This is a genomic window from Pseudomonas syringae, from assembly GCF_021606685.1.
Classification (GTDB): Bacteria; Pseudomonadota; Gammaproteobacteria; order Pseudomonadales; family Pseudomonadaceae; genus Aquipseudomonas; species Aquipseudomonas syringae_R.
On sequence record NZ_WKCB01000010.1, the window covers coordinates 55,732 to 111,144 of the forward strand.

The 55,413-nt window shown below is 60.9% G+C and carries 50 protein-coding genes, 2 tRNA genes, 1 rRNA gene and 1 pseudogene (1 of these 54 only partly in view); 36 read left to right on the forward strand and 18 right to left on the reverse strand.

Annotated elements, in window-relative coordinates; genetic code table 11:
• From GIW02_RS06475 to ggt, 21 genes are all read left to right on the forward strand, one after another.
• On the forward strand, positions 1-485 hold the end of the coding sequence (locus GIW02_RS06475) for a tetratricopeptide repeat protein (protein ID WP_236416711.1). It extends 1,240 nt beyond the left edge of the window; only the last 485 of its 1,725 coding nucleotides appear in the window; its start codon lies beyond the left edge, outside the window; its stop codon occupies positions 483-485.
• Positions 486-489: 4 nt separating this feature from the next.
• Positions 490-1,107 carry a lipoprotein insertase outer membrane protein LolB gene (gene lolB / locus GIW02_RS06480; protein ID WP_122674799.1) on the forward strand — a complete coding sequence of 206 codons (618 nt, stop codon included), beginning with the start codon at positions 490-492 and terminating at the stop codon, positions 1,105-1,107.
• Positions 1,108-1,157: 50 nt separating this feature from the next.
• On the forward strand, positions 1,158-1,961 hold the full coding sequence (ispE, locus tag GIW02_RS06485) for a 4-(cytidine 5'-diphospho)-2-C-methyl-D-erythritol kinase (protein WP_268935609.1): 804 nt from the start codon (positions 1,158-1,160) through the stop codon (positions 1,959-1,961).
• A 37-nt stretch (positions 1,962-1,998) separates the two neighbouring features.
• A tRNA-Gln gene (locus GIW02_RS06490) sits at positions 1,999-2,073 on the forward strand.
• Positions 2,074-2,119: 46 nt separating this feature from the next.
• The gene (locus tag GIW02_RS06495; protein ID WP_003208392.1) at positions 2,120-3,061 is read left to right on the forward strand and encodes a ribose-phosphate pyrophosphokinase; all 942 of its coding nucleotides are present in this window, start codon (positions 2,120-2,122) and stop codon (positions 3,059-3,061) included.
• Positions 3,062-3,200: 139 nt separating this feature from the next.
• Positions 3,201-3,806 (forward strand): 50S ribosomal protein L25/general stress protein Ctc, encoded by a 606-nt coding sequence (locus GIW02_RS06500; RefSeq protein WP_236416708.1) that lies wholly within the window; start codon positions 3,201-3,203, stop codon positions 3,804-3,806.
• A gap of 168 nt (positions 3,807-3,974) precedes the next feature.
• Positions 3,975-4,559 (forward strand): aminoacyl-tRNA hydrolase, encoded by a 585-nt coding sequence (pth, locus tag GIW02_RS06505; RefSeq protein ID WP_010213318.1) that lies wholly within the window; start codon positions 3,975-3,977, stop codon positions 4,557-4,559.
• A 21-nt stretch (positions 4,560-4,580) separates the two neighbouring features.
• Positions 4,581-5,681 (forward strand): redox-regulated ATPase YchF, encoded by a 1,101-nt coding sequence (gene ychF, locus GIW02_RS06510; protein ID WP_236416706.1) that lies wholly within the window; start codon positions 4,581-4,583, stop codon positions 5,679-5,681.
• 255 nt (positions 5,682-5,936) lie between these two features.
• Positions 5,937-6,851 (forward strand): sigma 54-interacting transcriptional regulator, encoded by a 915-nt coding sequence (locus GIW02_RS06515; protein WP_236416697.1) that lies wholly within the window; start codon positions 5,937-5,939, stop codon positions 6,849-6,851.
• Positions 6,852-7,018: 167 nt separating this feature from the next.
• Positions 7,019-7,207, forward strand: coding sequence for a hypothetical protein (locus GIW02_RS06520; protein ID WP_236416679.1), 189 nt, complete (start codon positions 7,019-7,021; stop codon positions 7,205-7,207).
• An 87-nt stretch (positions 7,208-7,294) separates the two neighbouring features.
• Positions 7,295-7,660, forward strand: a complete 366-nt coding sequence (locus GIW02_RS06525) for a hypothetical protein (RefSeq protein ID WP_236416677.1) — start codon at positions 7,295-7,297, stop codon at positions 7,658-7,660.
• Between the two features lie 4 nt (positions 7,661-7,664).
• The gene (gene sctJ / locus GIW02_RS06530; RefSeq protein ID WP_236416675.1) at positions 7,665-8,450 is read left to right on the forward strand and encodes a type III secretion system inner membrane ring lipoprotein SctJ; all 786 of its coding nucleotides are present in this window, start codon (positions 7,665-7,667) and stop codon (positions 8,448-8,450) included.
• Positions 8,443-9,024 (forward strand): type III secretion protein, encoded by a 582-nt coding sequence (locus tag GIW02_RS06535; protein WP_236416667.1) that lies wholly within the window; start codon positions 8,443-8,445, stop codon positions 9,022-9,024. Before sctJ ends, GIW02_RS06535 begins: the two co-directional genes overlap by 8 nt.
• Complete coding sequence (locus GIW02_RS06540; RefSeq protein WP_236416664.1) at positions 9,002-9,604, forward strand: HrpE/YscL family type III secretion apparatus protein; 603 nt, start codon at positions 9,002-9,004, stop codon at positions 9,602-9,604. Before GIW02_RS06535 ends, GIW02_RS06540 begins: the two co-directional genes overlap by 23 nt.
• 378 nt (positions 9,605-9,982) lie before the next feature.
• Positions 9,983-10,059 (forward strand) — tRNA-Met (locus GIW02_RS06545).
• A gap of 111 nt (positions 10,060-10,170) precedes the next feature.
• Complete coding sequence (locus GIW02_RS06550; protein WP_236418733.1) at positions 10,171-10,497, forward strand: DUF2388 domain-containing protein; 327 nt, start codon at positions 10,171-10,173, stop codon at positions 10,495-10,497.
• Between the two features lie 96 nt (positions 10,498-10,593).
• On the forward strand, positions 10,594-11,103 hold the full coding sequence (locus GIW02_RS06555) for a sigma-70 family RNA polymerase sigma factor (protein ID WP_236418732.1): 510 nt from the start codon (positions 10,594-10,596) through the stop codon (positions 11,101-11,103).
• Positions 11,104-11,106: 3 nt separating this feature from the next.
• The gene (locus tag GIW02_RS06560; RefSeq protein ID WP_236418731.1) at positions 11,107-12,045 is read left to right on the forward strand and encodes a FecR domain-containing protein; all 939 of its coding nucleotides are present in this window, start codon (positions 11,107-11,109) and stop codon (positions 12,043-12,045) included.
• 120 nt (positions 12,046-12,165) lie between these two features.
• Complete coding sequence (locus GIW02_RS06565; RefSeq protein WP_236418730.1) at positions 12,166-14,595, forward strand: TonB-dependent siderophore receptor; 2,430 nt, start codon at positions 12,166-12,168, stop codon at positions 14,593-14,595.
• A 153-nt stretch (positions 14,596-14,748) separates the two neighbouring features.
• The gene (locus tag GIW02_RS06570) at positions 14,749-15,582 is read left to right on the forward strand and encodes an EamA family transporter (RefSeq protein WP_236418729.1); all 834 of its coding nucleotides are present in this window, start codon (positions 14,749-14,751) and stop codon (positions 15,580-15,582) included.
• A gap of 73 nt (positions 15,583-15,655) precedes the next feature.
• The gene (gene ggt, locus GIW02_RS06575; RefSeq protein WP_236418728.1) at positions 15,656-17,485 is read left to right on the forward strand and encodes a gamma-glutamyltransferase; all 1,830 of its coding nucleotides are present in this window, start codon (positions 15,656-15,658) and stop codon (positions 17,483-17,485) included.
• 82 nt (positions 17,486-17,567) lie between these two features.
• Here ggt and GIW02_RS06580 read toward each other — a convergent pair whose 3' ends face one another.
• Positions 17,568-18,206, reverse strand: a complete 639-nt coding sequence (locus GIW02_RS06580) for a LysE family transporter (protein ID WP_236418727.1) — start codon at positions 18,204-18,206, stop codon at positions 17,568-17,570.
• Positions 18,207-18,345: 139 nt separating this feature from the next.
• Here GIW02_RS06580 and GIW02_RS06585 point away from each other — a divergent pair, with 139 nt between their 5' ends.
• Positions 18,346-19,167, forward strand: a complete 822-nt coding sequence (locus tag GIW02_RS06585) for an AraC family transcriptional regulator (RefSeq protein ID WP_236418726.1) — start codon at positions 18,346-18,348, stop codon at positions 19,165-19,167.
• Here GIW02_RS06585 and GIW02_RS06590 read toward each other — a convergent pair.
• Positions 19,144-20,481 (reverse strand): MFS transporter, encoded by a 1,338-nt coding sequence (locus tag GIW02_RS06590; RefSeq protein WP_236421802.1) that lies wholly within the window; start codon positions 20,479-20,481, stop codon positions 19,144-19,146. The genes GIW02_RS06585 and GIW02_RS06590 overlap by 24 nt on opposite strands.
• 122 nt (positions 20,482-20,603) lie before the next feature.
• On the opposite strand from GIW02_RS06590, the gene GIW02_RS06595 reads away from it, so the two are divergent.
• Positions 20,604-21,488 carry a LysR family transcriptional regulator gene (locus tag GIW02_RS06595; protein WP_236415458.1) on the forward strand — a complete coding sequence of 295 codons (885 nt, stop codon included), beginning with the start codon at positions 20,604-20,606 and terminating at the stop codon, positions 21,486-21,488.
• A 79-nt stretch (positions 21,489-21,567) separates the two neighbouring features.
• Here the strand turns inward: GIW02_RS06595 and GIW02_RS27200 are convergent, their stop codons facing one another.
• From GIW02_RS27200 to GIW02_RS06605, 3 genes and pseudogenes are all read right to left on the reverse strand, one after another.
• Positions 21,568-21,999, reverse strand: a complete 432-nt coding sequence (locus tag GIW02_RS27200; protein WP_456362084.1) for a methyl-accepting chemotaxis protein — start codon at positions 21,997-21,999, stop codon at positions 21,568-21,570.
• Between the two features lie 108 nt (positions 22,000-22,107).
• A pseudogene (locus GIW02_RS27205) lies at positions 22,108-22,884 on the reverse strand (PAS domain-containing protein); the annotation flags it as partial.
• A gap of 106 nt (positions 22,885-22,990) precedes the next feature.
• A complete protein-coding gene (locus GIW02_RS06605) occupies positions 22,991-23,323 on the reverse strand; it encodes a DUF2790 domain-containing protein (protein WP_236415469.1) in 333 nt (110 codons plus the stop codon).
• A 226-nt stretch (positions 23,324-23,549) separates the two neighbouring features.
• Here GIW02_RS06605 and GIW02_RS06610 point away from each other — a divergent pair, with 226 nt between their 5' ends.
• The 3 genes from GIW02_RS06610 to GIW02_RS06620 all read left to right on the forward strand — a co-directional run bounded on the left by GIW02_RS06610 (position 23,550) and on the right by GIW02_RS06620 (position 27,261).
• Positions 23,550-24,869 carry an OprD family porin gene (locus GIW02_RS06610; RefSeq protein WP_236415486.1) on the forward strand — a complete coding sequence of 440 codons (1,320 nt, stop codon included), beginning with the start codon at positions 23,550-23,552 and terminating at the stop codon, positions 24,867-24,869.
• A gap of 335 nt (positions 24,870-25,204) precedes the next feature.
• Positions 25,205-25,879: a heavy metal response regulator transcription factor gene (locus GIW02_RS06615; protein WP_236415488.1), complete on the forward strand. Its 675-nt coding sequence runs from the start codon at positions 25,205-25,207 to the stop codon at positions 25,877-25,879.
• Positions 25,876-27,261, forward strand: coding sequence for a heavy metal sensor histidine kinase (locus tag GIW02_RS06620; protein ID WP_236415490.1), 1,386 nt, complete (start codon positions 25,876-25,878; stop codon positions 27,259-27,261). The genes GIW02_RS06615 and GIW02_RS06620 overlap by 4 nt, the downstream gene beginning before the upstream one ends.
• Before the next feature lie 33 nt (positions 27,262-27,294).
• Here GIW02_RS06620 and GIW02_RS06625 read toward each other — a convergent pair whose 3' ends face one another.
• The 3 genes from GIW02_RS06625 to GIW02_RS06635 are packed head-to-tail and all read right to left on the reverse strand — an operon-like array spanning position 27,295 to position 32,802.
• Positions 27,295-30,438: a CusA/CzcA family heavy metal efflux RND transporter gene (locus tag GIW02_RS06625; protein WP_236415508.1), complete on the reverse strand. Its 3,144-nt coding sequence runs from the start codon at positions 30,436-30,438 to the stop codon at positions 27,295-27,297.
• Positions 30,439-30,456: 18 nt separating this feature from the next.
• Positions 30,457-31,563 (reverse strand): efflux RND transporter periplasmic adaptor subunit, encoded by a 1,107-nt coding sequence (locus GIW02_RS06630; protein WP_236415510.1) that lies wholly within the window; start codon positions 31,561-31,563, stop codon positions 30,457-30,459.
• An 18-nt stretch (positions 31,564-31,581) separates the two neighbouring features.
• The gene (locus GIW02_RS06635; protein ID WP_236415512.1) at positions 31,582-32,802 is read right to left on the reverse strand and encodes a TolC family protein; all 1,221 of its coding nucleotides are present in this window, start codon (positions 32,800-32,802) and stop codon (positions 31,582-31,584) included.
• A gap of 242 nt (positions 32,803-33,044) precedes the next feature.
• Between GIW02_RS06635 and GIW02_RS06640 the strand changes: the two genes are divergently transcribed.
• Entirely contained in the window at positions 33,045-34,415 is a 1,371-nt protein-coding gene (locus GIW02_RS06640; RefSeq protein WP_236415514.1) for a GntT/GntP/DsdX family permease, read from the forward strand.
• A gap of 38 nt (positions 34,416-34,453) precedes the next feature.
• On the opposite strand, the gene GIW02_RS06645 is transcribed toward GIW02_RS06640, so the two are convergent.
• The 3 genes from GIW02_RS06645 to GIW02_RS06655 form a co-directional block, all read right to left on the reverse strand.
• The gene (locus GIW02_RS06645; RefSeq protein WP_236415516.1) at positions 34,454-34,951 is read right to left on the reverse strand and encodes a DUF4411 family protein; all 498 of its coding nucleotides are present in this window, start codon (positions 34,949-34,951) and stop codon (positions 34,454-34,456) included.
• Positions 34,948-36,084 carry an XRE family transcriptional regulator gene (locus GIW02_RS06650; protein ID WP_236415518.1) on the reverse strand — a complete coding sequence of 379 codons (1,137 nt, stop codon included), beginning with the start codon at positions 36,082-36,084 and terminating at the stop codon, positions 34,948-34,950. The genes GIW02_RS06645 and GIW02_RS06650 overlap by 4 nt, the downstream gene beginning before the upstream one ends.
• A gap of 61 nt (positions 36,085-36,145) precedes the next feature.
• Positions 36,146-37,459 carry an MFS transporter gene (locus tag GIW02_RS06655; protein ID WP_236415521.1) on the reverse strand — a complete coding sequence of 438 codons (1,314 nt, stop codon included), beginning with the start codon at positions 37,457-37,459 and terminating at the stop codon, positions 36,146-36,148.
• A gap of 183 nt (positions 37,460-37,642) precedes the next feature.
• On the opposite strand from GIW02_RS06655, the gene GIW02_RS06660 reads away from it, so the two are divergent.
• From GIW02_RS06660 to GIW02_RS06680, 5 genes are all read left to right on the forward strand, one after another.
• Complete coding sequence (locus GIW02_RS06660; protein WP_236415523.1) at positions 37,643-39,061, forward strand: TIGR00366 family protein; 1,419 nt, start codon at positions 37,643-37,645, stop codon at positions 39,059-39,061.
• Positions 39,062-39,322: 261 nt separating this feature from the next.
• Complete coding sequence (locus GIW02_RS06665) at positions 39,323-39,643, forward strand: hypothetical protein (RefSeq protein ID WP_236418199.1); 321 nt, start codon at positions 39,323-39,325, stop codon at positions 39,641-39,643.
• A 100-nt stretch (positions 39,644-39,743) separates the two neighbouring features.
• Positions 39,744-41,444 carry an acid phosphatase gene (gene acpA / locus GIW02_RS06670; protein ID WP_236418200.1) on the forward strand — a complete coding sequence of 567 codons (1,701 nt, stop codon included), beginning with the start codon at positions 39,744-39,746 and terminating at the stop codon, positions 41,442-41,444.
• A gap of 122 nt (positions 41,445-41,566) precedes the next feature.
• A complete protein-coding gene (locus GIW02_RS06675; RefSeq protein WP_236418201.1) occupies positions 41,567-42,736 on the forward strand; it encodes a hypothetical protein in 1,170 nt (389 codons plus the stop codon).
• Between the two features lie 148 nt (positions 42,737-42,884).
• Positions 42,885-43,409 (forward strand): SET domain-containing protein, encoded by a 525-nt coding sequence (locus GIW02_RS06680; RefSeq protein WP_236418202.1) that lies wholly within the window; start codon positions 42,885-42,887, stop codon positions 43,407-43,409.
• Here GIW02_RS06680 and can read toward each other — a convergent pair.
• Positions 43,406-44,050, reverse strand: coding sequence for a carbonate dehydratase (can, locus tag GIW02_RS06685; protein WP_010213394.1), 645 nt, complete (start codon positions 44,048-44,050; stop codon positions 43,406-43,408). The genes GIW02_RS06680 and can overlap by 4 nt on opposite strands.
• Positions 44,051-44,189: 139 nt before the next feature.
• Between can and GIW02_RS06690 the strand changes: the two genes are divergently transcribed.
• A complete protein-coding gene (locus GIW02_RS06690; RefSeq protein ID WP_236418203.1) occupies positions 44,190-44,594 on the forward strand; it encodes a serine kinase/phosphatase in 405 nt (134 codons plus the stop codon).
• A 120-nt stretch (positions 44,595-44,714) separates the two neighbouring features.
• Here GIW02_RS06690 and rimI read toward each other — a convergent pair whose 3' ends face one another.
• Both rimI and GIW02_RS06700 read right to left on the reverse strand, forming a co-directional pair.
• Positions 44,715-45,167 carry a ribosomal protein S18-alanine N-acetyltransferase gene (gene rimI, locus GIW02_RS06695; RefSeq protein ID WP_003188286.1) on the reverse strand — a complete coding sequence of 151 codons (453 nt, stop codon included), beginning with the start codon at positions 45,165-45,167 and terminating at the stop codon, positions 44,715-44,717.
• Entirely contained in the window at positions 45,160-45,903 is a 744-nt protein-coding gene (locus GIW02_RS06700) for an energy transducer TonB (RefSeq protein ID WP_236418206.1), read from the reverse strand. Before GIW02_RS06700 ends, rimI begins: the two co-directional genes overlap by 8 nt.
• A 187-nt stretch (positions 45,904-46,090) precedes the next feature.
• Here GIW02_RS06700 and mksB point away from each other — a divergent pair, with 187 nt between their 5' ends.
• The 3 genes from mksB to mksF are packed head-to-tail and all read left to right on the forward strand — an operon-like array spanning position 46,091 to position 50,902.
• Positions 46,091-47,368 carry an Mks condensin complex protein MksB gene (gene mksB, locus GIW02_RS06705; protein ID WP_012722060.1) on the forward strand — a complete coding sequence of 426 codons (1,278 nt, stop codon included), beginning with the start codon at positions 46,091-46,093 and terminating at the stop codon, positions 47,366-47,368.
• The gene (gene mksE, locus GIW02_RS06710) at positions 47,358-48,065 is read left to right on the forward strand and encodes an Mks condensin complex protein MksE (RefSeq protein ID WP_122539385.1); all 708 of its coding nucleotides are present in this window, start codon (positions 47,358-47,360) and stop codon (positions 48,063-48,065) included. The genes mksB and mksE overlap by 11 nt, the downstream gene beginning before the upstream one ends.
• The gene (gene mksF / locus GIW02_RS06715) at positions 48,062-50,902 is read left to right on the forward strand and encodes an Mks condensin complex protein MksF (RefSeq protein WP_236418204.1); all 2,841 of its coding nucleotides are present in this window, start codon (positions 48,062-48,064) and stop codon (positions 50,900-50,902) included. Before mksE ends, mksF begins: the two co-directional genes overlap by 4 nt.
• 706 nt (positions 50,903-51,608) lie before the next feature.
• Here the strand turns inward: mksF and GIW02_RS06720 are convergent.
• From GIW02_RS06720 to rrf, 4 genes are all read right to left on the reverse strand, one after another.
• Positions 51,609-53,912 carry an MlaD family protein gene (locus GIW02_RS06720; protein WP_236419690.1) on the reverse strand — a complete coding sequence of 768 codons (2,304 nt, stop codon included), beginning with the start codon at positions 53,910-53,912 and terminating at the stop codon, positions 51,609-51,611.
• Positions 53,905-54,528 carry a paraquat-inducible protein A gene (locus tag GIW02_RS06725; protein WP_236419692.1) on the reverse strand — a complete coding sequence of 208 codons (624 nt, stop codon included), beginning with the start codon at positions 54,526-54,528 and terminating at the stop codon, positions 53,905-53,907. The genes GIW02_RS06720 and GIW02_RS06725 overlap by 8 nt, the downstream gene beginning before the upstream one ends.
• Complete coding sequence (locus GIW02_RS06730; protein ID WP_236419694.1) at positions 54,515-55,174, reverse strand: paraquat-inducible protein A; 660 nt, start codon at positions 55,172-55,174, stop codon at positions 54,515-54,517. The genes GIW02_RS06725 and GIW02_RS06730 overlap by 14 nt, the downstream gene beginning before the upstream one ends.
• Before the next feature lie 160 nt (positions 55,175-55,334).
• Positions 55,335-55,413 (reverse strand): 5S ribosomal RNA (rrf, locus tag GIW02_RS27210); the annotation flags it as partial.

Genomic DNA, 55,413 nt, shown 5'->3' on the forward strand with positions numbered 1-55,413 from the left:
AGGCCTTGCTGCAATTTCCGGACGATCTGAATTTGCTCTATACCCGCGCCATGCAGGCGGAAAAGCGCAATGACCTGACCCAGATGGAAAAAGACCTGCGCCTGATCATCAAGCGCGACCCGGACAATGCCATGGCGCTGAACGCCTTGGGCTACACCCTGTCCGACCGCACCACACGCTATGACGAAGCCAAAGTGCTGATCGAGCAAGCGCACAAGCTCAACCCGGAAGACCCGGCCGTGCTCGACAGCCTGGGCTGGGTCAATTACCGCCTGGGCAACCTGGACGAAGCCGAGCGTTTGCTGCGCCAAGCCCTGGAGCGCTTTCCCGACCAGGAAGTCGCTGCTCACCTGGGCGAAGTGCTGTGGGCCAATGGCAAGCAGCGCGAAGCCCGCCAAATCTGGGAAAAATTCCTCAAGGAACAACCCGAAAGCCCCATTCTGCGCGGCACCATCAAGCGCCTGACCGGATCCGAGACCCTTTAAACTTATGTTCTTGCGCCACGTTATTGTGTTCAGTTTCATCGCCCTGCTCGCCGGTTGTGCGGGCGTCGGCACCCGTGAGTCGGTTGAAGGCCAGGGCAACCCTGCGCAATGGCAACAGCACAAGGACCAGCTCAGCAGCATCGACGGCTGGCAGATCGAAGGCAAAGTCGGGGTCCGTGCGCCGAAAGACTCCGGCAGCGGCACCTTGTTCTGGCTGCAACGCCAGGACTACTACGATATTCGGCTGTCCGGCCCGCTGGGCCGTGGTGCTGCCCGCCTGACTGGCCGCCCGGGGCAAGTGAGCCTCGAAGTGGCCAACCAGGGCCGCTATGAGGCGACCTCGCCGGAAGCGCTGCTGGAAGAACAGATCGGCTGGAAGCTGCCGGTGTCGCACTTGGTGTGGTGGGTGCGCGGTTTACCGGCGCCCGACAGCAAAAGTCGCCTGAGCCTCAATGGCGACAGCCGCCTCGCATCGCTGGAGCAGGACGGTTGGCAGGTCGAATACTTGAGTTATGTGCAACAGAGCGGTTACTGGCTGCCCGAGCGCATCAAGCTGCACGGCACCGACCTTGACGTCACGCTGGTGATCAAGGACTGGCAACCGCGCAAGCTGGGGCAATAAACGTGAAGGTACCCACGCTGACACTGCCCTCCCCGGCCAAGCTGAACCTGATGCTGCATATTCTCGGTCGCCGTGAAGACGGCTACCACGAGTTGCAGACGCTGTTTCAATTTCTCGATTATGGCGATGAACTCACTTTCGCCGTACGCGACGACGGCGTGATCCAACTGCACACCGAATTCGAAGGCGTGCCCCATGACAGCAACCTGATCGTGCGGGCCGCAAAAAAACTTCAGCAACAATCCGGCTGTTCACTCGGCATCGATATCTGGATCGACAAAATTTTGCCCATGGGCGGTGGTATCGGTGGCGGCAGCTCAAATGCCGCGACCACGCTGCTGGGTCTGAACCACTTGTGGCAACTGGGCTGGGACCACGATCGCATGGCTGCGCTGGGCCTGACGCTGGGCGCCGACGTGCCGGTTTTCGTGCGTGGGCACGCGGCTTTTGCCGAGGGCGTGGGCGAGAAACTCAGCCCCGAATACCCCGAAGAGCCGTGGTATGTCGTGCTTGTCCCGCAAGTATCTGTAAGTACAGCAGAAATTTTTTCAGATCCACTGTTGACACGTAACTCTGCGCCCATTAAAGTGCGCCCCGTTCCCAAGGGAAACAGTCGAAATGACTGCTTACCGGTTGTAGCAAGGCGTTATCCAGAGGTACGTAACGCTTTGAATTTGTTAGGTAAATTTACCGAAGCAAAATTAACCGGAACTGGAAGTTGTGTGTTTGGGGGCTTCCCAAGCAAAGCTGAAGCTGATAAAGTCTCGGCCCTTCTTACAGAGACCCTTACAGGGTTTGTAGCAAAGGGAAGCAACGTTTCGATGTTGCATCGCAAGCTGCAAAGTCTGCTCTAAAAGGAATCGAGTACTGGGTACTCGTTGCAACAGATACAGGGGCGTCGCCAAGCGGTAAGGCAGCAGGTTTTGATCCTGCCATGCGTTGGTTCGAATCCAGCCGCCCCTGCCATTTTCTAATACTCATCCAGGTTACCCTCAGCCTCTAGGTACTGCGCGTGTCCAAGATGATGGTCTTTACGGGGAATGCCAACCCCGATCTGGCTCGACGTGTCGTACGTCAGCTGCATATCCCTCTCGGTGACATCTCTGTCGGTAAGTTCTCCGACGGCGAAATTACAGCCGAGATCAATGAAAACGTTCGCGGTAAAGACGTCTTCATTATTCAGCCGACCTGCGCTCCGACCAACGATAACCTGATGGAACTCGTCGTGATGGCTGATGCCTTCCGCCGCTCCTCAGCGACTCGAATCACAGCTGTAATCCCTTACTTTGGTTATGCCCGTCAGGATCGCCGTCCGCGTTCCGCACGTGTGGCTATCAGCGCGAAAGTCGTTGCTGACATGCTGACCGTGGTAGGCATCGACCGTGTTCTCACGGTTGACCTGCACGCTGACCAAATCCAGGGGTTCTTCGATATTCCAGTAGATAACATCTACGGCTCCCCCGTCCTGGTGGATGACATCGAAGACCAGCGCTTTGAAAACCTGATGATCGTGTCCCCGGACATTGGTGGCGTCGTGCGTGCACGAGCGGTTGCCAAATCCCTGGGCGTGGATCTCGGGATCATCGACAAACGCCGTGAGAAAGCCAATCACTCTGAAGTGATGCATATCATTGGTGATGTCGAAGGGCGTACCTGTATTCTGGTTGATGACATGGTCGACACCGCTGGCACCCTGTGCCACGCGGCGAAAGCCTTGAAAGAGCACGGTGCCGCTAAAGTCTTCGCCTACTGCACACACCCTGTGCTGTCGGGCCGAGCGATCGAGAACATCGAGAACTCCATGCTGGACGAACTGGTGGTGACTAACACCATCCCGTTGTCCGCAGCAGCTCAAGCCTGTTCGCGTATCCGTCAACTGGATATCGCACCGGTAGTTGCCGAAGCGGTTCGCCGCATCAGCAACGAAGAATCGATCAGCGCGATGTTCCGTTAAGGGTCAAACCTTACGAAACATCTCTCTGACGAAAAGCGCCCCGCCCCAGCATTCTGTTGGGGCGGGGCTTTTTTGCCCATATCGCCTTTAGCGCTGGTCGCAAACGCTGGGGCGAATGTGGTTATTTTGGAGATACAACATGAACGATTTTACTCTGAATGCTGAAGTGCGTTCCGACCTGGGGAAAGGTGCGAGCCGCCGCCTGCGTCGTCTCGCAAGCCTGGTTCCAGCTGTAGTTTACGGTGGCGAAAAAGCCCCTGAATCCATCAGCATGCTGGCTAAAGAAGTTGCCAAACTGCTCGAAAACGACGCTGCCTACAGCCACGTTATCGAACTGAACGTTGGCGGCAAAAAGCAAAACGTCATCATCAAAGCTCTGCAACGTCACCCGTCCAAGGGCCACGTACTGCACGCTGACTTCGTACGCGTTGTAGCCGGTCAGAAACTGACCGCTATCGTGCCTGTGCACTTTGTTGGTGAAGAAGCTCCGGTCAAGAAAGGTGGCGTTGTTTCCCACACTACTACCGAGATCGAAGTAACCTGCCTGCCGAAAGATCTGCCTGAGTTCATCGAAGTCGACCTGTCGGCTGCTGAAATCGGCACCATCATTCACCTGTCCGATCTCAAAGCCCCTAAAGGCGTTGAGTTCGTTGCACTGGCTCACAACGACGACAAGGCTGTTGCCAACGTCCACGCGCCACGTGTTGTAGCTGAAGATGAAGAAGGCGAAACCGCTGCAGAGTAATGCTCTCTGCAACGTCGGAGCTTGAGGAAACATCGCGGACCGAAACGTAGCGAGAAAGCGGGCGACAACGCGAAGTTTATCTCTGGATAAGTGAGCTCCTGTCACCCACTTTCGCCGCACGCAGGTGTCGGCGATGTTATCCACAACTCCAAAGGAAGGGCCCCTGTCGTGACTGCCATAAAACTGATCGTTGGCCTGGGAAATCCAGGCGCCGAATACGAACAGACCCGGCATAACGCGGGGGCCCTTTTTGTTGAGCGCATCGCCCACGCCCAAGGTGTGAACCTGGTGGCCGATCGCAAATATTTTGGCCTGACCGGGCGTTTTTCGCACCAGGGTCAGGATGTTCGTCTGCTGATTCCCACCACCTACATGAACCGCAGCGGCCAGGCTGTCGCGGCGCTTGCGGGCTTCTTCCGGATCAAACCCGAAGAGATCCTGGTGGCCCATGACGAACTGGACCTGCCACCCGGCGTTGCCAAGCTCAAGTTGGGCGGCGGGCATGGCGGGCATAATGGCCTGCGCGACATCATTGCGCAGTTGGGTAATCAGAATAATTTTTACCGTCTGCGGCTCGGCATTGGCCACCCAGGCGTTGCCAGTATGGTTTCAAATTTCGTCCTGGGTCGTGCGCCACGCGCCGAACAGGAAAAACTCGATGCCAGCATCGACTTTGCCCTCGGCGTGCTGCCGGATATCTTCGCCGGTGAATGGAACCGCGCGATGAAAAACCTGCACAGCCAGAAGGCCTGACTCTTACCGAGGGGAAACACCATGGGATTCAATTGCGGCATCGTCGGCCTGCCCAACGTCGGCAAATCCACCTTGTTCAACGCTTTGACCAAGTCCGGTATTGCGGCGGAGAACTTCCCCTTCTGCACCATCGAACCCAACAGCGGCATCGTGGCCATGCCGGACCCGCGCTTGCAGGAACTGGCGGCCATCGTCAATCCCAAGCGCATCCTGCCAACCACCATGGAATTCGTCGACATCGCGGGCCTGGTCGCCGGCGCGTCGAAAGGTGAAGGCCTGGGCAACAAGTTCCTGGCCAACATTCGTGAAACCGATGCCATCGCCCACGTGGTCCGCTGCTTTGAAGACGAGAACGTGATCCACGTTTCCAACAGCGTCGACCCGAAACGCGACATCGAGATCATCGACCTGGAACTGATCTTCGCCGACCTCGACAGCTGCGAAAAGCAACTGCAGAAAGTCGCGCGTAACGCCAAGGGCGGCGACAAGGATGCCGTGGTCCAGAAAGGCCTGCTGGAGCAATTGATCGCTCACTTCACCCTGGGCAAGCCGGCGCGCAGCCTGATGAAGAGCATGAATACCGACGAAAAAGCAGTGATCAAAGGCTTCCATCTGCTGACCACCAAGCCTGTGATGTACATCGCCAACGTCGCGGAAGACGGCTTCGAGAACAACCCGCTGCTCGACGTGGTCAAGGCCATCGCCGAGGAAGAAGGCGCGATCGTGGTGCCGGTATGCAACAAGATCGAAGCGGAAATTGCCGAGCTGGATGACGGCGAAGAGAAAGACATGTTCCTTGAGGCCCTGGGCCTGGAAGAACCTGGCTTGAACCGTGTAATCCGCGCTGGCTACGAAATGCTGCACTTGCAGACTTATTTCACCGCTGGTGTCGAAGAAGTCCGCGCCTGGACCGTCAAGGTCGGTGCCACCGCACCACAGGCCGCCGGCGTGATTCACACCGACTTCGAAAAAGGCTTTATCCGCGCCGAAGTCATCGCCTACAGCGACTTCATCCAGTACAAGGGCGAAGCCGGCACCAAGGAAGCTGGTAAGTGGCGTCTGGAAGGCAAGGAATACATCGTCAAGGATGGCGACGTGATGCACTTCCGTTTCAACGTGTAAGTTATACCTGCGGTATTCACCGCGAATAAAAAAGCCGATGCTCCGCATCGGCTTTTTTGTGGGCAACTGTTTAACGTCTAACAGTTACCCTTTAGCAATTGGGCACAATAAAACATAAACCTATCTAATTTCTCCTACATCATTCGCGCAAGTTCCTACTTCAAAGCTCATACGAGAAACCTATAATTTGCACGCCACGGTGAAGTGGCTGATGACGGCTTTTTAATAGCGAAAGAATAATGGAGCACCCCTTCGATGTCGGACGCCTGTCATGGGGAAATTGATACGGACATTTCATTCCTGGAAGACCCGGACATTGAAAATACGCTTCACAGCACTGCGCAACTCAACATAGATATTTTGTTGCTGGGAGAAACCGGCACCGGCAAGGACACGCTGGCTCAACGGGTTCATCGTTTATCGGGGCGTAGAGGGAGTTTCGTTGCCGTGAACTGTGCGGCCATCCCCGAAAGCCTTGCCGAAAGCCAGCTGTTCGGGGTCAACAGCGGGGCCTTTACGGGGGCGATGCAGTCACGAGCAGGCTTTGTAGAAGCCGCGCATCTGGGTACGCTTTACCTCGATGAGATCGACAGCATGCCGTTAAACCTGCAAGCCAAACTGCTGCGGGTGCTGGAGTCTCGCGGCGTCGAGCGCCTGGGTTCAACCCGTTTCATCCCGGTAGACATGCGCGTGATTGCGTCGGCCCAGCAGTCACTGCACCAGATGGTCGAAGCAGGCACGTTCAGGCGTGACCTGTACTTTCGATTGAACATCGTCAGCATCCAGCTGCCCGCCCTGCGGGACCAGCGAGAACGGATCATCCCGCTGTTCCTCAAGATGGTCCGGCAAGAAGCCCAAGCATTCAAATGCCCTGCGCCAACCCCGCCTGGGTCATTGTTGCAACAGATGCTCTGCCATTCCTGGCTGGGGAATATTCGTGAGCTACGTTCCACCGCCAAACGCTTTGTGTTGGGCCTGCCACCGCTCTCAACCCCGAGAAGCACGCAGCACGGCAACGAGATGAGCCTCAAGGCACGCCTGCAACAAATTGAAAAAATCCTGATTGAAGAGTCGCTGCACCGCAATGACCGCTGTGTAGATAGCGTGGCGGTTGAGTTGGGGGTGGTAAAACGCACCCTCTATTACCGGATGAAACAACTCGGCCTATAGCGATTTCGGGACCAGCAGAAATAATTTCAAATATTCCTCCTGTAAGAAAACGGAACGCTTTGTTTTCAATTGACCACATAGAGCCTGAGTGACTTCAACGTCACTCAACCTGCACAGATAGCTGATTATTCGCTATCACCCTTTATTTCAAACTCGGAAGGTGATCTATGAGCAGTTCCTATGGCGTTGGCAGTGGCAGTGGCAGTGGCGGTATCAGTAGCCGTGACGCCGCATCCCAACTGGATGCACTCAACAGACAAAAAACGGAAGATGTTGTTAAAGAGGCACGTGACACAATGGGTCAAGAACTGGTCACCGCTAAAGCGGGTCGCACCAAATCCTTGCGCTTTGCCTAAGTAAGACGAACCGCCCCACCCTATAAGGTGGGGCGGTCTTTACGCTCACTGCGGGCGCAACCCCTGATACGTACGATGGAGGTTCACATGGATATCACCCATGCCGGGTTTCGAAAAAACGCAACCATCGCGGCTCAGGCCGACACACCCGATGCGAGCAATGCGGCGTCTGACATCAGTTTTTTCAACGCGCAACTCAACGCTACCGAGCAGCCTCGTAACGGCATTGCCCCCGCCCTGGCCGCTACTTCGTCGCCTTGGGCCGCCGCTGAGTCGCAAACGTTATCCAGGCGAGTCTCCAAAGGGTTTCGGGAAGCAAGTCAGAACAAGAAGACCAAGGATGCGAACGAGTTCCCCCAAGCGCTCGCCGAAGCGCATGTCGAAGTGGCAGCCAATATCAAGCTCATTGGCGCACTGGCCAAAAGCGTCGATAAAATTTCAAACCTGGGGTAGATGCATGTATCGCCGCCTGATCGCCCTATTGTTTCTTTCATCGGCGTTGATGCTGACGGGCTGTGGTGAAAAAGTAGAGCTACATCGCAACATTTCTGAGCAAGAAGCCAACGAAGTCATCGCAGAACTGGCGAACAAACAGATACGCGCTCAGAAAATCCCAGGCAAAGACGGCGTCGCCGTTCGCGTCAATGCCAGTGACATCAGTCGTGCAGTTCGTACCCTGGACGCCGCGGGGCTGCCCAGGCTGGCCCGCTCGACACTGGGTGATGTATTTCGCAAGGAGGGCGTCATCTCCACTCCCTTGGAAGAGCGCGCGCGCTACATCTACGCGCTGTCCCAGGAACTCGAATCGACCCTATCCAACATAGACGGAGTCATCGTCGCCCGTGTGCACGTGGTGCTCCCTGAGCGGGTAGCGCCAGGCGAGCCGGTACAACCGGCGTCCGCTTCGGTATTCATCAAGCACGACCCGCGACTGGAGCCGGACAAAATAAACCCGCGTGTCCGCAGGATGGTAGCCAGCAGCATCCCAGGCATGGCCTCCGCCATAGACAACACCGCAAAACTGACCGTGGTTTTCGTACCGGCTACCGCCTATAAGGAAGAACAGCAGCTCATCTACCTGGGCCCTTTCCTGGTTCCGGAGCATGAACTTGGGTTCTGGCGCGCGAGCATTTTTTTGCCTCCGGTCGCCCTTATTCTGGGTGGCGTTGGCTGGCTGCTCTGGCGCCGCCGGAAGCTGTCCAGCGCTGCAGCGGAGCCTGCAATGGCGCAGGCGCATGAGTGAAGAACTCAGCTGGGTAACGTGGTGGGCCTTCCCATGGAGGAATGCCCACATCGACTGGCTCACCCAAACGGGCTTTGTAGAAACGCCAGCGCTCTCACGTAGCCATCATCGCCGCGTGAGCAGCCTGTTCGGCATCGAGCCCGGGCTGCCCCCGGCCAGTTCTTCGGCGTTGTTGCAACTGGTGCTAAGCACCGCGCAACAACGGGACCTTGTGCTCATTCTCGTCAATGAGGTGTACAACACGCCTCATGACAAGCGGCTGAGTCAGGATCAGTTGCTTTGGTGCCAGCGCTTGGCCAAGGCACTCCCACCTGGCCCGGTATCGGCACGCATCGACGAGCCCTTGCACTACCTGCGCGCGTGGGTCTCGCCGGCCATCTGGCAGCGGCTGCGCCTGGGCTTTGCTCGCCCACGGGTGCTCGAGTTGGAACAACACCCCAAGCCTGCGGACACCCATGGCCGGCTGGATACCCTGTGGCAAGCCACTATCTGGCGCGCAGCCTCTGCCACCGTCAATGGCGCCCCGCACGCCCCCCAAGAGAACCCCAACCATGTTTTGCGCCCGCAAGATTGAGCTGCAAACCCCGCCCCACGATCTGCCAACGGCACTGATCCCCAGGCAAATGCTGGCTGACCATACCCAGGCGCGGCACTTGCTGGATCACGCCGAAGCTCAAGCGCAGGCGCTCATACGCCAAGCGCACGACCAATGTGAGCAGATAATCGAGCGGGCAAGTGATGAGTTCTGGCAGCGCGCCAACGCCCAACTGCATCGTTGGGAGTGTGAGCGCCAGACGATGGTCGACCATCTGGAACACACCGCGACATCCGTCATTAATGCGGCCAACCACTTCAGGCGCCTGTATGCCAAGCCGGTGCATTGCGAATTTGATGAGTCGCTGTGGCATGGCCAAGAAGAAAACAAAAACCTGGACTGGGAGTTCGAAATCAACCGTCGCCTGGAAAACACCCTGAGCGCCATTGACCACCTACCCACGGAAATGCGCAAAACGCTGTACGCCTCACTGGAAACCGACGGCAGCTACCAGGACACTGCCGACGTGCTGGACATTCCTATCGGCACTGTTCGCTCACGCCTCTCACGGGCGCGCGAACACTTAAAGCGCGTCACCCACAACTCGAAATACCCGTAAGACCGGACACGTGTTGGGCGGCAGGGATATTGCCCAACTTGATCAAGGTTTCCGCTACAGGCCAGGATATTCGCCAGCAGCGCCACGCCGATCCTCTCCCCCCAAAAGAACACGCCCCACCGGTAAGCCGAGAAACCTGTGGCAAGAGCGCTTGCGCCCATTGAGCTGCGCAGCCGCTTCAAAACCAATCGACACAGCGCCCCCAGCCGAATCCTAAGCCAACCCCCTTGCCCTACCAGGCCGCGTCACCCTGCCAGTGAACCGCCCGCCACTCGTCGCCGAAACCGGCATTTCCGGTTAAACAGTTGAAAGCGTAGATAAAAATTAAAAATAAACGCTTGACGCATTCCCGTTCTACGCGAATAATGCGCGCCACTTGGCTACATAGCTCAGTTGGTTAGAGCATAGCATTCATAATGCTGGGGTCCGGGGTTCAAGTCCCTGTGTAGCCACCAAGTACTAAAAACGGCTTACCGAAAGGTAGGCCGTTTTTTTATGCCCGCAGAAAAGTCCGGCAAGCTGTTACCCTCCCCGCCCTCCCCAACACTAAACGGAATCAGTGTTCGATGGCCTCCCAGCTCCTGCTCCTCGCTCTCGCGCTTTCAAGCCTGCCGCTGGTCGCCAGTGATGGTGAAAACAGAAGCCCACTGGAACGCGCAACGATGGTTACCACCGGCGCGCCCTTCCTGCTGACCTCCGGCACCGCATGGCTCACCTCCAAACCCTTTGAAATGCTCAAGGCCGCCAAGAGCGACGCGCTGGCCTTCATCGGCTCGGACGGCGATATTCGCGGCGCGCAATTCGAACTCGCGGTGAGGACCTACCACCGCGCCTATCCAGCGCCGCATATGGACGATATGCAGCTGGCGCAAGCCATCGCCGTCACCGATTGAGCGCACTGCCAGCCGCACCCTCTTCCCTCCTTGCAAATTCATCCAGCAGGCACGAAAATGAGATTGATTATCATATAAACCTTTCAGGTTTGGGCCATGTCCTCCGTCGACCCCGTGCATCAACAGACCGTACACACGCTTTATGCCGATCATCATGGCTGGCTGTGTGGCTGGCTGCGCAAACGCCTGGGCTGTGTCGATCACGCGGCGGACATGGCTCAAGATACGTTTGTTCGGGTGCTGACCCAACGCAAGGCCCCGGAGCTGCGTGAGCCGCGCGCGTATTTGAGCACTGTCGCGCGCAGCCTGATGATCGACATGTTCCGCCGCCGAACGGTGGAGCAGGCCTATCTGGAAACCCTGGCGTCGCAGCCCCAAGCGCTGGATATTTCGCCGGAAACGCGCTTGCTGATCATTGAAACATTGCTGCAGATCGACCAGATCCTGGATGGCCTGGGCCCGCGCACCCGGCAGATCTTCCTGATGGCCCAGCTGGATGGCTTGAGCTATGTCGAGATCGGCCGACAGCTGCACGTGTCAGTCAACACGGTCAAGAAGCACGCGGTACGCGCGTTGATGCATTGCCTGCTGGCAACCGAGGAATAAGGCGTGGCGATGGATCATCAAACACTCGAAGCCGCCGCGCGCTGGTACGTGGACTTGCGCTGCGATGACGCCAGCGAAGCCACCCAGGAAGCCCACCGACGCTGGCTCGAGGGCGCGCCGGGGCACCGTCAGGCCTGGGAACGGCTGATCCAGCTGCAGGAGCGTTTCGATCGGGTAGGCCCCGGCATCGCGCGACCTACGCTGAACAACGCCCGGGTCAATCGCCGCGAGGTGCTCAAAGTGCTGTCGTTATTGCTCGCGGCTGGCGGTACGGGCACCTTGGCCTGGCGCACCACCTCGCTGCCGTCACTGGTGGCCGACCAACGCACGGCCGCCGGCGAAAGCAGAAACCTGCGCCTGGAGGATGGCAGCCAGGTCACCCTCAATACCGCCACCGCGATGAACATTCACTACAGCCCAAACCTTCGCGAGCTGCAATTGCTCAGCGGCGAAATCCTCGTCGAAACCGCGCGTGATACCCAGGCCCGGCCCTTTGTGGTGCACACCCGCGAAGGCAGCATTCGCGCGCTGGGCACACGCTTTATCGTGCGCAGCGAAGACGCTCAGACGCGGGTCTGTGTGCTCGAACATGCCGTCGAGGTGCGCACCGCAACCCATACGCCGACGCTGCGCGTAGACGCGGGTCAACAGGTGGTGTTCAGCCAGGATCAACTGGGCGGCGTGCAACCTGCGAGCCCCGACGCCGATGCCTGGACCCGTGGGATGCTGGTGGTCAACAACTGGCGCCTGGACGCGCTGATTGATGAACTCCAGCGTTACCGTCCTGGCCATCTGGGCTGCCAGGCAGAGGTCGCGGGGCTGCGTATCTCGGGTGCCTTCCACTTGAGCAATATCGACACCATCCTGGAAAACCTGTCCTCCACCCTGCCGGTGCGCATCCGCCAATTCAGCCGCTATTGGGCACGCGTGGAAGCGGCGTAACCGCGCATCAAAAAATAAATACCACCCTGGGGTTGTTGATTCGAATTCTCATTCGACTTGGTAGATAGAGGCGTCTCAGACGCCGCTCCACTCTACTGCCACTGGGCGAAAGGAAACGGTATGTCCACACACAAGCCAACGGCTCAACGACCCCCTTCACTGGCCTGCATCGCGCGCCGGACATTGCTCGGCATGGCCCTGGGCGCGCCGCTGACATCGATCATGATTGCCACACCGGCGTGGGCGCAGACCACCGCAACCCGCCCGTTCGATATTCCCGCAGGCTCGGTCAACACTGCACTGGCGCAGTTTTCAGCCACGGCGGGGGTCAACATTTCGTTCGACTCCGCCCAGGCGCAGGGCCAGCGGTCTTCGGGCTTGCACGGGGTCTACACGGTGGATGCAGGCTTGCGTCAATTGCTGGCCGGCAGCACGTTGCAAGCGGTATTGCTGAGCAATGGCAGCTATTCGCTGATTCCCGTCGTCGACGCAGCGCTGCAATTAGACCCCACCAGCATCACCGGCAAAGCGCCCGAATCAGGCGCAGGCCCAGTGGAAGGTTACGTGGCTACGCGCAGCAGTGCCGGCACCAAGACTGACACACCGATCCTCGAGATCCCGCAGTCCGTATCGGTCATCACCCGCCAGCAGATGCAAGCCCAGGGTGCGCAGACCGTGACCGACGCGCTGCGTTATGTCCCCGGCGTCAAGGTCGAAGCCTACGGCCTGGACCCCAAGGGTTTTGACTGGCTGTACATTCGCGGCTTCAACGGCCAGGCCAGCAGCGACTACCTCAATGGCCTGCGCCAGCAAAACAACAGCTATGCGTTTTTCCGCAGCGAGCCCTATGCCCTGGACCGCATTGACGTGGTGCGTGGCCCGGCCTCCAGCCTGTTCGGCCAGGGGGATGCGGGCGGCATCGTGAACCGCGTCAGCAAGAAACCTTACGCCAATCAGGTCAACGAGGTGCAGTTCACCGGCGGCAACCATGATCGCCTGCAAGGCCAATTCGATGTCGGTGGTGCACTGGATGACGATCAACACCTGCTCTACCGCGTGGTCGGCCTGGCACGTGACGCCGAAACCCAAGTGGATTACGCGGATGGCCACGCGCTGAAGGATGACCGCCTGTACATCGCGCCGTCCCTCACCTGGGCGCCGAACGATGACACCAGCCTGACCCTGCTCAGCGACTTTATGCGCGATTCGAACGGCGGTTCGCTGTTCGCCTACAGCACACCGAGTGGCCACACCACCAATACGCTGATGGGCGACCACAGTTTCAATCACCTGGACCAGCAGCAATTCAGCCTGGGCTACGAGTTCCGCCATCGGCTGGATGACACCTGGGAGTTCCGCCAAAACGCACGTTACGGGCAGGTCGACCTGATCTTCCAGAACCTGTTGCCCACCGCGGTCGACACCAGCACCGGCATCGTATCGAGGCTCGCCGACCGCTTCGACCAGCATCTGGACACGTTCAACCTGGACAACCAATTGCAGGCCGACTTCAGCACCGGCCCGCTGAGCCACACGCTGTTGATGGGCGTCGACTACACCTGGCAAGACGCCGATATTTCGCGCTGGCGCACCCAAGCCCCCGACCTGAACCTCTACGCGCCACAGTACGGTATGGCCATCACCCGCCCCTCCGCCGCCAACAGCACGAGTCCGATTGATTACGACCAGACCATCGAACAGGTCGGCGGTTATGTTCAAGACCAGATCAAGTTCGACGACCACTGGATTGTCACGGCAGGCGGGCGCTATGACTATGTGCGCAATGCCCTGGACAACCATGTCGGCGCCCCTTCCAACCAGAAGGACAATGCGTTCACCGGGCGCCTGGGCCTGACCTATCTCACGGAGTTCGGCCTGGCACCCTATGTCAGCTATGCCGAGTCGTTTACCCCCAACACCGGCACGGATCGCAACGGCAGCGCCTTCGACCCGAGCATGGCGCATCAATGGGAAGTGGGTGTGAAGTACCAGCCTACCGACGCCATCCTGATGACCCTGGCGGCGTACGACCTGACCAAGACCAATGTGCTGACCACTGAAATCGTGAACGGCGTGAACACGCGTTTCACCGTGGCCTCGGGCGAGCAGCAGTCACGCGGCATCGAAGCCGAAATCAAGGCCCGACTGGATCAACATTGGGACCTGATCGCGTCGTATACCTACACCGACGCCGAGATCACCAAAAGCAATAACGGCGACGAGGGCAAACGCCCAGCCAACGTCCCCAAGCACATGGCGTCCGCCTGGCTGAACTACACGTTCAACAACGGCCTGCTCGGCGGCCTGAGCCTGGGCGGTGGCGCGCGCTACACCGGCGTGCTGTACGGCGATAACGCCAACACCTACCACATCGATAACTACACCTTGTTCGATGCAGGCGCGAGCTACCCGATCAACAAGCACGTGACGGTCTCGGTCAATGCGCAAAACCTGTTGGATACCGAATACGTGGCGACCTGCGATGACACCTACGAGTGCTACCCGGGCATGCGCCGGACGCTGCTGACCAGCGTCAAATACGCGTGGTGATCAGCGGCTCTTTAACCGTGGCGTGACGCGCAAGGCACAGAAAAACGGCTTACCGAAAGGTAGGCCTTTTTTATCCCCACAGAAAAGCGCTGAGGCATACTCGCAGCGGTCCACCTCTACGACGCTGACTTGAGCCCGACAGGAACCCCCTTCATGAGCTTTGATGTATTCGCGATCATCATGCTGGGCGCCGCCCTCCACGCCACCTGGAACGCGGTGGTCAAGGGCGGCGACGACAAGCTGCTGACCACCTGCATGATCACCGCGTTTGCCGCCCTGCTCGCGTTGGCCATCATCCCGTTTCTGGACGTGCCTGCGCGCGCGAGCTGGCCGTTCATTGGCGCGTCGGCGATTTTGCAGGTGCTGTATTTCGTGCTGGTTGCCTCGACTTACCGGATCGCCGACATGAGCCAGACCTACCCGATCATGCGCGGCACCGCGCCGCTGCTGGTGGCGACGGTAAGCGTGTTCCTGCTGTCGGAATCGCTGTCGGCGTTTGCCTGGGCCGGCATTGCGGTGATCTCCATCGGCATCCTGAGCATGGCCGCAGCACCGTCGACGGGCCAGCGCAAAGGGCTGACCCTGGCGCTGATCAACGCCGGCGTAATCGCCGCCTACACCCTTATCGACGGCCTGGGCGTACGCAAGTCCGCTGCGCCTGCGGCCTACACGCTGTGGATATTCCTGCTGACCGCCATCCCACTGGCCGCCTGGGCGCTGGGCACCCGGCGGTACGCATTCTGCCGCTACGTAGCGGGCAACTGGCGTGCGGGAATCGTCGGCGGCGTTGGCACGGCGGCCTCTTACGGCCTGGCGCTGTGGGCAATGACGGCCGCGCCCATCGCCACGGTGTCGGCGCTGCGCGAAACGTCGATCCTGTTTGGCGTGGTGATCTCGGCGCTGGTGCTCAAAGAGCAACTGACCCGTGTGCGTATCGTCGCCGCCTGCATCATTGCCGCTGGCGCTATGGTGTTGCGCCTGGGCTGAGAAAGCCGTCATGCGGCGCTTATCATTTACGTGTAAAAAGCACGTCATCCAAGGACAACAGATCATTCTCACAATGAACGGAGTTCAGCGCGTGTTTTCGATTTCCCGCCTCCACCTGTCACTGATTGCCACCGCCCTCACCCTGGCGGCCTGCCACGCTCCCCTTACCGAACAACCACCGGCACCGGAGCTGGGTTCGGGCTATCGCAGCGACCTCACCACCCGCCACGCCGAGCGCCATATGGCCGCCGCCGCCAACCCGCTGGCGGCCCAGGCCGGGCGTGAGATGTTGCGCCACGGCGGTTCGGCCATTGATGCGGCGATTGCGATGCAGGCCGTGCTGACCCTGGTGGAGCCGCAGTCTTCCGGCATTGGCGGCGGCGCATTCATCATGCTGTGGGATGGCAAAAACGTGCACGCCTACGATGGCCGCGAAACGGCCCCGGCCGGTGCGACAGAGCGCTTGTTCCTGAATGCGGACGGCACGCCGATGGCATTTCCCGAGGCGCAGATTGGCGGGCGTTCGGTGGGTACGCCGGGCGTGTTGCGGGCGTTGGAAATGGCGCATAAAAACACCGGGAAGCTGCCATGGGCCCAGTTGTTCGAACCGGCGATTCGGTTATCGCAACAGGGCTTTGCGATTTCCCCGCGCCTGCACGCGCTGATCGCCGCCGACCGTCATATCGCTCAATCACCGGAAATGGCCGCGTATTTTCTGAATGCCGATGGCACCCCCAAAGCCACCGGCACGCTGTTGAAAAACCCGGCGCTGGCCAACGTGTTCAAGCGCATCGCCAAGGAGGGGCCGGATGCGCTGTACCAGGGCCCGATTGCCGATGAGATCGCGCGCAAGGTCCAGGGCCATCGCAACGCGGGCAGCCTGTCGCTGGCAGACCTCAAGGGCTACACCGCCAAGGAGCGCACGCCGCTGTGCACCGACTATCAGCACTACCAGGTGTGCGGCATGCCGCCGCCGTCGTCAGGCGGTATTGCGGTCGCGCAGATCCTCGGCACCTTGCAGGCGCTGCAAGCCCGCGATCCAGGCTTGGCCATTGCGTCGATGAAACCGGTTAAAAGCCCCACACCCGCCGGCCTTGAGCCGACGCCCCAAGCCGTGCACCTGATGGCCGAAGCTGGCCGCCTGGCCTTTGCCGACCGTGCCCTTTACGTGGCCGACGCCGACTTCGTTCCCGTGCCGGTCGCCGGTCTTGTCGCCCCCGACTACCTGGCCAGGCGCGCCGCGTTGATTGGCGAACGCAGCATGGGCGTCGCCAAGCCAGGCACGCCTGCCGGGATTCAAGTGGCCTACGCGCCGGACCGCTCGCCGCTGCGTATCTCGACGTCGCAAGTAGTGGCCGTGGATGACCTGGGCGGCGCCGTATCGATGACCACCACCGTGGAGGCTGCGTTCGGTTCGCATGTGATGGTCCAGGGCTTTTTGCTGAACAACCAGATGACCGATTTCTCGTTCATCCCCGAGGAAAACGGCCAGCCGGTGGCCAACCGCGTCGAGCCCGGCAAACGCCCGCGCTCGGCCATGGCGCCGACCCTGGTGTTCGACCGCAAGAGCGGCGAATTGCTGGCTACGCTGGGCTCCCCGGGCGGTTCGCAGATCATTGAGTACGTGAGCAAATCCCTGGTGGCGATGCTCGACTGGAACCTCGACCCGCAAGCCGCCATCAGCCTGCCCAACTTCGGCAGCCGTAATGGCGCCACCGAACTGGAGCAAGGGCTGTTCAGCCCGGCAGTGATGCAGGCACTCAAGGACAAGGGCCATGCCCTGAGCGAAATCGATATGACCAGCGGCATCCAGGCCATCGTCCGCACACGGGATGCCCAGGGCAAGGTATCGCTCAGCGGTGGCGCCGACCCTCGGCGTGAAGGTGAAGCGCTGGGCGACTGAAACCGCCCTTTAGGGCGATGGCGGTCGGGCCCACCACCTGGGCCACCTGGGCGTCGATGTAGTGGCTGTGGTACATGAGCCGTCAGCGATTCGCTACCAGATGCGCGCCAAACAGCACGTAGCAACCGCCGGCAAAGCGGTCGAGCCATTTGCGCGAGCGGCTGTAGAGGTTGGCCATGCGTTCGCTAGAAAACACCAGGGCCACGCAGGTGTACCAGCTGAACGACAAGCTGGCCATGGTGATCACGGCCACGGTCAGCTGCGTCGGCGACGGGGACGGCGGCATGGTCGATGCAAAGATCGTGGCAACAAACAGCGCGGCCTTGGGGTTGGACAGGTTACCCAGCAGGCCCAGGCGCCAGGCGGAGAACAGCGAGCGGCGCGGCTCATCCGGCAACAGGCTCTGGCCCATGGCCGGCGCCGAACGCTTGAACAGCTTCAACCCGAGGTAGATCAGGTAGCAGCCGCCGATGATCTTGAATGCCAGGTAGAGCATCGGTGCCGCGGTAAACAACGACTTGATGCCCAGGCCGCCCGCCAACCCCCACATGACCGTACCGGTGGCCACACCGGCCGACGCCACCACCCCATGACGGCGCGAAACGCTGGCGGCCAACTGTGCGGTATTGAAGAAGTTGGGGCCGGGCGTTACCACCGCAACGGTCCAGAGCAGGGCCAGCGAAACCAGCGGCGCCACATAGGCGGGGGTGAAAAAATCCATGGGGGGCAGCTCCATCAGCGCTAGGCACGAACAGCGATCATAGGCCTCGTCCCTGGCCTGCACAATCGTACAAGACCCCGGCAGACAAGGAATGCAGACTCGGTTAACGTGTTTCAACCTCTACGTGTGACAAGCGACCATGGGCCACCCCATTTCCCCCCTCGACTGGCTGCACCGCGCCCCGCACGCCAGCGGCCTGGACCGTATAGAGGCGTACTTTGCCGGCTACGCCTTCGACCCGCATCGCCATGACACCTACGCCATCGGGCGCACCCTGTTTGGCGTGCAGAGTTACCACTACCGGGGCTGCATGACCCACAGCATGCCCGGTGCGACCATGGTGATTCATCCCGATGAAAGCCATGACGGCCGTGCCAGCAGTGTAGAAGGCTTCAAGTACCGCATGATTTATGTGGAACCGGCACTGATCCAGCAGATTCTCGGCGGCAAGCCGCTGCCGTTTATCCACAACGGGTTGTCGTCCGATCCACGACTGTTTCGCGCCAGCGAGGTGTTGCTGCAAAGCCTGGACTGCCCGATTGATCCGATGCAGGAGCAGGACGCGCTGTACGACCTGGCCCAGGCGCTGAACGTGGCATCGGGCGCGATCATCAGTCGAAAATCCTTTGACTACATCGCCGCTGAACGTGCCCGCGAATTTATCCACAGCGCACTGGGCCGCAGCATCACCCTGGATGAAATGGCCGACCATTGCGGCCGCGACCGCTGGGCGTTGTCGCGGGACTTTCGCGTGTTGTTCGGCACCAGCCCCTATCGCTACCTCACCATGCGCCGCCTCGACCTGGTGCGCACGCTGCTGGCACAAGGCATGTCGCTGGTGGACACGGCACTGGCCGCCGGTTTCACCGACCAGAGCCACATGACCCGACAATTTCGCAGCACCTACGGCATGCCGCCGTCGCGTTGGGTGAAGATGTCAGGCCGCGTCCAATACCGGTAAACCCGCCGATTGCCTGAGGCGCAACGCCAACACGGCACCGGCCAGGGCAATCGCCGCGCTCCACCACAACGCCAGCTCGATCCCGCCGCTATTGGCCACCGACACCAGCACCGCCAGCCCCAGCGCGCCACCGATCTGCTGGCTGGTGGACGCCATCCCCGCCGCTACGCCCTGCTCGCCCGGACGGATGCCCAGGCCCGCCGCCACCCACATCGCGGTCCAGGTCATGCCCTGGCCGATGCTCAAGATAAAAATCCCCGGCAGCAACGACCAGAACCCCACGCCCGTCGGCAATGCCCAGCACACCAGCGCAATGCCCACCGCGCCCGCCAGTTGCCCGCAGACCAGCGTGTTGCGCAGCCCCAACCGGGCCAGGGAGCGTTCCGCCAGCCAGATCCCGAACGTACACACCAGCGTCGCGGGCAAGAACGCCAACCCCGCCTGCAACACGCTGTAGCCGTAGACCTGCTGGTAGTACAGCGCCAGAAAGTAGTACTGCACGCCAAAACTGCTCATGAACACCGCCGTCAGCACCATGGCCATGCGCAACTCGCGATAGGCCAACAAACGCAGGGGCATCAAGGGGTCGCGACCACGGTGTTCGATCCAGGCGAACAGCCCCAGCAGTGTCACGGCCAAAGCCAGGCAAGCCAGGGTCGATGGCGACGCCCAGCCCCATTCCGGGCCTTGAACCAGGGTAAACACCAGCAACGTCGCGCCGACCGTCACCGTCAGTGCTCCGCTGATATCGAAGCTGCGCCCCTGGGCACGCGGCGCATCGGCGGGAATCCAGTAACGCGCCGCCCAGGCACAACCGCCCGCCAACGGCACGTTCACCAGAAACACCGCCTCCCAGCCCCAGGCCTGGGTCAGCACGCCGCCAAGCAAGGCGCCGAGTGCCAGGCCCGCCGCCGATGCGGCGCTCCACACCGCAAACGCGCGGTTGCGCGCCGGCCCCTGGGCGTAGTGAGTGTTGATCAATGCCAGCGTGGCCGGAAACAACAATGCGCCGCCCACGCCTTGCACCGCCCGCGCCAGCACCAGCAGCATCGCGCTGCCGCCGAGTACGGCCGCCAGCGACGCCAACGCATACAGCGACTGGCCAAGCCGATACAAACGGCGCTTGCCGAGCAGGTCCGTGGCCCTGCCGCCCAGCAACAGAAAGCCGCCAAAAGCCACGCTGTAGGCACTGACCACCCACTGCAGTTGCTGGGCAGAGAAGCCCAGGTGCGCGCCGATCTGCGGCAAGGCCACAAACACAATGGTCGCATCCAGGGCAATGATCAGTTGCGCAGTTGCCAGCAGCGCCAGCATCCAGCCAGAGGGTCGAGAGGGAGACATCACAGCGTCCTGTCCGAAAATGAGTGGCCGCCAGTGTCTTTCATGCTCAACAGATGATAAATAGCCTGATCACTCTTTCAGTAATGACATTAATCATGGATCTGAATGCTGTCCGCCTATTGGTTCGCGTCGCCGAAGCCCGCAGTTTTACCCGCGCGGCCGGTGAGCTGGGGCTGACCCAGTCGGGCCTTTCCCGGGCTATTTCACGCCTGGAAAACGAGCTGGGCGTACGCCTGCTGCAACGCAACACCCGCAGCGTCAGCCTTACCCCCGACGGGCAGCTGCTGTACGAGCGCAGCGCGCCATTGCTGGCCGAGCTGGCCGAAACCGAAAAGCTGATGCTCGACCGCAGCAGCCACCCCACCGGCCTGCTGAAAATCAGCACGCCGTCGCTGTTCGGGCGCAAGGTGGTCATGCCGGTGATTGGTGAACTGACCTTGCGCTATCCGCAATTGCGCATCGAGGCGGTGATGACCGACCGCCTCGTGGACATCGTCGACGAAGGCTTCGACGCCCTGCTGCGCACCGGCGAAATCCACGACCAACGCCTGATCGCCCGAGCCCTGTCACCGTTGCGCTGGGTCACAGTCGCCGCCCCCGCCTACCTCGCGCGTTTCGGCACGCCACACAGCATTGAAGAACTCCGCGACCATCACTGCATTACCGTGCGTAATCTGCGCAACGGCCGCATGGTGGATTGGCAATTCATGCGCGATGGCCGGGTGCAGGACGTCAGCGTCGAGGGGCGGCTGATCTTCGATATCGGCGATGGGATGGTGGATGCCGCCGTGGGAGGGTTCGGCATCGCTCAGGTGATGGATTTTGCCGTGCGCGACGACCTCGCCGCCGGGCGCCTGGTGCCGGTGCTCGAAGCGTTTGCCGGGCGCAGTCGGCGGATCTCGTTGGTCTACCCGCCGTCGCGGCAGTATTCACCCAAGCTGGTGGCGTTTGCCGAGGCACTGGCAAACGCACGCTGGTAAGGCTTAGCTGACGCCCATCAGTGGGCTGGCCGATGCGCCGGAAACGCCGGCAGGTCTGCGGGTTGCCGTGGTTCCTGCGTCAGCTCGACAGTTGGTTGGCGAATTGCCCGACCGCGCTGACCACCTTCTGTGCGCCGTCCTGGATTTCCACAATCACTGTGCCAGCTTCCGCCGCCAGGGCCAGGCCGTGTTCGGCTTGCAGGCGGCCGTCGGTCATCAGGGCGACGGCATCGCGCGCCATGTCCTGGTTCTGACGCACCACACCGACAATTTCCTCGGTGGCTTTGCTGGTGCGAGACGCCAATTGGCGCACCTCATCGGCCACCACCGCAAAGCCCCGGCCCTGTTCACCGGCGCGCGCCGCTTCGATGGCCGCGTTGAGCGCCAGCAGGTTGGTCTGCTCGGCAATACCGCTGATGGTCTTGACGATGCTGCCGATCACTTGGGACTGGGCGTTCAGTGCCTCGATGCCTTCGCCAGCCTGCTGCATGTGCGTGGCCAGGTCGCGCATCACGTCCACGGCCTGGGTGACCACGGCGGTGCCGCGCTGGGCGCTGCTGTCGGTGTGCAACGAGGTGCTGTAGGCAATGTTCGCCGCCTCTGCGACCGCTTGTTCCTGGTTGACCTGGTCGGTGATCACCGTGGCGAACTTGACCACTTTGTACAGCTGATCATTGGCATCCATCACCGGGTTGTAAGTGGCTTCCAGCCACACCGTACGGCCGTGGCTGTCGACCCGTTTGAAGCGCGCCGCAACAAACTCACCGGCATTCAAACGTTTCCAGAAGTTTTGGTATTCGGCGCTGTTGTACTCCTCCGGTGCGCAGAACATGCGGTGATGTTTACCCTGGATCTGCGCCAGGCTGTAACCCATGCCACCGAGGAAGCGGTCGTTGGCCGTCAGCACGTGCCCGCCGAGGTCGAACTCGATCACGGCGGTGGAACGCACCAGCGCGGTGATCAGGTTTTCATGCTCGCGGGAGGCCTCGATCGTGCGGGTGAGGTCGCTGGAGTAAATCGAAAAATGCCGGATGCGCCCGTCAGAACTGCGCACCGGTTGCACGATCGAGCGCAGCCACGCTTCCTCGCCATTGCCACGCATCAGGCGCACGGTGCCGGCGAAATGTTCACCGCGCACCAGGGCATTCTTGAAACGCTGCTGGAACTCGTCCTTGCGCACGTGGGCCGGCACCAGGTCATCAATGGCGCGTCCCAGCAACTGACCGCTCTGATAGGCCAGTTCCTGCAGGAAGTTGGCGTTAGCCCATTCAACCCGACCTTCGGCGTCCAGCGTCAGGCACAACATTTCACTCTCCAGGCTCTCCTTAACCTGTTGCAAGCTGGACAATTCTTCGCGAAGAGCCGACAGCTCCTGCTTCAAACGGGTGTTAAACATGGGGCACCGATGGTCATTGGGAGCGTTGAGATCTGACCTTAATCGGCGCTGTCGGCATTTTCTGAAGAGCACTTGAGTGCCGTGCCTGAATGTTTTTTTGGATCCATTAGTTGCCGTTGTTTCGGCATACGCCCATCACTTGATATTCCACAGTATTGAGCGTGCCGCTGGAGTCCTCATAGGTCATCCGCGAGGGCACTGGGTTGCACGATTTGATCGGTGGCGTCACGTTCACGACCTTGGCAATGTCCAGCTTCATGCCATAACGATAGGTCTGCACGAGGGGCGCCGGCTTGCCTTTTTTCATCGCGTAAGCGGCCATGGCTTGCTCATTGCGCTCCATCATCAGGGCAAAGTTGCGAGTGCGATCAATATCTGCGAACGCACTGAATGACAGGACTGCGGTGAATACACCCAGGGCGATTTTAGGGAAGTTCATAAAGGGTTCCTCGACTGAAAAGTTCAGTGACAAGACTAACCAGGCGACCCTGACGCCAACTTCACCAGAAAATTACTTATTTGTTAGGTAACGGCGAGTTTCCAGAATTGTAATGTTCGCGACATGTTGCCGTTATTCGCTACTTGCAACTATCAGCCCGGGCCAAATCAATAAAAACGCCCACCTCTATAAGAAGCTGATAACTGCCACTAGCGAGGAGCGAATCATGAACATTGCTTACTACACCCTTCCCTTTTACCTGTTTGCCGCACTGCCCCTGGCAGCCGTGGCCGTGGAGGACGAGCCCGAGGGGTTCATCGAAGGCAGCAGCATGAACCTGCTGATGCGCAATTTTTACTTTAACCGCGATGACCGCAAGGGCCAGTCCAGCCCCACCGGCAATGGCTATTCCGAAGCCTGGGCGCAGGGCTTGATTGGTAAGTTCGAATCGGGCTTTACCCAGGGCAGCGTCGGGTTCGGCCTGGATGCATTTGCCATGTATGGCCTGAAACTCGACTCTGGCACCGGCCGCAGCGGCGCCAAGGGCTCATTCGACGTGCTGCCGGTGGACAGCGATAACCATCCCGAAAGCGGCTACAGCAAGTTCGGCGGCGCCGCAAAAATGCGCGTGCTGGACACGGTGATCAAGGCCGGCGACGTGTTCCCGGCCACCCCCGTCGTGGCCGCAGGCGACTCGCGTTTATTGCCGCAAAGTTTTCGCGGCGTCACGCTGCAGAACAACAGCCTTGAAGGCCTGACGCTGCAGGGCGGACGCCTGAGCGGCATGAGCCAACCCACGCAGAGCGGGATGAACAAAGGCTTTGCGACGTTCTATGCCGGCAAGGTCGACTCGCCCTGGGTCGGCTATTTCGGCGGTGAGTACGCCGTCAACCCATACCTGAGCGTCAGCCTCTACAACAGCCGTTTGAAGGACGCCTGGGACCAGTACTACGTCGGCAGTGCCGCAACCTACCCACTGAGCGATGACGTCTCGTTGTTCGGCGACGTCAACTATTACAAGGCAGTGGATGAAGGCAAACAGCTGCTCGGTGAACTCGACAACACCATCTGGAGCGCCAAGGTCGGGGTCAAGATTGGCGCCCACAGCCTGGCCGTATCGCATCAGCGCAACAACGGCAATGACGACTTCGACTACTTGCGCCAGTCGGACTCGATCTTCCTCAACAACTCGATCCAGTACAGCGACTTCAACTCCCCCAAGGAGCGCTCATGGATGCTGCGCTACGACCTGGACATGCAGCCATTCGGCATTCCCGGCCTGTCCTTCATGGCCCGCTACGGCCAAGGCAGCGGTGCCGACTACAGCAACGCGAATGCGGTGTATATGCGCCGCGATGCCGCCGGCAACCCACTCACCGACCAACGTCGCTGGGAGCGCGATATCGAGGCTAAATATGTTGTGCAGGGCGGCAACTTGAAAGATTTGTCAGTGCGACTGCGCCAGGCGACGGTGCGCTCAAGTTCATTTGAATCGGACCTCGAAGAAGTGCGAGTGATTGTCGAATACCCACTGGCGATTCTTTAAGTCGCACATACATTCACGTGCCGATGCACTTCACCTGTTCACATCTTTCAGAACTGTAATATTGGCCTCACGTTCACGTTAAGTTGCACTTTTATACTGCGTGTCGAATACACCTCATCTCTGCAGCTTTTGTGAAGCTCCTTTGGAACAGAGATGATTTTTACGCCCCGCATGGGGCGTTTTTTTTAAGCGCGGGTTCAGCGGCAAATCGCCGCACCCGGCTTGACCCTGAAGCTACTCCAGCGTTCAGAGTCCAACGCCCAGAAAAGTCCTAAAGCCTACTTAATGCCTCTATGAGGTCATGCCCGTTTCGTTTCCCTTGAAGGTAATTCCCTATGCGTATCCTTGTGGTTGAGGACGAGCAGAAAACCGCCGACTACTTGCAGCAAGGCCTGACCGAAAGTGGCTACGTCGTCGATTGCGCTGCCAGCGGTGTCGATGGCCTGCACCTGGCCAGGCAGCACACGTATGAACTGGTGATCCTCGACGTGAACCTGCCCAACACCGACGGTTGGGAAGTGCTGGAGCAACTGCGCCGCGACGGCAACCAGCGCGTGATGATGCTGACTGCGCGTGGCCGGCTCGCCGACAAGATCAAGGGCCTGGACATGGGCGCCGACGATTACCTGGTCAAGCCCTTCGAATTCCCCGAACTGCTGGCGCGTGTGCGCACCTTGCTGCGGCGCAGTGAACATATTCCGCTGCCGGACGTGCTGCGAGTCTCGGACCTGGAGCTCGACCCACGCCGCCATCGCGCCTATCGCGGCAGCCGGCGCATCGACCTGACCACCAAGGAATTCGCCCTGCTGCAGGTATTGATGCGCCAGTCCGGCGAAGTAATGACCCGCACACAGATCATTTCGCTGGTGTGGGACATGAACTTTGACTGCGACACCAACGTGGTGGAAGTCTCCATCAGCCGTCTGCGCGGCAAGGTCGATGACCAGAGCGAGGTCAAGCTGATCCATACCATTCGCGGCGTCGGTTATGTGCTGGAGGCGCGTCAATGAGAACCAGCAGCCTGTCGATGCGCCTGGGCCTGACCGTCAGCCTGATGGGCGCCGGCCTGGTCGTGCTGTTGGCCACCCTGGCCTACCTGGCCCTGACCCACGAGCTGGAAAACCTCGCGCGCAAGGGCCTGGAAAACAAGCTGGAACAGCTGCAACACAGCCTCTCCCAAGGCCTCAACCCCAACGACATCACCGCCCGCCCCCACTCGCTGCTGGACCTGGTGATGGGCCACGACAATATCTACCTGACCATCATCGGCACATCACCCGACGCGCCCGTGCTGCTCAGCGTCGGTGCCAGGCCCCAGCAGCCGCTGTTACTGGATGTGCCGGCGAGCAACACGCTGGCGTATCTGAACTGGGTCGACGGGGCTGGCGACCGTATCCTCAGCGCCACGCGCCTGCTGCCCTTGCACAGCGGCGAAAACGTGCGCGTGCTGCTGTCGCTGAACCGCTCCGATGACGAGGCCTTGCTCAGTGCCTACTTGCGTTCCACGGTGATCGCCTTGCCGATGTTGCTGATCCTGATCGGCATGGGCGCCTGGTGGCTGGTGCAACGCGGGCTGGCGCCGCTGCAGCAATTCAGCCGCGTGGCGGCCAAGGTCAGCACGCAGGACCTGACCCATCGCCTGTCGCTGGACAACCTGCCCAAGGAGCTGGGCGAGTTGGCTGAGGGCATTAATTTCATGCTGCATCGCCTGGACGCGGGGGTGCAGCAACTGTCGCAGTTCTCCGACGACCTGGCCCACGAACTGCGCGCGCCCTTGACCAACCTGATGGGCAAGGCCCAGGTAACGTTGTCCCGCGAGCGCCCCTCGGAGGCGTACAAGGCGGGCCTCGAATCCTGCACCGAGGAGATGGAGCGCCTGTCGCGCATCGTCTCCGACATGCTGTTTCTCGCGCAGGTCAGCCACCCGGCGGCGCGGGCCGGCTTTGGCCCCGTATCGCTGGGCGAGGAAGCGCTGCGGGTGATGGAGCTGTTCGCTTTGAGCGCCGAAGACAAACACGTGAGCCTCAGCCTGCGCGGCGATGCGTGGGTGGCCGGTGATCGCCTGATGATCCAGCGCGCCATTTCCAACTTATTGTCCAACGCCATCCGCCACACACCGGAGGGCTCCAATGTGTGGCTGCTGGTGGAAACCTACGACCACTGCGTGTCGCTGTCGGTCGGCAACCCTGGCCGTGGTATCGAAGCCCACCACTTGCCACACCTGTTCGAACGTTTCTACCGCGCCGACAGCAGCCGTACCCGCTCCGAAGGCGGCACCGGCCTGGGGCTGGCCATCGTGCAGTCGATCATGCATCTGCATCAGGGGCATGCCGACGTGAGCAGCCAGCCCGGGCGCTTGACGCGCTTCAGCCTGGCGTTCCCCCTTCCCTGACCACAAAAAAGCGTCTCGCCTTGCCTGCCGATGTCAGGTGCTTTGCTCTTCTTTGCGATGCGCCCACTGGTACAACGCCGGCAACACCAGCAACGTCAGTAACGTAGAGGAAATAATCCCGCCGATCACCACCGTCGCCAACGGGCGCTGCACTTCGGCGCCGGTGCCGGTGGCCAGGGCCATGGGAATAAACCCGAGGGAGGCCACCAGTGCGGTCATCAACACCGGGCGCAGCCGGGTCAGCGCACCTTCGTTGATCGCCACCGCCAGTGGGCGCCCCTCCTCACGCAGGTTGCGGATGAACGCGATCATCACCAGGCCGTTGAGCACCGCCACGCCAGACAAGGCGATAAAGCCCACACCCGCCGAGATCGACAGCGGAATATCGCGCAGCCACAAGGCCATGATCCCACCGGTCAACGCGAACGGAATCCCGGTAAACACCAGCAGCCCGTCCTTGAGGTTGTTGAACATCATGAACAGCAAGCCAAACACCAGCAGCAAGGCGACCGGCACCACAATGCGCAAACGCTCGGACGCTTCCTGCAACTGCTCGAACTGGCCGCCCCAGGTGGTCCAGTAACCTGCCGGGACGGTGACCTGGGCGGTAATCGCGGCTTGGGCCTCGGCCACAAACGAACCGATGTCGCGCCCACGCACATTGGCACTGACGATTACCAGACGCTTGCCGTTCTCGCGGCTGATCTGGTTAGGGCCGAGTACCAGGTCCAGGCTGGCGACCTGGGACAACGCAATAAACCCCAATTGCCCCTCGGCATTCCCGGCCAGCGCCGGCACCGGAATCAACAGCCGCGACAAGCCATCGATATCGGTACGTAGCGCGTCGGACAGCCGCACGACCATGTCGAAACGGCGGTCACCTTCGTACAACGTACCGGCCTGGCGCCCACCGACCGCCACGGCGATGGTGTCCTGCACATCGCCGACATTCAGGCCAAACCGCGCCGCCTTGTCACGGTCGATATTGATGGTCAGCACCGGCAGGCCGGAGGTTTGCTCTACCTTGACTTCCGAGGCGCCCTCGAGCTTTTCCAGGGTCTCGGCGATTTCCCCGGCGGTGCTGTTGAGCACCGCCATATCATCGCCAAACACCTTCACCGCCACATCGCTGCGCACGCCGGAAATCAGCTCGTTGAAACGCAGCTGGATCGGTTGCGACAGTTCATACGCGCTGCCCGGCACGATCGCACTGGCGCGCTGGATATCGGCGATCAGCGTTTCGCGGGGTTTCTCAGGATCCGGCCACTGCTCCTTGGGCTTGAGCATCACATAGCTGTCGGAAATATTCGGCGGCATCGGGTCGGAGGCGATTTCCGCGGTGCCGGTGCGCGCAAATACCCGCTCGATTTCCGGCACTTGGGCCATCAAGGTTTTTTCCAACTGCTGCTGCATCTGCACCGATTGCGTGAGGCTGGTGCCGGGTACGCGCAAGGCTTGCTGGGCAAAGTCACCTTCACTGAGGCTGGGGATAAATTCGCTGCCCATACGGCTGGCCACCACGCCCGAACCGAGGATGGTCAGCAGCGCCAAACCGAACACCAGCGGTCGGCGCGCCATCACCCAATCCAGCACCGGTGCATAGGCCCGGCGTGCGGTGCGCATCACCAGGTTCTCGTCTTCCTTGACCTTGCCGGTGACGAACAGCGCAATCGCCGCCGGCACGAAGGTCACCGACAGAATCATCGCGCCCAGCAAGGCGATCACCACGGTGAAGGCCATGGGGTGGAACATCTTCCCGGCCACCCCGGTGAGGGCGAAAATCGGCAGGTACACCACCATGATGATCAGTTGCCCGAAGATCAACGCACGGCGCGCTTCCTTGGCGGCGGCGAATACTTCATGCAGGCGCTCGCTGCGCGTGAGCAGGCGGCCATGGCGCTGCTGCGCATGGGCCAGACGGCGAATGGCGTTTTCGACGATGACCACCGCACCGTCGACAATGATGCCGAAATCCAGCGCGCCGAGGCTCATCAGGTTGGCACTGACCCGGTTGGTGAACATCCCGGTAAAGGTGAACAGCATCGCCAGCGGGATCACCATCGCGGTGATCAGCGCCGCGCGGATATTGCCCAAAAACAGGAACAACACCGCGACCACCAGCAGTGCCCCTTCAAAGAGGTTTTTCTTGACGGTGGCGATGGCTTTTTCGACCAGGTTGGTGCGGTCATAAACGGTGACCGCTACCACGCCCTTGGGCAGCGAACGGTTAATGGTTTCGAGTCTTTGCGCCACCGCCTGGGACACGGTTCGGCTGTTTTCGCCAATCAGCATGAACACCGTGCCCAGCACCACTTCACGGCCGTTTTCGGTGGCGGCACCGGTGCGCAGCTCACGGCCGATTTCGACCTCGGCCACATTGCTCACACGGATCGGCGTGCCACCCGCGGTGGTGATCACGATGTTGGCGATGTCTTCAATCGACGCCACTTGCCCCGGCGCGCGGATCAGCAACTGTTCGCCGCTGCGTTCGATATAACCCGCGCCGACGTTGGCATTATTGCGTTCCAGCGCTGTGACCAGATCCCCTAAGGTCAGCTTGTAGGCCGCCAGGCGCTTGGGGTCCGGGGCTATCTGGTATTCCTTGGCGAAGCCGCCGATGGTGTTGATCTCGGCCACGCCGGGCACGTTGCGCAGTTGCGGCTTGATGATCCAGTCCTGGATCACCCGCAGGTCCGTCGGCGTATAGGCCGTGCCGTCGTCCTTGAGTGCGCCCTCTTGGGCCTCCACGGTCCACAGGAAAATCTCCCCCAGGCCGGTGGAAATCGGCCCCATCTGCGTGTCGATGCCGACGGGCAATTGGTCACGCGCCACTTGCAGGCGCTCATTGACCAGTTGGCGGGCGAAGAACAGGTCGGTGCCGTCCTTGAAGATCACCGTGACCTGGGACAAGCCCGAACGCGACAGTGAACGTGTCTGCTGCATGCCCGGCAAACCCGCCATGGCAGTTTCGATCGGAAAGGTGATGCGCTGCTCGGTTTCCAGCGGCGAAAAACCGGCTGCCGACGAGTTGATCTGCACCTGCACATTGGTGATGTCAGGCACTGCGTCGATGGGCAGTTTCTGATAGCTGGCGATGCCGACACCGGCCATCAACAGCACCGCCAGCAGCACGATAATGCGCTGCTCGATGGCGAATTGGATAAGGCGCTCAAACATGGGGAATCACTCGCAGGATCAATGGGCGTGCTCGGCGGAGCCTTTGCCCAGTTCGGACTTGAGGATGAAGCTGCCGACCGTCGCCACCTGTGCCCCGGCTTCGAGGCCCTGGCGCACTTCGACGTAGCCGTCTTCACTCACCCCCAGCTCGAGGTGGCGGGTGATAAACCCTTCCGGTGTGCGCACAAAGACCGAAGGTTTATCCTCGACGGTCTGTATCGCCTCTTGGGGTACGGCAACCTTGGCTTGATAGGTATCGGTGGCCAGTTGCACGCTGACAAACAGCCCGGGACGCCAGGCGTCGTCGGGGTTGGGTACCGTCACGCGGACAGTCGCGGTGCGCGTCTGCTCGCCCAATAGGTTGCCGACGTAGGCCACGGTGCCGCGCACGTGCGTGCCCATTTCGGCGGAGCTGACCGTCACCGGTTTACCGACCCGAACCTTGCTCAAGTCCTTGGGAAACACACCAAAGGTGACCCACACCTGGGACAGGTCCGAGAGGGTGAAGGCGTTGCTGGTTTCGCTGACGACCTCACCCAGGGCCAGGTGTTTTTCCACCACCACGCCGTCGAATGGCGCACGCAGTTCGTAACGATTCCCCCCGACCAATACCGCGCTGCCACTGAGGGCGCTCATCTTCTGGCGAGCGTTGTTCAGGGCAATTTCAGCTTCCTGCAAGGTCTGGCGCGCCAGCAGGTAATCCTGCTCGGCGGAGATCTCCTCCTCCCACAGCTGACGTTCGCGTGCAAAGGTGGTGCGCGCCAGTTCGACCCGGCGCTGGCTGGCCGCCAGCTCGCTGCGCTGGTCGGAAATCTGCTGGCTGGCGATTACCGCCAGCACCTCGCCTTTTTTCACTGCCTGGCCGAGATTGACCTTCACCGCCTCCACCACTCCCGCCACGCGCGGGACGATGTGCGAGGTACGGTCCTCATCGAAGCGCACCTCGCCTGGCAGGGTCAGCAAGGTGCTGATGGCGCGCGGCTGGGCCGGGGCCAGTTGAATGCCGGCCGCCTGGACCTGCTGTTCGGTCAGTTCGATCACGCCTTCTTCTTCATCAGCGCCCGCCAAGCCGGGCAGCATCAGGCCCAGGGCGACGGCAAGCGCCACGCCGTATCGTGTGTTCATAAGGGACTCCAGAAAATATCAAAACCGGGCGAGGTCGCCGTAAATCCGTTCGATACGCACCCAGGCGTCGGTGGCCTGGGCGGTCGCCGTGAGGTACTGGTTGCGCGCCGCGATCAGGGTGCGTTGGGCGTCGAGCACGTCGAGGAAGTTGAATTTGCCCATCTCGAAACCACGGGTGGCGCTGTCCACCGCGCTCTGGGCGGCAGGCAGGATCTGCTGGTTGAACGCGAGCACTTCGGTGTTCGCGGTTTGCCACAGGTCCAGGGCCTGGCGGGTTTCGGTGCGCAGGCGCAGTTCGGTGGCGTTGCGCAGGTCGCGGGCCTGGTCGGCGCGGCGGCTGGCCGCGAGCACATTGCCCTGGTTGCGGTTGAACAACGGGATCGGCATCGACACGCCGACCAGGTTCACCCGCTCGCGCGCACCAGCGTCGTACTGGCTGCCGATGGACACATCGAGGTCGGGAATCCGCTGGGCCTTTTCCAGGCCGACGTTGGCTTCGCCTTGCAGTATCTGCAGCTCGGCCAAGCGCAACTCCACGGTTTGCTCAAGGCGCGCCAGCAGTTGGGCGGCGGCTGGCAGAGGCGGTGTGGATTGAGGGTTCGTGGCAACCGCCTGGAAGTCCGGCACGGCGCTGCCGGTACTGGCGGCGAGGCGGCGGTAGGCGTCGCTGAGGCCGACTTGGGCGCGGTTCAGTTCCAGGCGAATTTCCGACAGCTGCACCTGGGCGCGCGTGGCTTCAACCGGCGAGGTTTTACCCGCGGTCACACGCCCCTTGGCAACCACCAGGCCGCGCTCGGCCAGGGCCAGGGATCGTTGCGCGAGGTCGAGGCGCTCCTGGGCACGCAGGGCGCCGTAATAACTGTCGATCACCTCGGCACGCAACAGGTTGCGGCGCTGTTCAAGCGTCAGCGCGGCGGCGTCCTGACCGCGCGTGGCGACGTCAATGCGTGCGCCGCGTTTGCCGCCCAGTTCCAGGGTCTGGCTGAGTTTTATGCTGGTGGTGCGGCTGTTGCGGCGGGTGTCTTCAGCGTCCCAGGAGGCGACCGGATTGGGCATCAATCCCGCCTGCTGCCGCACGCCTTGGGCGATGTCGATCTCCCACTGCGCCGCCGCCAAGTCCGGGTTGTTGGCGAAGGCGCTTTGCAAGGCTGAATCGAGGCTCAGGGTTTGCGCCTGGGTAACACCGGCGGCCACCCATAACAGCGTCGCCCCGACGAGTTTTCTAACGGAAATTGCCATAACGAGAGTTCCACGCCAATGAAGTCCAAGCGGGGGCAATGTAGCGTTCACGACCTATCAGGGCGGTGGAGCAAAGATTACAAATCCGACAGTAAAGGCTCTGCGGCGGGGCTGCCGGGCCAGCACGGCGGGTTGCACCAAAACGGTACATCAGCACTGGGCCACTGCGGGATCAGGTATGCTTTTCAGACAGGAAACAAAAAGAAACAATTTTCCCAACCTGTTCGATAAGGAGTCCCGTTTTGGAGTTATCGACTGCTGCGTGGATGGTTCACGACACCCGCCTCATGCTCTGCGTTCTACTGGCTATCGCCAGCATCATTGTGCTGATCAGCGCGACCAAACTGCCACCGTTCCTGTCGATCCTGATCGGCACCTTCATCGCCGGTGTCGGCGCCGGGTTGCCGCCGGAAGAAGTGGCCAAGGCGTTCAGCAAAGGCGCGGGGGCGATCCTCGGTGAAGCCGGGATCATCATTGCCCTGGGCTCGATGCTCGGCGCGTTGATGGCGGAATCCGGCGCGGCCGACCGCATCGCCACCACCTTGCTCGGGCTCGGCAAGGGCAAGTCATTGCCGTGGGTGATGGCACTGGTGGCGATGGTGATCGGCCTGCCGCTGTTCTTCGAGGTGGGCCTGGTGATGATGGTGCCAATCATCTTCGTGATGGCTAAACGTTCGAACCAGCCGCTGCTGAAAATCGCCATCCCCGCACTGGCCGGCATGACCACCCTGCACGCCCTGATGCCACCGCACCCGGGGCCGCTGATCGCAGTGGGCGCGCTGCACGCCGACCTGGGCCTGACCATGCTGCTGGGCTTTTGCCTCGCGGTGCCTGCGGTGATTCTGGCCGGGCCGCTCTACGGTAACTGGCTGTCCAAACGCCTGCACGTGGACGCACCAGCCGACATCGGCGCGCTGTTCAGCGCACCGCCAAAGGCACCGCGCCAACCGAGTTTTGGCGTGTCGTTGCTGATCATTCTGTTGCCGGTGATTCTGATGCTGGGCAGCACTTTGGCCAAAGTCGCACTGCCGGCGGAAAGCAGCGTGGGCCTGGTGCTGAAATTTCTCGGCGAACCGCTGATCGCCCTCGGCCTCGCCGTGATCGCCGCCGTGATCTGCCTAGGTTGGGCCGCCGGCATGCCGCGCGCCGACGTCGGCAACACCCTGCGCAAAGCCCTCGCGCCCATTGCTGTTTTGCTGCTGACCATCGGCGCCGGCGGCGGCCTCAAGCAAACCCTGCTGGACGCCGGCGTCAGCCAGGCCATCAGCAAGGTCGCCGAAGGCGCGCACATGCCGTATCTGCTGCTGGCCTGGCTGATTGCCGTGGCCCTGCGTCAGGCAACAGGCTCGGCGACCGTCGCCACCACCACGACCGCAGGCATCCTCGCGCCGATGATGGCCGGGCTGGCCGCCACGCAAAGCTCACTGGTGGCACTGGCGATTGGCGCCGGCTCGGTGTTCTTCTGCCACGTCAACGACGCCGGGTTCTGGATGGTGCGTGAGTACTTCGGCTTGCAGCTGAAGCAGACGATCTGGGTGTGGTCGGTGTTGCAGACGATTGTTTCTGTGGTGGGGCTGGTCGGTACATTGGTGCTGTGGCACTTCTTGACCTGAAGATGCCGTTGAGGGGAGGGTTTCTTCCCCTCGCTGTGTCAGTGGTGCAACACGAAGCGCGCGTCAAGCTTCCCGAGTAAATCGAAAGTGTTCATATAAGGGACACCAAACAAAGAGCACACATTGGGAATAGTGTATTTGCGCTTGATGTCAGGGTTATAGACCTCGTGCGTGACAACCACTGCGCCCGTCGTCATTGCCTTGGCTATCAACCAAGCATCTGCGCCCTCAAGAAACTCTTCCAAAGCACCCGCCTTCATCATCGGTACTTGCTCGGCAATTCTTGAGACGATATTCCCAAAGGCAGATTGGGTCTGTTGATCACTCGAGTCTTCAAACAGGCCGGCATTACTCTTTACCCATTGGGTCAACTCGTCGTTGCCTTTGGCTAGTTCGTCCCTGACCGGAACAATACTGGCGATTTCCAAGGCCTGATGCTGCTGAAGTATCCATGCCCAATAGCCTGGGCAAATCGTCATTGCGTAATAACGGTTTTTGGCCTCAATCAGCGTATTCGAATCCAATAGGTGCTTCATGCCGACAGCTTCATCCCATAAGTCTTCAACTTGGCGGGCTGAACACCCAGCAGTTTTCCTGCGTCTCGCAACAAAATCCGCCCGCTCTGTGCTTCTGCGAGAACGGCCTTGCTTAACCGGGTGCTGTTCCTGATAGCCGCGGTGCGATAGTAGTCCCCGCCATTACCGTCTTTATCTCGAAACTCCTGCAAGATCCGACGATAGTAAGCGCCGTATTGATCATTACTGATGTAGCCAAGATCAAGGGCTCGCCGGGCAATTACAAGCGTGCTGACGCGAAAGCGCCCGGCCAGGGGCACGAGGTTTTCTTCCCAGTGAACACCCAAATCCCAGTGCACTCGAAAAACATGTTCCGGCGCCAGAAACTCTCCCGCCACCGCGTTGCAGAAGGCTTCTTCTTGGCGGGCACTTTGACTGCTGCCATCAGGCACGCCCGTGCTACCAATCCAGATATGCGCCAGTTCATGCATCAATGTAAAAAGCCGTGCCGTAGGCGCGTCCGCACTGTTGATGAAAACTACGGGGGCCATAGCGTTGCTGATCGCAAACCCTCGAAACTCACTGACATCAAGCTTCCTGTGGGTGTTGCCCAAGGCAACACCGCTGCGCATGATGAGAATTCCGGCCTCCTCCGCACCGCTCACCAGAGCCCTCACATAGTCCTCATAACCCATTCGAGCAAAGGCATCCGTTACGCCAAGTACGCGACGAATATCTGCCACCACATCTTTGATGGGCGAACGGCAATTGAAACTTCCCACGAAGGACAGAGGGGAACGCTCGTGATCCTGCAAATACTCCAAGTACCAGTCTTGCTTACGGAGCACGTCTCTCACCGTGTCCATCAGGTTCAAGCTGGGCTTGTCTGGGAAAACGCCACCCACAGTACGCAGGTCAGGAAGAGGGAGATGCTCGGGCGGAGGTGCACTGAGAAAGAGATAGCCAAAGGGGACATGCACAAGGGCGGCCCACTTTTGCGCCTGGTTGAAGGTGGGAAAGCTCCGACCGCCTTCCCACTCCTTCAGCCTTTCCAATTTGACCATGAGGCCTTTGGCAACCTGCGCTTCAGACAGCCCCGCCCGCTGGCGAGACCAAGACAGGATTGCATGGTTGATATAGGCGGTCTGAGTCATGGAGGAAGATGTGCTCGTCAGGAATGGACGTGACTATAGGAGCGCCCCCCCTACCCGTCAATTAATGGCCCCAAGTGCCATTTGTAACAGCATCTACCGTGTGGCGCTTGCCAAACAGCGCCACACTCCCCACCCCTACCGCGCCCATCACCACGCAATAGCCCACGCAAATCCACGGGCTGGTGGGCATCAGCGCAATCAGCAGCAGCGGCGTGGTACTCGCCCATAGTGCGTAGGCAATGTTGTAGGTGAACGAAATCCCAGACACCCGCACCGGCGCCGGAAACAGCCCGACCATCACCGACGGCACCGCGCCCACCACCCCGCAACTCAGGCCCGCCACGGCATACGCCGCGCCGAGCCAGATGCCACCACTGATCAGGCTGGCGTACAGGACGGCAATGCCCACCGGCAGCAACAGGCTGTAGACCAGCACCGCGCGCCAGGCGCCGATGCGGTCCACCAACAGGCCGGCGAACACGCAACCGATATTCAGAAAGACAATGCCCAGCGCGCTCAAGGCGAAGGTGTGGCTGGGGCTCATGCCGAAGGTTTTCTGCATCATGGTCGGGGTGATGACGACGAGTACCACCACGGCCGAGGTGAGCACGCAGGTGAGGATCATTGCCGGCAGCAGCACGGCGCGGTGGTCACGCAGCACGGTGCGCAACGGCAGTTCGGCGGCGGCCTGGCGGCGGGCCTGCATTTCGAGGAACACCGGGGTTTCGCTGAGCCAACGGCGCAACCACACGCCGATCACGCCGAACACACCGCCGAGCAGGAAGGGAAAACGCCAGGCGTAATCGAGGATTTCCGCCGGGGTGAAGACTTGTGCCAGCAGCGTCGCCGTGAGCGCGCCGAGCAGGTAACCAAAGGTCAGGCCGGCTTGCAGGAAGCCCAGGGCGTAGCCGCGGTGGTGGCGCGGCGCGTGCTCGGCCACGAAGGTCCACGCGCTGGGCACTTCGCCGCCGACAGCCGCGCCCTGTAGCACGCGCAGCGCCAGCAGGATCAGCGGTGCGAAATAGCCGATTTGCGCGTAGGTCGGCATGATCCCGATCAGCAGGCACGGCAACGCCATCATCAGGATGCTCAGGCTGAACACGCGCTTGCGCCCCAGGTGATCGGCAAAGTGCGCCATCAGGATGCCGCCCAGCGGGCGGGCCAGGTAGCCGGTCACAAAGATGCCGAAGCTTTGCAGCAGGCGCAGCCATTCGGGCATTTCCGGCGGGAAAAACAATTGGCTGAGGGTGAGCGCAAAGAACACGAAAATAATGAAGTCGTAGATTTCCAGGGCACCGCCCAGGGCGGCCAGGCCCAGGGTTTTGTAGTCGGAGCGGGAAAATCGCTGCGCCTGTGGAACAGAGGTGGCAGTCATGAAGAAGCTCGGCAGACAAACAAAATGGCGTGCAGGTTATGAGCTGAACCGAATGATGGCAATCACAGCAGATATATTTGTTTTCCTCATGGATCGATGAAGATAACTGCATTCCCATATCAATGGCCGTGGAGGAACATGCGCGCAAACTGCCCCCCATAATAAATACAAGAGGTACGACTCGTGGCCGATGCTATCGAAGAAAGCCGCTATGCCCGATTTGCCCTGCGTTGTTCCAACTTCGCCGAACGCTGGTTCCCTGACTCCTGGGTGTTCGCCGCCCTCGCCGTGATCATCGTGGCCGTAGCCACCCTGGGCATGGGCGCCGCACCGACCGAGGCCGCCAAGGCCTTTGGCGACGGGTTTTGGAGCTTGATCCCGTTCACCATGCAGATGGCCTTCGTGGTGATCGGCGGGTATGTGGTCGCCAGCTCGCCGCCCGCCGTGAAGCTGATTGACCGCCTGGCGCGCATCCCGAAAAACGGCCGCTCGGCCGTGGCCTGGGTGGCGTTGATTTCCATGCTGGCCTCATTGCTCAACTGGGGGCTGTCCCTGGTGTTCGGCGGTTTGCTGGTACGCGCACTGGCCCGTCGCACCGATTTGCGCATGGATTACCGCGCAGCCGGTGCTGCGGCCTACCTGGGCCTGGGCGCGGTGTGGGCGCTGGGGTTGTCGTCGTCGGCTGCGCAATTGCAGGCCAACCCGGCCAGCTTGCCGCCGTCGATCCTGTCGATCACCGGGATGATCCCGTTCACCGAGACTATCTTCCTGTGGCAATCCGGCGTGCTGTTGCTGGCGCTGATCGTGGTATCGCTGATCATCGCCTACGCCACCGCTCCCGGCCCGAACAGCGCCCGTGACGCCAAGGCCTGCGGCGTCGACCCGGCCTTCAACCTGCCCAAGCCGCAACCGCCGACCCGCCCCGGCGAATGGCTGGAACACAGCCCGTTGCTGACCATCCTGTTGGCACTGCTGGCCGCCGGCTGGTTGTTCCACGAGTTTTCGACCAAGCCGGCGATCAGCGCCATCTCGGGGCTCAACACATATAACTTCCTGTTCATCATGGTGGGTGCCCTGCTGCACTGGCGCCCGCGCAGCTTCCTCGATGCCGTGGCCCGCGCCGTGCCGACCACCACCGGCGTGCTGATCCAGTTCCCGCTGTACGGTTCGATCGCCGCGCTGATGACCGTGGTCAAGGGCGGTGACGGCCAGACCCTGGCGCACCATATCTCGACCTTCTTCACCTCCATCGCCTCCCACGACACCTACGCGCTGCTGATGGGCGTGTACTCGGCGGTGCTGGGCTTCTTTATCCCGTCGGGCGGCGGCAAGTGGATCATCGAAGCGCCCTACGTGATGCAGGTTGCCAACGACCTGCAATACCACCTGGGCTGGGCCGTGCAGATCTATAACGCGGCCGAGGCGCTGCCGAACCTGATCAACCCGTTCTATATGTTGCCGCTGCTGGGGGTGCTGGGGCTCAAGGCGCGGGACTTGATCGGGTTCTCCTTTGTGCAACTGCTGGTGCACACCCCGCTGGTGCTGTTTTTGCTGTGGGCACTGGGCACGACCTTGAAGTATTTGCCGCCCGTCATGCCATAACGCGGTCAGTGTGGGAGCGGGCTTGCTCGCGAAAGCGGTGGATCATTCAGCACATGTTTCGCTGACAGACCGCCTTCGCGAGCACGCGCGCTCGCACATTTATAGTTGCGCGGTGTCAGGCGCACAGGCGCTGAAAGCCGCTTTTCTGACGAGATATGTGGGACTTTCCCGCCCCCGGCAACCGCCCGCGCTGACTTCCCCCGCCAGCACCTTTGATTAACCTCTCTCGGATGCCCCTTCACACACGCCAAGGACAATCCGATGACGCCCATCTCCAAATCGCTGGAAGAGTTGATCAATGCTATTTACAAGGACGGCAGCGTGTCGTTCGTCGAATATCAGGGCCTGCGCGACAACGCCGATTGCCGCATGGCCACCGTTATCAAGGAGTTTGGCCTGCACAACAATGTGACAGCTTTCCAAAAGGCCATGGACGTAGCCATGCAGCTGCTGCAGACCAGTGTCATCGATGCCAAAAAAGCCAAGCTGACCGACACCGGGGAGGCCATCGTCAAGGATGCGCTGACGGCCCAGGTGGAGTATTTGCGCGCCGGCAGCGAATTGGCGCTGCGCTTGCTGTGACCGGCCTGTAGCGTGCAACGCTTTGTCTTCGTTGCGTCACATTCGATTGCTACCGTCCTGCGAAATATTTTGAAACATTCACCCGCAGGGACTCCCAGTAATGAGTGACGAGCACGAAGACCGCCCTTCCCACGATTGCGCCGCCCAGCCGCCAGTGGACACCAGCCGCCGGCGCTTCCTGGGCGGCGCGGCGGTGCTGGGGGTGGGCGCGACCTTGAGTGCTTGTGGCAACACCGGCGAAGCACCAAGCAAACCGGCGAAGCGGCCGCTCACCGCCAAAGAACTCGACAACGCCCTGCACGAGCAGGTGAAAACCGTAGTGGTGATCTACGCCGAGAACCGCAGTTTCAACAACCTGTTTGCGGATTTTCCTGGCGTAGAGAAACCGCTGTCGGCGCTCTCCGCCAGCGACGCCCTGCAACGTGATCGCGACGCCAGCGTGCTGCCCAGCCTGCCCCCCGCCTGGGGCGGCGTATTGCAAGTCGGCCCACAAAGCGTGGACGGGGTGACCTACCCCAGCGACGTGCAATTCCAGGAAAACCTGCCCAATGCACCGTTCGCCCTCAAAGGCCCGAATGCCGAAGACCTGCCCTTGAGCCTCGTCACCCGTGATCTGTGGCACGTGTTCTACCAGAACCAGATGCAGATCAACGGCGGCAAGAACGACGGTTTCGTTGCCTGGGCCGATTCCGGCGGGCTGGTGATGGGCCATTACGCCCAAAGCCGTTATTCCCTGCGGCTGTGGGATGTGGCCAAGGAGTTCGTGCTCTGCGACAACTTCTTCCAGGGCGCGTTTGGCGGCTCGTTCCTTAACCATCAATACCTGATCAGCGCCACCGCGCCGTTTTATCCGAATGCCACGCAATCGGTAGCCAAGGCGCAGATTGCCACGCTGCAAAGTGACGACCCCACCGACCCGCGCCTCAAGCCGATGGAGACATCCCCGGCCAGCGCCATGACCGGCCCACCGCAGTTCGGCCCCAGCGCGCTGACGCCCGACGGTTACGCCGTGAACACCCTGGCCCCGCCCTACTGGCCGACCTGGATTCGCGACCCGCAGAACCCGGATTACTCAAAGCCCGACCTGCCCAACGTGCTGGTGCCGCAAACCCACGAGCATATCGGCGACAAGCTGTCGAAAAAAAACGTCGACTGGGCCTGGTACGCCGGGGCATGGCAGGCGACGCTGGATCAGTTCAAGGATTCGGGCGGCATCCCGAAAATCCCCAACTTCCAGTACCACCACCAGCCATTCAACTACTTCAAGCAACAAGGCCCGCAACACCGCGCCGAGCGCGACAAACGCCTGCGCGACGGCGGGCTGGGGGACGAGTCGAGCACCAACCGGTTCTTCGCCGACGCCCAGGCCGGCAAGCTGCCCGCCGTTACGTTCTACAAACCCCAGGGCAACCTCAACATGCACGCCGGTTACGCCGACGTGGCGTCGGGCGACCGCCATATCGCCCGCGCCCTCAAGGTGCTGCAGGAAAGCCCGCAATGGAACAACATGGTCGTGGTGGTGACGGTCGACGAAAACGGCGGTTGGTGGGACCACGTAGCGCCGCCCAAAGGCGACCGCTGGGGCCCGGGCACGCGGATACCGGCGCTGGTCGTTTCGCCCTTCGCACGCAAAGGCACGGTGGACCATACGGTGTACGACACCGCGTCGATCCTGCGCCTGATCACGCGGGTGTTCCAGCTGGAAAAACTCGACGGCCTCAAGCAACGTGATGACGCGATGCTCGCCCGTGGCCAGAAGCCCATGGGGGATTTGAGCAACGCATTGCAGTTCGACCTGTAGGTTTTCTTATCCAATAGCGACACGCCCGGCGATTTAGTACGCGGGTTTCCTGGTCAGCCGCTACTGTGTGGAAGTGGGCTTTCATCCCGCGCAGACGGGCTTTCGCTGACAAGGAACCAACTATGTTCAAACCGACCAGGCTCTCCCTGACCCTGGCCGCACTGCTGACCAGTGCGGCCGTGCAGGCCGACATCGAAGTACCACTGGGCAGCACGCAACGGGTCACCCAGTTGTTCGCTTACCCCAATAACTGCAACGTGATCTGCGTGCGGCCATGGACGCTGGAGCAGACCGCCGAGCACTACCTGAACCAAAGCCTGCAGCGCGACGGCTACAGCCGCGCCAAGGTCAGTGTCAAAACCCATGATGGGCAAGTCTCGGCGACCTTCAGCGGGGTTCCCGATGCTTACGGCCAGCCATTGACGGCCTTGCTCAATACCGCCGACCTCGCCTACCAAGGCGCGAGCACACTCAACAGCGATGGCAAATGGGCCTACAACTGGTACCTGTTCCTGCCGCTCGGTATGGCTTTGGAGAACCGCAAAAGCATTGAACTGCTGCATTTCCCACCCGATTACTCGCTGACCCAGGCCCAGGACTACCTGGAATCGGCCACCACCGACCGCTGGGCCGCGCTGCTCACCGACAATGGCGTACCGGCCACCGAAACCCCGGCCTACCAGACCATCATCGACATCGCGCCCATCGCCGCGCCGTCCAATGCGGGCAAGGACCTGGAAAACGTCTACAGCTACTTCACCGACTACCAGACACGCATGGTCCAGGAGCTGAGCCTGCATGCCAACGGCTCGTTGCCGATGGTCGCGTTCGGCACGCCGGTGCGTAACTGGATCAAACAACAATACGGCCAAACCGTCGGCGTTCTGGGCCTCACGCAGATCAGCCCGACGGCGGGCAAAACCGTGTCGGTACTGGGCTCCAACCACCCCAGCTACATTTGGTATGCGGCGGACCCGGCCAGCTATGACGGCAATGAGCAAAAAGCCGATGAAGCCGGCCTGAAAGTGATGGGCCAGGACCTGAGCGCCGCGTGTTGGCAGGCCGGCATGGGACAAAAACCGGCGAGCGATCCGAATGTGCTGCTCAAAGCCTGCATGAACACCTGGCAGGTCACGCGTAAAGAGCAGACCTGCGAACTGTTCTACACCTCGGTACGCAACCTGAGCCCGGAAAAAGCGAATGCGATGTGCGCCACCGCCGCGATCAAGACTCAGCTCAAACAGCTCAAAAACCCCGCTCCCGCCCCAGCCGTCAGCAACCCTGCACTGTAACCGCGCACAAAAAAAAGCCGATTTCTACTGTCAGATCTGACAGTAGAAATCGGCTTCATCTTCAGTGAGTCTTGAGCCGCGCCCATACGCTGCAAGACTGGTTGTCAGCCACCCCCCGCAGGTCGATGCAGCCCCACCAAGGAGAGTTATGAAAACTCAGGCCATGGATAAGGCTAAATCCGCTGTGAGTGAATGCCTGTACCCCTTCAAGATGCTACTGGCTGAACAGGGCTACCCGTCGTCCGAGCACTTTCAGATGATCCCAGGCACGGCTGACATGGCGGCGGGGGGCCAGGCTCGCAAAGACTTCGACACCCGTGTGCGCATCGCCAAAGTCTCCGGCTACGCCGTGAGCGAGCGACGCGCGCATACCTTGCAGCTGTCTACACGCATCCACTTGTACGATTGCTGGTTCTGCGGCCTGCTGCGGCACTCCTGCAACCCGAATGTGTTTTTGGACACTACCTACCTCGAGCTTTGGAGCGTACAGCCGATTGCCGCCGGCACGGCGCTGACGCTGGATTACGCCAGCACCGAGGATGAGCTGTTCCGGCAGTTCGCCTGCCAATGCGGCGAGCTGAACTGCCGGGGTTGGATCACCGGCAGCCAGGAGCCTCTGAACGCCCAAGGGCAGGCGTTCATGGCACAGTGGCGGACGCGCAAACGCCCTTAGGCTTCGCCCAACGGGCGCAGGCGATATTGCGGCGGCAATTGCTCGAAGCCACTGATGGTGGTGTTCAAGCTCTTCCAGCGGCCATCCTTGATGCCGTAGATGCAGCCATGGATCGATAGGCTCTGCCCACGGTGCCAGGCGTTTTGCACAATGCTGGTGTGGCCGACGTTGGCCACTTGCTGAATCACGTTCAGCTCGCACAGGCGGTCGACACGCTCTTCTTCGGTGGGCAACTGCGCCAGCAGGTCGCGGTTTTCGTAATACAAGTCACGAATGGTGCGCAGCCAGCCGTCGATCAGGCCGAACTGACGGTCCTGCATCGAGGCGCGCACACCGCCACAGCCATAGTGGCCGGTGACGAGGATGTGTTTGACCTTGAGCACGTCGACGGCGTACTGGATCACCGACAGGCAATTGAGGTCGGTGTGCAACACCACGTTGGCCACGTTGCGGTGCACAAACAGATCCCCCGGCAGCATGCCGACGATCTCGTTGGCCGGTACGCGCGCGTCGGAACAACCGATCCACAGGTACTCAGGGGTTTGCTGGCGGGCGAGCTTGGCGAAGAATTCGGGATCTTCCTGTTTGATCGCATCCGCCCAGCGTTCGTTGTTATCAAGCAGGTCTTGTAGTTCGTTCATCAGGGAAAGCCTCAGGAATGATGCGCAGTTTTGTGACTGACAACCCCTCGTTCAGGTCACGCCACGCGCAAATTAGCTTGAATCTTTGGTGCGGGCGGCCTGTCCACACACTATAAGCCCCACAGTATGAGGATTGGCCATGACTGAATCACGACGTCCCTACGGAGCTACACAGCCGGAACCCATCGACGACAACGAAGACCGCATGGGCGAGATGCGCGAGCTGGATTTTGATGAGGAAGAACCGACGGCGGAAATCGGCGAAGAGATCCCGCGTCGCGAACGCGAGCACTTGATGCCCGACGAACGGGTGCGCGAAGCCGGGCTGACCGGGGCTTCGACGGCTGACCATGAGTCGACCGACGATGACATTAGCCCCGAGACACTGATCCATGAAGATGGCGCGCGGGATGCGCGGGAGGCAGGCGAAGACTACCCGGCAGACTTTGACCTAAGCATCGTCGACGAGGATGAGATTGGCGGCGGGAATGGCTTGGATGAAGCCGAACTGGCCGATATCGACCCCGTCGACGGCAACCGCTGACACACGGTAGATCCAAATGTGGGAGGGGGCTTGCTCCCGATAGCGGTAGATCAGTCGGCACATGCATTGACTGACAGCCTGCCATCGGGAGCAAGCCCCCTCCCACAGTGGTTTTGTGACTTAGTCGACCAGGGTGCAAGCCATCACGACCGCATCTTCGCGCCCCCCCACGGCGGGGTAGTAGTCGCGCCGACGGCCGATTTCGTTGAAGCCGTAACGTTCGTACAGGCGGAACGCGCCGGTATTGCTGTCGCGCACTTCGAGGAAACATTCACGTGCATTGGCGGCGTAGGCGCGGGACATCAAGTGTTCCAGCAGCGCCAGGCCCAACCCACGGCCCTGGTTTTCCGGCTTGACGGTGATGTTCAGCAAATGCGCTTCATCGAGGATGATCTGCACCACACCATGACCCACTTGCTGCTCACCCTCGAACATCAGCCAGATCTGGTACTTGCCCAGCCCATCGAGAAAGATCCCACGGGTCCAGGGGTGGCTGAACGCCGCGTATTCGATTTTCAGCACGGCGTCGAGGTCAGCCTCGGTCATCGGGCGGAAGGATAAAGCCTCACTCATCGGTTGTTTTCCAGCGCGCCATCAGCCGGCGCATGGCTTGCCAGACATCAGCCTTACGCTGTGGCTCTTCCATTAATAATTCCAGGCCCGGCAGGGCCCATACCGACCCCAGGCCTTCGACCTGCAGTTCGCGGTACCAGGCCTCGGCGTTGGCTTCGCCGGCAAACCGCACGGCGGGCAGGCCGATCAGCCACAGGCACACGCAGGGTTCGTCTTCCAGGCGCGCCGAGACAAAACCTTGTACAAAATCCCGTGCAGCCTCCGGGCCCTGGTCCATGGTGCCGCGCACCAGCAGTGGCCAGCGCACCGGGTCACCGACGATTTGCGGGCTGTCGGGCAGGCCGGCGGCGCGCAGCATGTCCTTGAGCAGCATGTAGGCCGGGTCGCGGGTCTGGAAGCGTTCGCCAGTGGGCAATTCCACCAGCAGCAGACAGCGCCCGGCCCGCAGCAATTGCAGGGCAAAACGCGGCGGCGGCACTACCGGGGCCTTGACTACCGGCGCAACCTCTTCGGCCACCACCGGCTTGGCCACCGGCGAGGGGCGTGGCACTTCGATCTTGGCGCGCTCAACCACCGGGCGCACCTGCGGCTCGGGCTTGACCACCGCCACCGGTGCGGCGGACTCCTCGCCCGACGTCTCAAACGCCTCATAGGGCTCAAGCGCCTGCAGCAGCTCGGGCCGCGACGGCGCGGCAAACGGCAGTTCGGTGCGGGGCAGCCAGTTGACCACCTGCATGGCGGTCAAGTAAGCGCGACGTCGGGACTCGATAAGCACAGCTCGGCCACTTGTGGATAACTAAAGAGCGGGGATTCTACCGCTGTTCGGCAACAATCGCCCACTGCGCACTGACCGGCTGTGGATAAATCCCGCGCTTGATGCAGTACAATCGCGACTTTTAATCGCCAACCAGCCGGCCATTCCGATGATCGAACCCAAGCGCGTCTTGCGCGCCCTCGCCGAACACTGGGCCCTGCTTGAGCCACTGTGCGAACACTTCGACCAAGGCACCCTGAGCCTCAGCGAGCTGCGCGCACAACTGGCCGCCCAACAACTGGACAGCACGCCCCAGGACATCACCAGCCTGCTGGACGTGTGGATTCGCCTGGATATCCTGGTGCCTGTCGCCAAAAGCCCGAACCGTTTCGAGCTGAACGCGCAGATCCACGACTTCCTGGCCTATCTTCGCAAGGAGCACCGGCTTGGCCTGTGCCTGGAAATCGAAGCCTACCTGCGCCACCTGGAGCGCCTGGCCGGTTACATCCAGGACGCCTTCGACATCCGCGACGGCCACGACCTGGCCCGTCAACTGCGCCTGCTGGATATGCGCGTGCGCGACGTGCTGAAAAAGCTCGCCAACGACGAACAGGCCCTCGCAGCCGTGGCCGACCGCGCCAAGACCAGCGACCGGCAGATCCCGTTGCGCCAGCGTTACGCCGAGGTATTGGCGACCTGGGATGAATATGTCGAACCGATGATCCAACTGGTGAACGCCGACGGCGCGTTCGAACAGGGCGTGCGCAAGGTCGAGAATGTGCTGCTGCGCATGCTCACCGAACAGCAGCGCCTGGGCCACCTGGTGGACGACGACATGCTGCTGCGCACCCACGCGCGCATCCTCGAAATGCAGACCAGCGCTCAGTTGACCTTGCGCCACGCCCGCGAGCTGTTGCTGCCGCTGCGCGAAGAAGCGCGGCGGCACAACGCCGTGACCCGGGGCGCGGCGCTGGCCTTGTCGGCCATCCGCCGTAAAGGTCTGGACGCCGTACCGCAGGCGGCGATGCCGATGTTCACTCGGCCGCAAAGCACTTTTCTCGGGAGTGCCAGCCAGGTCGAGGCTTATGTGTATGCATTGGCGAATTTCGAGCCGAAACCGGCACGTTTCCCCAAGGCGCACAAATCCCACAAGGGCGACGCCCAGCGTGCGCCGCGCACGGTCAAGGAGATGCTCGAGCGCTGCGAAGACGCGCTGCCGATGCCCGACCTGATGACCTGGCTGCTGGAGCAGGAACCGGACGGCGCCACCGACGAATTGCTGTACTGGTTTTCACGGCTCTCGCGTGAAAAACGCTTCAAGCGCGAACGCCTGGAACGCCGCGATTACCACACACACGAGCACCAGGTCAGCCTGCGCTCATTCGCCCTGCTCCCGGCCAGCACCGACTCCGCCGAGAATTCTGCGAGCACGCCTTATGCATCTTGATCTATCCGAACTGTCACAGCTGGCGCCGATCTTTCGCGAGCTGTTCAAGGGTTACCACGTCAGCCGCCGCGACCCGGAGCTGTACGCGCAACTGTCGAACTTCCAGGACCAGTACCGCACGCTGTTCAAAGCCCTGGGCTTTGAGCTGGTGTGCGATACCCGCGGTTTCTATTACTTCGTGCCGGACTCCGCCATTGCCAGCGCGCAGGTGAACAAGACCGCCCAGCGCCTGGCGTTGTTCACCTTCATCCTCGTCGAGCACCTGGCCGACCAGGGCCGCGACCCGATCGCCGTGCTCGACGGTGGCAGCCTGGGCCGCGATGAGCTGCCGTCGTTGCTGGAGAAGTACCGCGACCTGTTTATCCAGGCCGAAGTACAGACGCAGGAAGAACTCGAAGAGAAAATCATGCGCCGCATGACTCAGCTCGGTTTCGCCAGCGAAGACAACGGCATTTACCGCTTCCTGCCGCCGATGCACCGCTTCCTCGACGTGTGCCTGTCGGTGCAGCAGGACCGCGACCTCGCGGCCAGCGTGCACAGCGTGTTGCCGCTACCGGCGCCGGTGATCATCGATGAAGACAGCGATGAGAAACTGCTGAAAACCGATGACCCGCTCGATCTCAGTGACTTCTCTGACGAGAGCGAAGAAGACGCCCTGGCCCGTGCCATTGCCGAAGAACAGGAGACCGATGCATGAGCAAGGAACGCTACGGCATCCGCCGCTTCGCCCTATTGAACACCGCAGGTTACAGCCTGGGCCTGTTCCCGCTGGAAGAACCGTTGTCGGTGTATGGTGCGAACAACCTGGGCAAATCCGCCTCGATCAACGCCTTGCAGTTCCCGATCCTGGCGCGCATGTCGGACATGAGCTTCGGCAAGTACACGCTGGAGCAATCGCGGCGCTTCTACTTTGCCACCGACACCAGCTACATCCTCGTGGAAGTCTCGCTGCCCCACGGCCCGCATGTGATCGGCGTGGTCGGGCGTGGCCCGGGCGGTGGTTTCGGTCACCAGTTCTTTGCCTACGCAGGCAAGCTGGACCTGGCCCACTACCAGAAAAACGACACTTGCCTGCGCCAGAAAGAGCTGTTCACCAACCTGGAGCGCGAGGGCCTGAAAGCCTACGAGCTCAAGCCGGATGAACTGCGCCGTTTGCTGGTCGGCGGCCACACGTCGATCCCGCTGGACCTGACCCTGATTCCGCTGCGCTCCACCAGCGAGCAGAGCCTCAAGACCTTCCGCGCGCTGTTTATCAACTTGCTGCACATGCGCGAAATCACCGCAGCCAAGCTCAAGCAGCTGTTCCTCGATGCGTTCGAACACAGCCTGCGTTCCGGCAGCGTGGATTACATCGCCGCGTGCGAAGAAGCCTTCCGCGATGTGCGGCGCATGGAGCAGGACTACAACTCGCTGGTCGCTGCCGGCCCGTTGGTCGAGGCACTGGCCAATGGCGTGCGCCTGCGCGATGTACTGCGCGGCAAACTGCATCGCCTGTCGCCGCTGCTGGACTCGTTGCTGGGCACCTGGTCGGACTACGCCAGTGCGCGCAAGGAAGAGCTGACCATTCAAGCCGAGCACTACCGTAATGAGCAGGACGCGCTGCAGAACGACCAGCGTGGCGGCACCCAGGAGCTGATGCGCCTGGAGCGGGAAATCAGCGGCATTCAGCGTTGGCTCGGCGAGCTGTCGGTGCTCAAGCATCGCTTTGCGCTGGTGGACGACGTCAAGGTGCTGGAGCAGCAATTGCTGGCGGCCAAGGATGCGCACGATGAACTGGCGGGCGCCCTGGCGCAGTCGCGGCAGTTCAGCGCCGAGGACTTGGACGAGCGCTTGCGCGACCTAGAAAAACGTCTCAAGTCGGTCAAGCAGCAGCTCGACCACGCGGACAACAACAGCTACGCCAAGCTGCGCGAAGAGTTCTCGCAGCAAGATGTCGAGCGTCTGATGCGCCTGTTCAACAGTTCGCTGTTCAGCCTGCCGTTGGGCGAGCATGGCATCACGCTGGATGAGGACGGCCAGTGGGTCAAATCCCTGGAGCAGATTCTCGATGGCTTCAAGGGCGAGCGTTTTGAAGTGCCGGGGCTGTCCATCGACATCTCGCACATCGAGCCGCCAGCCTTGCAGGCCCTGGCCGATCGCGCGGCGTTGCGTGACCAGAAAGAGCGCCTGGAAAAAGAACTCAAGCAACTGAAAACCCAGCAGGCCGTGGCCTCTGACCGCGCCGCGAGCAAGACCCAGACCGAAGCGTTGTACCAGCAGGTGCTGGATGCGCAAAAGGCCCTGGAAGACTTCCGTCGCGCACAGACCCTGAGCGCCGAAGAAGGCGAGAAGCTGGAAAACCTGGCGCAGATGGAAGCGGCGCAGGATGAGTTGAAGCGCTCCAGTGATGCCTTCACCGAACGCGTCCAGCAACTGTCGGCCAAGCTGCAACTGGTGGGCCGGCAGATCGGCGATATGGAAGCCAAGCAGCGTACGCTGGATGACGCGTTGCGTCGTCGTCAGTTACTGCCAGCGGACCTGCCGTTCGGCACACCGTTCATGGACCCGGTCGACGACTCCATGGACAACCTGCTGCCGCTGCTCAATGACTATCAGGACAGCTGGCAGGGCTTGCTGCGCGCCGATGGCCAGATCGAGGCGCTGTACGCCCAGGTGCGCCTCAAGGGCGTGGCCAAGTTCGACAGCGAGGATGACGTGGAGCGCCGTCTGCAGTTGCTGATCAACGCCTATGCGCACCGCACCGATGAGGCCCTGACCCTCGGCAAGGCGCGGCGTGCGGCGGTCACCGATATCGCACGGACCTTGCGCAATATCCGCAGCGACTACGACAGCCTGGAACACCAGTTGGCGTTGTTCAACCGCGAGATCAACAAGCGCCAAGTGTCCAACCTGCAGAGCTTCCGTATCGTGCTGGCGCCGAACAAGGAAGCCCTCAAGCATATCGACCAGATCATCCACAGTGCCGGTCAGTATGAAGAAGGCGAAACCCTGTCGGTGTTCGACCTCAGCCAGAGCGCCGAGCAGGACAACAAGAACGAAGAGGCCAAGGAATACCTCGCGCGCCTGGTGGCCGCCAACCATAACCAGTTGGGCCTCAAGGATCTGTTCGAGCTGGCCTTCGAGATCACCAAGGTGCATGGCCAGCCGGTGATTCATACCGACATCGATGGCGCCGCGTCCAACGGCACCACCATGACCATCAAGGCGCTGACCAACATGTACTTGTTGCTGCACTTGATGGACCGCGATCAGGCCGGGCGCGTGCGCTTGCCGTACTACCTCGATGAGGCGGCGGACATCGACGAGAAGAACCAGGCGGCGTTGCTGGAAACCAGTTTGCAGCTGGGCTTTGTGCCGATCCTGGCCAGTGTGAAACCGCAGGTGTCGGCCCAGGTGGCAATCGACCTGGAAGGTGGCAGCGGGCCGAACGGGATCTACATCGATGAGGCGGACTGGAAGTACATCCGTCGTCACGATGCGGTGAAAGCGACGATGAATGTACAGGCGGACGAGCCGGAGTTGGATGAGGTCTGATCCACTGCGCTGAAATGCGAAAAGGCCGCGATCTTCTGGATCGCGGCCTTTTTTGTGGGGATTGTGGTGGTGTTGAGGGCCTCATCGGGGGCAAGCCCCCTCCCACATTTGACCGCATTCCAACGTTGGAACTCGGTCAAGTGTGGGAGCGGGCCGAACGGGATCTACGTCGATAAGGCGCACTGGAAGTACATCCGTCGTCACGATGTGGTGAAAGCGACGATGAATGTACAGGCGGACGAGCCGGAGTTGGATGAGGTCTGATCCGCTGCGCTGAAATGCGAAAAGACCGCGATCTTCTGGATCGCGGCCTTTTTTGTGGGGATTGTGGTGGTGTTGAGGGCCTCATCGGGGGCAAGCCCCCTCCCACATTTGACCGCATTCCAACGTTGGAACTCGGTCAAGTGTGGGAGCGGGCCGAACGGGATCTACGTCGATAAGGCGCACTGGAAGTACATCCGTCGTCACGATGTGGTGAAAGCGACGGTGAATGTACAGGCGGACGAGCCGGAGTTGGATGAGGTCTGATCCACTGCGCTGAAATGCGAAAAGGCCGCGATCTTCTGGATCGCGGCCTTTTTTGTGGGGATTGTGGTGGTGTTGAGGGCCTCATCGGGGGCAAGCTCCCTCCCACATTTGACCGCATTCCAACGTTGGAACTCGGTCAAGTGTGGGAGCGGGCTTGCTCGCGAAGGCCGCGCCTCGGTTATTTGCCGAGTGGAATTTTAGGCGCCCACGTCAGCCACTCATCTTCAAACTTATCGAACAACGGGAAAGTCTGCTGCGGCCGGGCGGCATTGCCCATGCGCTCGCCGTCCGGCGTGGCGAAAGCGATACCACCGACAACCAGGGTTTCCAGGGATTCGGTCCGCACAGTCGCGCCCTTGAACAAACCGAAGTCCAGGTCAAAGCCGCTGGTGTTCCAGAAACGGCTGCCACCGCGTACCAACGGTGCGTACTTGGGTTCGATCAGGATATGCACCAGCACGCGGTCGGCGGTCTGGCCCAATTCGTAACCAGTAACTTTGCCCACGGTGACCTCACGGTAGGTCACCGGTACGCCCTCCTTGAGCGAGCCACGGCGTGCAGCACTGAGCACCAGGCGCAAGCCTTGCTCTTGATGGACGGCTTCGGGCGGCTGGTCCAGGGCGACGAAATTCTTCTGTGGCCCGGCATTTTTTGCCGCCGGCTGCACTTCGATGTACTGCCCGGTGACCAAGGTTTCCAGGTTGGAGGTTTTCATCAGGCCCAGCTCAGGCTTGACCACCCAGAACTGGCTGCCGGCACGCGCAATGCGATCCGCCACTTGGGTGATACGTGCGCTGAGCAGCACTGACTGCATGTCGGCGCTGAGGTCGACGCTCTCGATCTTGCCCACGTCCAGGCCCTTGAACCGCACCGGGGTGCCAGGGCGCATGCCGTCGGCGCGATCGACCTTGATGGTCACCAGGGTGCCGTGTTGATTGGCCGCCTCGCGGTCGGCGAAAAGGCGGAAACGTGGGATGCGCTTTTTCAGCGGCACATTGGGTTCAGGCGTTTCGAACGCGATACCGCCGGCCATCAGGCTGGCCAAAGACTCACTCTTCACTTGAATGCCGCCGGTGAGCCCGCCCGTCAAGGTAACCCCGCTGGCATTCCAGAAACGTGTCGAGCCATTGACCAGGTTTTCATATTCCTTCTCGATATGAACACCGATCACCAGCTGCTTGTTCTTGCGCGAAAATTGGTAGCTCTGCACCGAACCGACCTTGACCTGCTTGTAGAGGATCGGGCTGCCGACATCCAGGGAGCCTAGGTTGTCGGTGAACAGGACCATGTGCAGGCCCGGGGAGCGCAGGTCCAGCGGTGGCGCCTTGGCACGCGCGACGAATTCGCGTTGCGGGGCGCTGCCTTTGTCACCCGGGCGGATGGCGATGTAGTTACCCTTTACCAACGCTTCCAGGCCGGTGATGCCCGCCAGGGAGATGGAGGGTTTGACCACCCAGAACTGGGTGTCCTGCACCAGGTAGTCTTCGGCCAATGGGTCGAGGGTCAGTTCGGCGTTGGCGCTGGACAGGTCCGGGTCGATCTTCAAGGTTTTCAGGCTGCCGACCTGGATGCCTTTGTACATGACCGGGGTGCGCCCGGCCTGCAGGCCTTCGAAGTCGGTCAGTTTGACCTTGACCCTGATGCCCGCCGCGGCGGCGTCAAAATCTTCGTACAGACGGAACGGCAGGCTCGGGTCTGTTGGCGGGCTGTCCTTGCGATTCTCCGGCGTGGCGAAGGCAATACCGCCGGCGACGATGCTGGAGAGGGACTCGCTACGCACCTTCACACCGGAGAGGTTGGCGTCGATGCTGATGCCGCTGGCGTTCCAGAAACGCGTGTGTTTGCGCACCAGGTTGGCGTAGGTCGGTTCGATATAGACCTTGATCTCGACGGTGCTCTGGTCTTCAGAGAGCAGGTAGCTTTTGACCTGGCCAACCTGGATCTGCTTGTAGAACACCGGGCTGCCACGGTTGAGCGAACCGAGACGATCGGCCTTGATGGTCAAGTGCAGGCCCGGCTTGGCGTCGGACAACGGCGGCTCTTCAGAGAGCGCCTTGAATTTGCGCGAGGGCTCACCGTCACCTGGGCTGGCGGCAATATAGTTACCCGACACCAGGGTTTCCAGGCCAGTGATACCCGCCAGGCTGACACTCGGCTTGACCAACCAGAAACGGGTGTTGGTCTTGAGGTACTGGTCAACGTCCTTGTTCATCTCGATGGTAGCGATTACCCCGCGATTGCTGCCCTCGTCATCCAGGGCCAGGGCCTTGACCTTGCCTACGGGCATGCCTTTGTAGACCACTTCGGTTTTATTGACCTGAATGCCCTCGCCGCTCTCAAAGCGAACCTGGATCTCGATGCCCTGCTGGGAATAGGCACGCCACCCCAGCCAGCCGCCGATAATCAGGGCAATCAGGGGCAGCACCCAAATGGCCGACCAGTTGGAGGCCGGGCGGGTTTTAGCTTTAGGCAAATCACTCATGGTCGTCGTCCGACTCCGTGTTATCCCAAATCAGTCGGGGATCGAAAGTTACTGCGGCAAGCATCGTCAAGATGACCACACTGGCGAACGCCGCGGCGCCGAGGTTGGCCTCGACACTGGCAAGTCGCCCAAAGTTTACAACCGCCACCAGGATGGCGATCACGAAGATATCCAACATGGACCAGCGGCCAATGAATTCAATAAAGCGGTACATCACAATGCGCTGCTGCGCGGACAACGGCTGATGACGCTGCACCGAGAATAGCAGCAAGCCGATGCCCACCAACTTGAAGGTCGGCACCAGGATACTAGCGATGAATACCACCGCCGCGATCGGAAACATGCCGTGCTGCACCAACTGGATCACGCCGGCCATGATGGTACTGGGATCGCCCTGGCCAAGGGAGTTGATGGTCATGATGGGTAACAAATTAGCGGGTATATACAGAATGGCTGCCGTGATCAGCAACGCCCAGGTGCGGGTGAGGCTGTTCGGACGACGGGCATGGATCAACGCGCCGCAACGGGTGCAGAGTTGCTCGTCGGTATGCGGTTCCTGTTTGTTCAGCTCGTGGCATTCGGTGCAAATCAGAATGCCCGCATCAATCGCCCGCATGATCATCTTCTCCTGACAGCGCTTGCCAGATCTGGTGGGGCGACATCACCACCTCAAGCAGTACTTGAACCATTAATAGACTGACGAAACAGACCAATCCCAAGCCGATCGTGATGGAGGCCATGTCGGCGAGCTTTACGATCGCCACCAGCACGCCCATCAAATAGACCTCCAGCATTCCCCAATCTTTCATGTGATGGTAGATGCGGTACAGCAGCAGCCCATAACTGCGACCAACCTTCCAGCGGATGCTGAGCAGGACGGCGAGCTGACAGAGCAGCTTGAGCAGGGGAATCCCCATGCTGCACAGAAACACCACGGCGGCGACGCCTTGCATACCGGTATCAAACAGACCGACCACGCCGCTCCACACGGTGTCTTCCGAGGACTGCCCGAGTAGATTGAGCTGCATGATGGGCAAAAAGTTCGCAGGGATATACAGCAACAGCGCGGCGAGTACCAAGGCGAGGCTGCGCTCTACGACATTGTGGCGGTGAGCGTACAGCTCATAACCGCAGCGCGGGCACTGAGCTTTTTCGCAGAGGGCGAGCGTTGGTTTGCGCATCAGCAAGTCGCACTCATGGCATGCCACCAGGTCGTCCAGTGGTAAATCCGACACCTCAAGGGCATCAACCGGATCGGGCATAAGTAGGGCTCTGACTCTAAAAAAGGTTAGGTGCCTATTCTAGTAGTCTGGTTCAGAAATAACTGCGCAAATTTGTCGGAGGGTTTGTGTCGAATTGGCTTTTCGACCGCCCAAAACAAAACCCCTGTTTGCGTTAGCAAACAGGGGTTCTGGAATTTAATCTTGACGATGACCTACTCTCACATGGGGAAACCCCACACTACCATCGGCGATGCATCGTTTCACTGCTGAGTTCGGGA

Bases quoted from the DNA above. Each gene is read 5' to 3' on its own strand.
- GIW02_RS06615 (WP_236415488.1), top strand. From the start codon at position 25,205: ATGCGTATCCTTGTGGTTGAGGACGAGCAGAAAACCGCCGACTACTTG.
- GIW02_RS06590 (WP_236421802.1), bottom strand. From the start codon at position 20,481: ATGCTGGCGCTGCTGGCAACTGCGCAACTGATCATTGCCCTGGATGCG.
- GIW02_RS06645 (WP_236415516.1), bottom strand. From the start codon at position 34,951: ATGAAGCACCTATTGGATTCGAATACGCTGATTGAGGCCAAAAACCGT.
- GIW02_RS06595 (WP_236415458.1), top strand. From the start codon at position 20,604: ATGGATCTGAATGCTGTCCGCCTATTGGTTCGCGTCGCCGAAGCCCGC.
- GIW02_RS06580 (WP_236418727.1), bottom strand. From the start codon at position 18,206: ATGGATTTTTTCACCCCCGCCTATGTGGCGCCGCTGGTTTCGCTGGCC.
- GIW02_RS06655 (WP_236415521.1), bottom strand. From the start codon at position 37,459: ATGACTGCCACCTCTGTTCCACAGGCGCAGCGATTTTCCCGCTCCGAC.
- acpA (WP_236418200.1), top strand. From the start codon at position 39,744: ATGAGTGACGAGCACGAAGACCGCCCTTCCCACGATTGCGCCGCCCAG.
- GIW02_RS06515 (WP_236416697.1), top strand. From the start codon at position 5,937: ATGTCGGACGCCTGTCATGGGGAAATTGATACGGACATTTCATTCCTG.
- mksB (WP_012722060.1), top strand. From the start codon at position 46,091: ATGATCGAACCCAAGCGCGTCTTGCGCGCCCTCGCCGAACACTGGGCC.
- GIW02_RS06625 (WP_236415508.1), bottom strand. From the start codon at position 30,438: ATGTTTGAGCGCCTTATCCAATTCGCCATCGAGCAGCGCATTATCGTG.
- GIW02_RS06665 (WP_236418199.1), top strand. From the start codon at position 39,323: ATGACGCCCATCTCCAAATCGCTGGAAGAGTTGATCAATGCTATTTAC.
- mksF (WP_236418204.1), top strand. From the start codon at position 48,062: ATGAGCAAGGAACGCTACGGCATCCGCCGCTTCGCCCTATTGAACACC.
- GIW02_RS06680 (WP_236418202.1), top strand. From the start codon at position 42,885: ATGAAAACTCAGGCCATGGATAAGGCTAAATCCGCTGTGAGTGAATGC.
- GIW02_RS06630 (WP_236415510.1), bottom strand. From the start codon at position 31,563: ATGAACACACGATACGGCGTGGCGCTTGCCGTCGCCCTGGGCCTGATG.
- sctJ (WP_236416675.1), top strand. From the start codon at position 7,665: ATGTATCGCCGCCTGATCGCCCTATTGTTTCTTTCATCGGCGTTGATG.
- GIW02_RS06525 (WP_236416677.1), top strand. From the start codon at position 7,295: ATGGATATCACCCATGCCGGGTTTCGAAAAAACGCAACCATCGCGGCT.
- GIW02_RS06520 (WP_236416679.1), top strand. From the start codon at position 7,019: ATGAGCAGTTCCTATGGCGTTGGCAGTGGCAGTGGCAGTGGCGGTATC.
- GIW02_RS06535 (WP_236416667.1), top strand. From the start codon at position 8,443: ATGAGTGAAGAACTCAGCTGGGTAACGTGGTGGGCCTTCCCATGGAGG.
- GIW02_RS06730 (WP_236419694.1), bottom strand. From the start codon at position 55,174: ATGCCCGATCCGGTTGATGCCCTTGAGGTGTCGGATTTACCACTGGAC.
- GIW02_RS06500 (WP_236416708.1), top strand. From the start codon at position 3,201: ATGAACGATTTTACTCTGAATGCTGAAGTGCGTTCCGACCTGGGGAAA.
- GIW02_RS06570 (WP_236418729.1), top strand. From the start codon at position 14,749: ATGAGCTTTGATGTATTCGCGATCATCATGCTGGGCGCCGCCCTCCAC.
- ggt (WP_236418728.1), top strand. From the start codon at position 15,656: ATGAACGGAGTTCAGCGCGTGTTTTCGATTTCCCGCCTCCACCTGTCA.
- GIW02_RS06720 (WP_236419690.1), bottom strand. From the start codon at position 53,912: ATGAGTGATTTGCCTAAAGCTAAAACCCGCCCGGCCTCCAACTGGTCG.
- GIW02_RS06620 (WP_236415490.1), top strand. From the start codon at position 25,876: ATGAGAACCAGCAGCCTGTCGATGCGCCTGGGCCTGACCGTCAGCCTG.
- GIW02_RS06540 (WP_236416664.1), top strand. From the start codon at position 9,002: ATGTTTTGCGCCCGCAAGATTGAGCTGCAAACCCCGCCCCACGATCTG.
- GIW02_RS06690 (WP_236418203.1), top strand. From the start codon at position 44,190: ATGACTGAATCACGACGTCCCTACGGAGCTACACAGCCGGAACCCATC.
- mksE (WP_122539385.1), top strand. From the start codon at position 47,358: ATGCATCTTGATCTATCCGAACTGTCACAGCTGGCGCCGATCTTTCGC.
- GIW02_RS06725 (WP_236419692.1), bottom strand. From the start codon at position 54,528: ATGCGGGCGATTGATGCGGGCATTCTGATTTGCACCGAATGCCACGAG.
- ychF (WP_236416706.1), top strand. From the start codon at position 4,581: ATGGGATTCAATTGCGGCATCGTCGGCCTGCCCAACGTCGGCAAATCC.
- GIW02_RS06550 (WP_236418733.1), top strand. From the start codon at position 10,171: ATGGCCTCCCAGCTCCTGCTCCTCGCTCTCGCGCTTTCAAGCCTGCCG.
- GIW02_RS06635 (WP_236415512.1), bottom strand. From the start codon at position 32,802: ATGGCAATTTCCGTTAGAAAACTCGTCGGGGCGACGCTGTTATGGGTG.
- can (WP_010213394.1), bottom strand. From the start codon at position 44,050: ATGAACGAACTACAAGACCTGCTTGATAACAACGAACGCTGGGCGGAT.
- GIW02_RS06610 (WP_236415486.1), top strand. From the start codon at position 23,550: ATGAACATTGCTTACTACACCCTTCCCTTTTACCTGTTTGCCGCACTG.
- rimI (WP_003188286.1), bottom strand. From the start codon at position 45,167: ATGAGTGAGGCTTTATCCTTCCGCCCGATGACCGAGGCTGACCTCGAC.
- GIW02_RS06650 (WP_236415518.1), bottom strand. From the start codon at position 36,084: ATGACTCAGACCGCCTATATCAACCATGCAATCCTGTCTTGGTCTCGC.
- GIW02_RS06675 (WP_236418201.1), top strand. From the start codon at position 41,567: ATGTTCAAACCGACCAGGCTCTCCCTGACCCTGGCCGCACTGCTGACC.
- GIW02_RS27200 (WP_456362084.1), bottom strand. From the start codon at position 21,999: ATGCGCGACCTGGCCACGCACATGCAGCAGGCTGGCGAAGGCATCGAG.
- lolB (WP_122674799.1), top strand. From the start codon at position 490: ATGTTCTTGCGCCACGTTATTGTGTTCAGTTTCATCGCCCTGCTCGCC.
- GIW02_RS06605 (WP_236415469.1), bottom strand. From the start codon at position 23,323: ATGAACTTCCCTAAAATCGCCCTGGGTGTATTCACCGCAGTCCTGTCA.
- GIW02_RS06585 (WP_236418726.1), top strand. From the start codon at position 18,346: ATGGGCCACCCCATTTCCCCCCTCGACTGGCTGCACCGCGCCCCGCAC.
- GIW02_RS06700 (WP_236418206.1), bottom strand. From the start codon at position 45,903: ATGCAGGTGGTCAACTGGCTGCCCCGCACCGAACTGCCGTTTGCCGCG.
- GIW02_RS06565 (WP_236418730.1), top strand. From the start codon at position 12,166: ATGTCCACACACAAGCCAACGGCTCAACGACCCCCTTCACTGGCCTGC.
- GIW02_RS06555 (WP_236418732.1), top strand. From the start codon at position 10,594: ATGTCCTCCGTCGACCCCGTGCATCAACAGACCGTACACACGCTTTAT.
- ispE (WP_268935609.1), top strand. From the start codon at position 1,158: ATGCTGCATATTCTCGGTCGCCGTGAAGACGGCTACCACGAGTTGCAG.